Annotated in this window: 61 protein-coding genes and 1 tRNA gene (2 of these 62 running past the window's edge); 35 read left to right on the plus strand and 27 right to left on the minus strand. The window is 69.8% G+C overall.

Annotated elements, in window-relative coordinates; genetic code table 11:
* Window positions 1-189, plus strand: partial view of a heme o synthase gene (locus MA876_RS08680; RefSeq protein ID WP_248148023.1) — the final stretch only. The gene continues 744 nt to the left of window position 1, outside the view; only the last 189 of its 933 coding nucleotides appear in the window; its start codon lies beyond the left edge, outside the window; its stop codon occupies window positions 187-189.
* A gap of 14 nt (window positions 190-203) precedes the next feature.
* On the opposite strand, the gene MA876_RS08685 is transcribed toward MA876_RS08680, so the two are convergent.
* The 3 genes from MA876_RS08685 to MA876_RS08695 form a co-directional block, all read right to left on the minus strand.
* The gene (locus tag MA876_RS08685; protein ID WP_248147812.1) at window positions 204-1,781 is read right to left on the minus strand and encodes a Na+/H+ antiporter; all 1,578 of its coding nucleotides are present in this window, start codon (window positions 1,779-1,781) and stop codon (window positions 204-206) included.
* An 87-nt stretch (window positions 1,782-1,868) separates the two neighbouring features.
* Window positions 1,869-2,309 carry a dinucleotide-utilizing enzyme gene (locus MA876_RS08690; RefSeq protein WP_248147814.1) on the minus strand — a complete coding sequence of 147 codons (441 nt, stop codon included), beginning with the start codon at window positions 2,307-2,309 and terminating at the stop codon, window positions 1,869-1,871.
* Between the two features lie 100 nt (window positions 2,310-2,409).
* The gene (locus MA876_RS08695; protein WP_248147816.1) at window positions 2,410-3,387 is read right to left on the minus strand and encodes a COX15/CtaA family protein; all 978 of its coding nucleotides are present in this window, start codon (window positions 3,385-3,387) and stop codon (window positions 2,410-2,412) included.
* 240 nt (window positions 3,388-3,627) lie between these two features.
* Here MA876_RS08695 and sufB point away from each other — a divergent pair, with 240 nt between their 5' ends.
* Genes sufB through MA876_RS08735 form a run of 8 tightly spaced genes read left to right on the plus strand, consistent with a single transcriptional unit; the run spans window position 3,628 to window position 10,504 of the window.
* Window positions 3,628-5,046 (plus strand): Fe-S cluster assembly protein SufB, encoded by a 1,419-nt coding sequence (gene sufB, locus MA876_RS08700; RefSeq protein WP_248147818.1) that lies wholly within the window; start codon window positions 3,628-3,630, stop codon window positions 5,044-5,046.
* Window positions 5,047-6,237 (plus strand): Fe-S cluster assembly protein SufD, encoded by a 1,191-nt coding sequence (gene sufD / locus MA876_RS08705; protein WP_248147819.1) that lies wholly within the window; start codon window positions 5,047-5,049, stop codon window positions 6,235-6,237.
* Complete coding sequence (locus tag MA876_RS08710) at window positions 6,234-6,563, plus strand: non-heme iron oxygenase ferredoxin subunit (protein WP_248147821.1); 330 nt, start codon at window positions 6,234-6,236, stop codon at window positions 6,561-6,563. The genes sufD and MA876_RS08710 overlap by 4 nt, the downstream gene beginning before the upstream one ends.
* Complete coding sequence (gene sufC, locus MA876_RS08715; protein ID WP_248147824.1) at window positions 6,560-7,330, plus strand: Fe-S cluster assembly ATPase SufC; 771 nt, start codon at window positions 6,560-6,562, stop codon at window positions 7,328-7,330. Before MA876_RS08710 ends, sufC begins: the two co-directional genes overlap by 4 nt.
* A gap of 9 nt (window positions 7,331-7,339) precedes the next feature.
* Complete coding sequence (locus tag MA876_RS08720; RefSeq protein ID WP_248147826.1) at window positions 7,340-7,669, plus strand: metal-sulfur cluster assembly factor; 330 nt, start codon at window positions 7,340-7,342, stop codon at window positions 7,667-7,669.
* Window positions 7,670-7,712: 43 nt separating this feature from the next.
* Window positions 7,713-8,873: a MalY/PatB family protein gene (locus MA876_RS08725; RefSeq protein ID WP_248147828.1), complete on the plus strand. Its 1,161-nt coding sequence runs from the start codon at window positions 7,713-7,715 to the stop codon at window positions 8,871-8,873.
* A complete protein-coding gene (locus tag MA876_RS08730; protein ID WP_248147829.1) occupies window positions 8,870-10,282 on the plus strand; it encodes an MFS transporter in 1,413 nt (470 codons plus the stop codon). The genes MA876_RS08725 and MA876_RS08730 overlap by 4 nt, the downstream gene beginning before the upstream one ends.
* A gap of 9 nt (window positions 10,283-10,291) precedes the next feature.
* On the plus strand, window positions 10,292-10,504 hold the full coding sequence (locus MA876_RS08735; RefSeq protein WP_248147830.1) for a KTSC domain-containing protein: 213 nt from the start codon (window positions 10,292-10,294) through the stop codon (window positions 10,502-10,504).
* On the opposite strand, the gene MA876_RS08740 is transcribed toward MA876_RS08735, so the two are convergent.
* From MA876_RS08740 to MA876_RS08765, 6 genes are all read right to left on the minus strand, one after another.
* Complete coding sequence (locus MA876_RS08740) at window positions 10,501-11,412, minus strand: siderophore-interacting protein (RefSeq protein WP_248147831.1); 912 nt, start codon at window positions 11,410-11,412, stop codon at window positions 10,501-10,503. The two genes, MA876_RS08735 and MA876_RS08740, sit on opposite strands and share 4 nt — an antisense overlap.
* Window positions 11,409-12,245, minus strand: coding sequence for an ABC transporter ATP-binding protein (locus MA876_RS08745; RefSeq protein ID WP_248147832.1), 837 nt, complete (start codon window positions 12,243-12,245; stop codon window positions 11,409-11,411). Before MA876_RS08745 ends, MA876_RS08740 begins: the two co-directional genes overlap by 4 nt.
* The gene (locus tag MA876_RS08750; protein WP_248147833.1) at window positions 12,242-13,306 is read right to left on the minus strand and encodes a FecCD family ABC transporter permease; all 1,065 of its coding nucleotides are present in this window, start codon (window positions 13,304-13,306) and stop codon (window positions 12,242-12,244) included. Before MA876_RS08750 ends, MA876_RS08745 begins: the two co-directional genes overlap by 4 nt.
* Complete coding sequence (locus tag MA876_RS08755; protein ID WP_248147834.1) at window positions 13,306-14,361, minus strand: FecCD family ABC transporter permease; 1,056 nt, start codon at window positions 14,359-14,361, stop codon at window positions 13,306-13,308. Before MA876_RS08755 ends, MA876_RS08750 begins: the two co-directional genes overlap by 1 nt.
* Window positions 14,358-15,383 carry an iron-siderophore ABC transporter substrate-binding protein gene (locus tag MA876_RS08760; RefSeq protein ID WP_248147835.1) on the minus strand — a complete coding sequence of 342 codons (1,026 nt, stop codon included), beginning with the start codon at window positions 15,381-15,383 and terminating at the stop codon, window positions 14,358-14,360. Before MA876_RS08760 ends, MA876_RS08755 begins: the two co-directional genes overlap by 4 nt.
* A gap of 149 nt (window positions 15,384-15,532) precedes the next feature.
* Window positions 15,533-16,168 (minus strand): biotin transporter BioY, encoded by a 636-nt coding sequence (locus MA876_RS08765; RefSeq protein ID WP_248147837.1) that lies wholly within the window; start codon window positions 16,166-16,168, stop codon window positions 15,533-15,535.
* Window positions 16,169-16,358: 190 nt separating this feature from the next.
* On the opposite strand from MA876_RS08765, the gene MA876_RS08770 reads away from it, so the two are divergent.
* Complete coding sequence (locus MA876_RS08770; protein ID WP_248147839.1) at window positions 16,359-17,957, plus strand: ABC-F family ATP-binding cassette domain-containing protein; 1,599 nt, start codon at window positions 16,359-16,361, stop codon at window positions 17,955-17,957.
* A gap of 14 nt (window positions 17,958-17,971) precedes the next feature.
* On the opposite strand, the gene MA876_RS08775 is transcribed toward MA876_RS08770, so the two are convergent.
* From MA876_RS08775 to MA876_RS08790, 4 genes are read right to left on the minus strand one after another with little or no spacing between them, the layout of a single operon-like run.
* Window positions 17,972-18,832, minus strand: coding sequence for an SURF1 family cytochrome oxidase biogenesis protein (locus MA876_RS08775; protein ID WP_248147841.1), 861 nt, complete (start codon window positions 18,830-18,832; stop codon window positions 17,972-17,974).
* Window positions 18,829-19,038, minus strand: a complete 210-nt coding sequence (locus tag MA876_RS08780; RefSeq protein ID WP_248147843.1) for a hypothetical protein — start codon at window positions 19,036-19,038, stop codon at window positions 18,829-18,831. Before MA876_RS08780 ends, MA876_RS08775 begins: the two co-directional genes overlap by 4 nt.
* Window positions 19,035-19,403, minus strand: coding sequence for a DUF3099 domain-containing protein (locus MA876_RS08785; RefSeq protein ID WP_248147845.1), 369 nt, complete (start codon window positions 19,401-19,403; stop codon window positions 19,035-19,037). Before MA876_RS08785 ends, MA876_RS08780 begins: the two co-directional genes overlap by 4 nt.
* A gap of 44 nt (window positions 19,404-19,447) precedes the next feature.
* Window positions 19,448-20,077 carry a DUF4190 domain-containing protein gene (locus MA876_RS08790; RefSeq protein ID WP_248147847.1) on the minus strand — a complete coding sequence of 210 codons (630 nt, stop codon included), beginning with the start codon at window positions 20,075-20,077 and terminating at the stop codon, window positions 19,448-19,450.
* 112 nt (window positions 20,078-20,189) lie between these two features.
* On the opposite strand from MA876_RS08790, the gene fabG reads away from it, so the two are divergent.
* Window positions 20,190-20,900 carry a 3-oxoacyl-ACP reductase FabG gene (gene fabG, locus MA876_RS08795; RefSeq protein ID WP_248147848.1) on the plus strand — a complete coding sequence of 237 codons (711 nt, stop codon included), beginning with the start codon at window positions 20,190-20,192 and terminating at the stop codon, window positions 20,898-20,900.
* On the opposite strand, the gene MA876_RS08800 is transcribed toward fabG, so the two are convergent.
* From MA876_RS08800 to MA876_RS08810, 3 genes are read right to left on the minus strand one after another with little or no spacing between them, the layout of a single operon-like run.
* Window positions 20,897-21,589 (minus strand): alpha/beta fold hydrolase, encoded by a 693-nt coding sequence (locus MA876_RS08800; protein WP_248147850.1) that lies wholly within the window; start codon window positions 21,587-21,589, stop codon window positions 20,897-20,899. The genes fabG and MA876_RS08800 overlap by 4 nt on opposite strands.
* A 32-nt stretch (window positions 21,590-21,621) precedes the next feature.
* Complete coding sequence (gene serB, locus MA876_RS08805) at window positions 21,622-22,257, minus strand: phosphoserine phosphatase SerB (RefSeq protein WP_248147852.1); 636 nt, start codon at window positions 22,255-22,257, stop codon at window positions 21,622-21,624.
* Window positions 22,258-22,278: 21 nt separating this feature from the next.
* On the minus strand, window positions 22,279-23,523 hold the full coding sequence (locus MA876_RS08810) for a glucose-1-phosphate adenylyltransferase (RefSeq protein WP_248147854.1): 1,245 nt from the start codon (window positions 23,521-23,523) through the stop codon (window positions 22,279-22,281).
* Window positions 23,524-23,599: 76 nt separating this feature from the next.
* Here MA876_RS08810 and glgA point away from each other — a divergent pair, with 76 nt between their 5' ends.
* The 3 genes from glgA (at window position 23,600) to MA876_RS08825 (ending at window position 25,963) form a co-directional block, all read left to right on the plus strand.
* Window positions 23,600-24,793, plus strand: a complete 1,194-nt coding sequence (gene glgA / locus MA876_RS08815; protein WP_248147855.1) for a glycogen synthase — start codon at window positions 23,600-23,602, stop codon at window positions 24,791-24,793.
* 41 nt (window positions 24,794-24,834) lie between these two features.
* Window positions 24,835-25,620, plus strand: coding sequence for an ABC transporter ATP-binding protein (locus MA876_RS08820; RefSeq protein WP_248147856.1), 786 nt, complete (start codon window positions 24,835-24,837; stop codon window positions 25,618-25,620).
* A gap of 94 nt (window positions 25,621-25,714) precedes the next feature.
* Window positions 25,715-25,963, plus strand: a complete 249-nt coding sequence (locus MA876_RS08825; protein WP_248147857.1) for a type B 50S ribosomal protein L31 — start codon at window positions 25,715-25,717, stop codon at window positions 25,961-25,963.
* Between the two features lie 71 nt (window positions 25,964-26,034).
* Here the strand turns inward: MA876_RS08825 and MA876_RS08830 are convergent, their stop codons facing one another.
* The gene (locus MA876_RS08830; RefSeq protein WP_248147858.1) at window positions 26,035-26,757 is read right to left on the minus strand and encodes a 3'-5' exonuclease; all 723 of its coding nucleotides are present in this window, start codon (window positions 26,755-26,757) and stop codon (window positions 26,035-26,037) included.
* 81 nt (window positions 26,758-26,838) lie between these two features.
* Between MA876_RS08830 and MA876_RS08835 the strand changes: the two genes are divergently transcribed.
* Window positions 26,839-27,738: an alpha/beta fold hydrolase gene (locus MA876_RS08835; RefSeq protein WP_248147859.1), complete on the plus strand. Its 900-nt coding sequence runs from the start codon at window positions 26,839-26,841 to the stop codon at window positions 27,736-27,738.
* Here MA876_RS08835 and MA876_RS08840 read toward each other — a convergent pair.
* Window positions 27,698-28,252 (minus strand): CGNR zinc finger domain-containing protein, encoded by a 555-nt coding sequence (locus MA876_RS08840; RefSeq protein WP_248147860.1) that lies wholly within the window; start codon window positions 28,250-28,252, stop codon window positions 27,698-27,700. The two genes, MA876_RS08835 and MA876_RS08840, sit on opposite strands and share 41 nt — an antisense overlap.
* A gap of 74 nt (window positions 28,253-28,326) precedes the next feature.
* On the opposite strand from MA876_RS08840, the gene MA876_RS08845 reads away from it, so the two are divergent.
* The gene (locus tag MA876_RS08845) at window positions 28,327-29,322 is read left to right on the plus strand and encodes an EamA family transporter (RefSeq protein WP_248147861.1); all 996 of its coding nucleotides are present in this window, start codon (window positions 28,327-28,329) and stop codon (window positions 29,320-29,322) included.
* A 6-nt stretch (window positions 29,323-29,328) separates the two neighbouring features.
* Here the strand turns inward: MA876_RS08845 and MA876_RS08850 are convergent, their stop codons facing one another.
* Entirely contained in the window at window positions 29,329-29,802 is a 474-nt protein-coding gene (locus MA876_RS08850; RefSeq protein WP_248147863.1) for an Lrp/AsnC family transcriptional regulator, read from the minus strand.
* 163 nt (window positions 29,803-29,965) lie between these two features.
* On the opposite strand from MA876_RS08850, the gene pdhA reads away from it, so the two are divergent.
* From pdhA to MA876_RS08865, 3 genes are read left to right on the plus strand one after another with little or no spacing between them, the layout of a single operon-like run.
* The gene (gene pdhA / locus MA876_RS08855; RefSeq protein WP_372491504.1) at window positions 29,966-31,090 is read left to right on the plus strand and encodes a pyruvate dehydrogenase (acetyl-transferring) E1 component subunit alpha; all 1,125 of its coding nucleotides are present in this window, start codon (window positions 29,966-29,968) and stop codon (window positions 31,088-31,090) included.
* Window positions 31,091-31,092: 2 nt separating this feature from the next.
* Window positions 31,093-32,103, plus strand: a complete 1,011-nt coding sequence (locus MA876_RS08860) for an alpha-ketoacid dehydrogenase subunit beta (RefSeq protein ID WP_248147869.1) — start codon at window positions 31,093-31,095, stop codon at window positions 32,101-32,103.
* Window positions 32,100-33,437 (plus strand): dihydrolipoamide acetyltransferase family protein, encoded by a 1,338-nt coding sequence (locus MA876_RS08865; protein WP_248147872.1) that lies wholly within the window; start codon window positions 32,100-32,102, stop codon window positions 33,435-33,437. Before MA876_RS08860 ends, MA876_RS08865 begins: the two co-directional genes overlap by 4 nt.
* A 199-nt stretch (window positions 33,438-33,636) precedes the next feature.
* Here MA876_RS08865 and MA876_RS08870 read toward each other — a convergent pair whose 3' ends face one another.
* Window positions 33,637-34,233, minus strand: a complete 597-nt coding sequence (locus MA876_RS08870) for an SACE_7040 family transcriptional regulator (RefSeq protein ID WP_248147874.1) — start codon at window positions 34,231-34,233, stop codon at window positions 33,637-33,639.
* 105 nt (window positions 34,234-34,338) lie between these two features.
* Between MA876_RS08870 and MA876_RS08875 the strand changes: the two genes are divergently transcribed.
* From MA876_RS08875 to MA876_RS08900, 6 genes are read left to right on the plus strand one after another with little or no spacing between them, the layout of a single operon-like run.
* Entirely contained in the window at window positions 34,339-35,943 is a 1,605-nt protein-coding gene (locus MA876_RS08875; RefSeq protein WP_248147876.1) for a carboxyl transferase domain-containing protein, read from the plus strand.
* 4 nt (window positions 35,944-35,947) lie between these two features.
* On the plus strand, window positions 35,948-37,978 hold the full coding sequence (locus MA876_RS08880) for an acetyl/propionyl/methylcrotonyl-CoA carboxylase subunit alpha (RefSeq protein WP_248147878.1): 2,031 nt from the start codon (window positions 35,948-35,950) through the stop codon (window positions 37,976-37,978).
* 10 nt (window positions 37,979-37,988) lie between these two features.
* On the plus strand, window positions 37,989-39,140 hold the full coding sequence (locus MA876_RS08885) for an acyl-CoA dehydrogenase family protein (protein WP_248147880.1): 1,152 nt from the start codon (window positions 37,989-37,991) through the stop codon (window positions 39,138-39,140).
* A gap of 5 nt (window positions 39,141-39,145) precedes the next feature.
* Complete coding sequence (locus MA876_RS08890) at window positions 39,146-39,625, plus strand: MaoC family dehydratase (RefSeq protein WP_248147882.1); 480 nt, start codon at window positions 39,146-39,148, stop codon at window positions 39,623-39,625.
* A complete protein-coding gene (locus MA876_RS08895) occupies window positions 39,622-40,428 on the plus strand; it encodes an HpcH/HpaI aldolase/citrate lyase family protein (protein ID WP_248147883.1) in 807 nt (268 codons plus the stop codon). The genes MA876_RS08890 and MA876_RS08895 overlap by 4 nt, the downstream gene beginning before the upstream one ends.
* On the plus strand, window positions 40,425-40,613 hold the full coding sequence (locus MA876_RS08900) for a helix-hairpin-helix domain-containing protein (protein ID WP_248147885.1): 189 nt from the start codon (window positions 40,425-40,427) through the stop codon (window positions 40,611-40,613). The genes MA876_RS08895 and MA876_RS08900 overlap by 4 nt, the downstream gene beginning before the upstream one ends.
* Here the strand turns inward: MA876_RS08900 and MA876_RS08905 are convergent.
* Genes MA876_RS08905 through MA876_RS08915 form a run of 3 tightly spaced genes read right to left on the minus strand, consistent with a single transcriptional unit; the run spans window position 40,595 to window position 42,410 of the window.
* Window positions 40,595-40,954: an iron chaperone gene (locus MA876_RS08905; protein ID WP_248147887.1), complete on the minus strand. Its 360-nt coding sequence runs from the start codon at window positions 40,952-40,954 to the stop codon at window positions 40,595-40,597. The genes MA876_RS08900 and MA876_RS08905 overlap by 19 nt on opposite strands.
* Before the next feature lie 4 nt (window positions 40,955-40,958).
* The gene (locus MA876_RS08910) at window positions 40,959-41,561 is read right to left on the minus strand and encodes a histidine phosphatase family protein (protein ID WP_248147889.1); all 603 of its coding nucleotides are present in this window, start codon (window positions 41,559-41,561) and stop codon (window positions 40,959-40,961) included.
* A 12-nt stretch (window positions 41,562-41,573) separates the two neighbouring features.
* Entirely contained in the window at window positions 41,574-42,410 is an 837-nt protein-coding gene (locus MA876_RS08915) for a Sir2 family NAD-dependent protein deacetylase (RefSeq protein ID WP_248147891.1), read from the minus strand.
* A gap of 69 nt (window positions 42,411-42,479) precedes the next feature.
* Between MA876_RS08915 and MA876_RS08920 the strand changes: the two genes are divergently transcribed.
* Window positions 42,480-43,283 carry a TrmH family RNA methyltransferase gene (locus MA876_RS08920; protein WP_248147893.1) on the plus strand — a complete coding sequence of 268 codons (804 nt, stop codon included), beginning with the start codon at window positions 42,480-42,482 and terminating at the stop codon, window positions 43,281-43,283.
* Here the strand turns inward: MA876_RS08920 and MA876_RS08925 are convergent.
* Window positions 43,280-44,161 carry an SGNH/GDSL hydrolase family protein gene (locus MA876_RS08925; protein ID WP_248147895.1) on the minus strand — a complete coding sequence of 294 codons (882 nt, stop codon included), beginning with the start codon at window positions 44,159-44,161 and terminating at the stop codon, window positions 43,280-43,282. The two genes, MA876_RS08920 and MA876_RS08925, sit on opposite strands and share 4 nt — an antisense overlap.
* Window positions 44,162-44,347: 186 nt before the next feature.
* On the opposite strand from MA876_RS08925, the gene MA876_RS08930 reads away from it, so the two are divergent.
* From MA876_RS08930 to MA876_RS08945, 4 genes are all read left to right on the plus strand, one after another.
* Window positions 44,348-46,159 (plus strand): DEAD/DEAH box helicase, encoded by a 1,812-nt coding sequence (locus tag MA876_RS08930; RefSeq protein WP_248148025.1) that lies wholly within the window; start codon window positions 44,348-44,350, stop codon window positions 46,157-46,159.
* 23 nt (window positions 46,160-46,182) lie between these two features.
* Entirely contained in the window at window positions 46,183-46,644 is a 462-nt protein-coding gene (locus tag MA876_RS08935) for an SRPBCC family protein (protein ID WP_248147897.1), read from the plus strand.
* 108 nt (window positions 46,645-46,752) lie between these two features.
* The gene (locus MA876_RS08940) at window positions 46,753-47,841 is read left to right on the plus strand and encodes a VIT1/CCC1 transporter family protein (RefSeq protein ID WP_248147899.1); all 1,089 of its coding nucleotides are present in this window, start codon (window positions 46,753-46,755) and stop codon (window positions 47,839-47,841) included.
* Window positions 47,842-47,911: 70 nt separating this feature from the next.
* Window positions 47,912-47,996 (plus strand) — tRNA-Leu (locus tag MA876_RS08945).
* A 51-nt stretch (window positions 47,997-48,047) separates the two neighbouring features.
* Here MA876_RS08945 and MA876_RS08950 read toward each other — a convergent pair.
* Both MA876_RS08950 and MA876_RS08955 read right to left on the minus strand, forming a co-directional pair.
* Window positions 48,048-48,650: a response regulator transcription factor gene (locus MA876_RS08950; protein WP_248147901.1), complete on the minus strand. Its 603-nt coding sequence runs from the start codon at window positions 48,648-48,650 to the stop codon at window positions 48,048-48,050.
* Entirely contained in the window at window positions 48,647-49,831 is a 1,185-nt protein-coding gene (locus MA876_RS08955; protein ID WP_248147903.1) for a sensor histidine kinase, read from the minus strand. Before MA876_RS08955 ends, MA876_RS08950 begins: the two co-directional genes overlap by 4 nt.
* A 111-nt stretch (window positions 49,832-49,942) precedes the next feature.
* Between MA876_RS08955 and MA876_RS08960 the strand changes: the two genes are divergently transcribed.
* The 4 genes from MA876_RS08960 to MA876_RS08975 all read left to right on the plus strand — a co-directional run bounded on the left by MA876_RS08960 (window position 49,943) and on the right by MA876_RS08975 (window position 53,151).
* Window positions 49,943-50,473: a small multidrug efflux protein gene (locus MA876_RS08960; RefSeq protein WP_248147905.1), complete on the plus strand. Its 531-nt coding sequence runs from the start codon at window positions 49,943-49,945 to the stop codon at window positions 50,471-50,473.
* 36 nt (window positions 50,474-50,509) lie between these two features.
* A complete protein-coding gene (locus MA876_RS08965; RefSeq protein WP_248147906.1) occupies window positions 50,510-51,811 on the plus strand; it encodes a M20/M25/M40 family metallo-hydrolase in 1,302 nt (433 codons plus the stop codon).
* 10 nt (window positions 51,812-51,821) lie between these two features.
* Window positions 51,822-52,646 carry an undecaprenyl-diphosphate phosphatase gene (locus tag MA876_RS08970; RefSeq protein WP_248147908.1) on the plus strand — a complete coding sequence of 275 codons (825 nt, stop codon included), beginning with the start codon at window positions 51,822-51,824 and terminating at the stop codon, window positions 52,644-52,646.
* A gap of 67 nt (window positions 52,647-52,713) precedes the next feature.
* Window positions 52,714-53,151, plus strand: a complete 438-nt coding sequence (locus tag MA876_RS08975) for a VOC family protein (RefSeq protein ID WP_248147910.1) — start codon at window positions 52,714-52,716, stop codon at window positions 53,149-53,151.
* A gap of 1 nt (window position 53,152) precedes the next feature.
* Here the strand turns inward: MA876_RS08975 and MA876_RS08980 are convergent, their stop codons facing one another.
* Window positions 53,153-54,025, minus strand: coding sequence for a PAC2 family protein (locus MA876_RS08980; protein WP_248147912.1), 873 nt, complete (start codon window positions 54,023-54,025; stop codon window positions 53,153-53,155).
* A gap of 149 nt (window positions 54,026-54,174) precedes the next feature.
* Between MA876_RS08980 and MA876_RS08985 the strand changes: the two genes are divergently transcribed.
* On the plus strand, window positions 54,175-54,810 hold the 5' portion of the coding sequence (locus MA876_RS08985) for an HAD family hydrolase (RefSeq protein WP_248147914.1). It continues 48 nt past the right edge of the window; the window shows 636 of its 684 coding nt (coding positions 1-636); the start codon lies at window positions 54,175-54,177; the stop codon falls past the right edge of the window.

The following is a 54,810-nucleotide window of genomic DNA, read 5'->3' on the forward strand; positions in this document are numbered from 1 at the left end:
GGGATGGGCCTCGTCTACACGGCATCGTCGGTCGTCTTCGGCGGCTGGTTCATCTACGAGTCCCACCGGCTCTACAACCGGGCCGTGCGCGGCACCGAGCCCCGGCCGATGCGCGTGTTCCACGCATCCATCACGTACTTGACGCTCCTGTTCGTCGCGATCGCCGTCGACCCGCTTCTGCCCTTCTGACGCCCGCCCGAGGCTCACGCCTCGGGCTTGGGGAACTGGGCCTTGAGAGCGGTCTCCTCGGCGTCCAGCGCCTGCAGCGCCGAGACGATCGCCGGCTCCTGGTACCTGCCCTCCGCGCGCGCCAGCAGGATCGCCGCTCGCTCGGACTCCAGCATCGCGCGGCGCAGACGGGCCTTCTCCTCCAGCTGAGGGATGGCGGCATCCGCTCCGAACGTGTCGAGAGTCTCGCCCAGGAAACCCGAGTCGCGGCGGAGCTGGTCGACGGTCCGCGTGTCGACCTGGGGAGTGATCTCGCGGTCGAGGCGTTCGAGGCCAGCCGCCTGGGCCTCGGCGGTCAGCATGCGCCGTTCGATGAGTTCCTGCGTGGGATTCGGCCTCGGCAGGTGCAGCGTGCGGATGATGCGGGGGAGTGCGAGGCCGCCGAGAAGGCTCGCGACCACGACGACGAAGGCGAGGAACTGGAGATACTCGCGACCCGGTGTCTCGGCCGGAAGGAGGAAGACCGCGGCCAGGGTCACGACGCCGCGGACACCGGCGCTCGCGACAGCGACGCCGTTGCCCCACGCCCAGCTGCGTTCGCGCAGTCGCCGCGGACCGCGGCGGTACAGCAGCGTCGTCGCCATGACCCAGGCGAAGTGCGATGCGACGAGGGCGAGCAGGATACCGGCGCAGATCACGATCGTCGGCCAGACCCCCGGGCCCGTACGGATCGCGCCGGCGAGCACTCCCGAGAGATTGAGCCCGATGAACAGGAACACGGCGTTCTCCAGCAGGAACTGGATCGTGCGCCAGTTCAGGCGCTCCGCGACGCGCGCCTCCGCGGAGGCCACGGCGGGTGCTCGGTAGGCGAGGAAGAGCCCGGCGATGACGACGGCGATCACGCCGGAGCCGTGCAGCAGCGCTGCGATCAGGAAGGTCGCGAAGGGCGTCACGAGCGTGAGGCTCGTGTCGAGTACGGCCGAGCGCAGACGCGAGCGGACGAGCGTCACCAGCCAGCCCACGATGGAGCCGACACCGACGCCGACGACCACGGCCACCACGAAGTCGAGAGCCACCTCGGTCGGGGTGACGACGGTGACGATCGCCGCGATCGAGGCATTGAGGGCGACGAGCGCCGTCGCGTCGTTGAGGAGGCTCTCGCCTTCGAGGATCGTCACGACGCGGCGGGGGAGGCCGAGCCGGCCCGCGATCGCCGTCACGGCGACCGCGTCGGTCGGAGCGACGACCGCGGCGAAGGCGAAAGCGGCGGCGAGGGTGATCGTGGGGATCAGCAGCCATGTCGCGAAGCCGACCGTCACGACCGTGAACGCGACGAGGCCGATCGAGAGCAGCAGGATGCTGTCGCGGCGGGCGCGGATGTCGATGAGCGATGTGCGGATCGCGGCGGCGAACAGCAACGGAGGGAGGATGCCGTAGAGGATCAGGTCGGGTTCGACGACGACCTGGGGCACGCCCGGGATGAACGAGACGGCCCCGCCGACCGCCACGAGCGCGACGGGCGCGGACCAGCCGAGCCGCCCGACGAGTCCCGTGACGGTGACGGTCGTGAGAACGAAGAGAACGATCCAGGTGATCGTTGCGACGGGATCCACGCTGTCAGTATCGGGCCTCTCGCGGCGGAGACGGCCGCGCCCCCGCCCGACGAGATGCCGGGAGGGGGCGCGGTGGGCGGCTGACCGTCAGCGCGCGGGTGACTCCGCCGGCTCGACGGTTTCTGCGTCGGTGTCCGCCCCGACGGGCTCTGCGGAGGGAGTGGCCGCTTCGATGTCGGCGACCGCGACCTGCTCGACGGCGGGCTCCTCGACCGCGTACTCCTCTTCGGTCCAGTCGATCGGCTCGATGACCTCGACCGGCGCGGCGGGACGGAGCGTCGCGAGGGACGCGACCGTGAGCGCGAGCAGGATGCCGACGACACCCGCTCCGACGAGGACGGCGCCGACGACGGCGACGGTCTGGCCGACGTACACCTCGAGGCCCGTGGCACTGCCGTCGGTGAGGGTCGTGGTCATGACGCCGATCTTGTCGGCGAGGATCGCGGCTCCGGCGGCGGCGCTGGCGAGGGAGCCGGCGACGAGAACCCAGAACGGGATGCTGCGGACGAGGCTGGGACGGCTTGTCATGGGGGAGTCTCCTCGGGAGTCATGGCGGCACGAGCGGCCGCGGCATCCATCACTCTCTTGTGCCGACCCGAGTCGAACGTATGCGGTTCCTATGGATCAGCTACGAACGTGCGGCTTCTTCGACTTCCGACGGCGCGACGGCGCCGATCGCTGCGGGTGTCGAGAGATTCATCACGACCGCCGTCATCGCGGCGACCAGGGTGACGGCGAGCACCATGTGGATGCTCACGAGCGCGATGGGCAGCCCCGTGCGCGCCTGCCAGAGTCCGACGGCGATCTGCACGCACTCCGTCGCGAGCAGGAGCCCGACCCACAGGCGCAGGCGCTGCGCGGGCGGCGTGCGCCACGATGCGATGAAGAGCGCGATCGTGAGGGCGAAGAGCACGTACGCGGGCCACGAGTGGATGTGCTGCCACAGCACCGGGTCGAGGCCGTTGCGGGCCGCTTCGTCGTCCCCCGCGTGCGGGCCGGAGCCCGTCAACAGGATGCCGATGAGCACCGTCACGACGACGGCGGCCGCCGTCGCAGAGGTGAGAGCGGTGAAACCTGTGCCGACCGCGCGGGTGCGCGGGCCGCCGGGGGAGTACGTGCGGCACACGAGCGCAGCACCGTTCGCGACGAGTGCCGCCGAGATGACGAAGTGGATGCCGACGAGGGTCGGGGGCAGGTGCAGCCAGACGATGACGCCGCCGATGACGGCCTGCAGGATGATGCCGATGCCGTTCGCGAACGCGAGGGCCTTGAGGTCCCGACGAGTGGTGCGGATGACGGCGAGGAAGGCGAGCAGCGCGATCACGACGAGGACGCCGGTGAGCGTGCGGTTGCCGAACTCGATGAGGCCGTGGACGCCGAGCTCCTGCGTCGGGGTGAGCGAGTCGGCCGTGCAGTACGGCCAGGTCTCGCATCCCATTCCCGATCCCGTCAACCGCACGAGACCGCCGGTCGCGACGATCACGACGTTGCTGATCAGCACGAGCCACGCGAGCACGCGTGCCGCCCGGCCCACGCGGTCGGGCAGTCGGCGCCACAGGCGCGTGGGCATGCCCGGGCGTGCGGCGGTCGACGGTTGCGGCGTCATGGCGCGCGGCCTCCTGGGGATCGTGCCGAGTGGGCATCAGGCCCCCCGTGTCGGGGAGGAGCCTGTAGAATCAAGGGGTCGGACTGCGCGCTCTGCGAGCTGCGCGATCCACTGACAGTTTAGGCGCGATGGACGGCGCCACTTGAGGGGCCCACCAGCGGCATCCATTCCTGCGAATACATCGCCGGTTCGGAATGCCGGGGCGGATGACACCGTTGCGGCCCAGAGGAGAGTGTGACGATGGCGGATGTCCTGATCGATCGACCCGAGCTGGAAGGCCTGGGTCAGTACGAGTTCGGCTGGCACGACGAGGACGCCGCGGGCGCCGTCGCGCAGCGCGGCATCAACGAAGACGTCGTCAAGGGGATCTCGTCCCTGAAGAACGAGCCCGAATGGATGCTCAAGACGCGCCTCAAGGGCTATCAGCTCTTCGGACGCAAGCCGATGCCGACGTGGGGCGCCGACCTCAGCGAGATCGACTTCGACAACATCAAGTACTTCGTGCGCTCGACCGAGAAGCAGGCGGGGTCCTGGGAGGAACTGCCCGAAGAGATCCGCAACACCTACGAGAAGCTCGGCATCCCCGAGGCCGAGCGCCAGCGTCTCGTCGCCGGCGTCGCCGCGCAGTACGAGTCCGAGGTGGTCTACCACCAGATCAACGAGCAGCTCGAGGCTCAGGGCGTCATCTTCATGGACACCGACACGGCGCTGCGCGAGCACCCCGAGTTCTTCGAGGAGTACTTCGGCACCGTGATCCCCGCGGGTGACAACAAGTTCGCCGCGCTCAACACAGCCGTCTGGTCGGGCGGATCGTTCGTCTACGTGCCGCCGGGCGTGCACGTCGAGATCCCGCTGCAGGCCTACTTCCGCATCAACACCGAGAACATGGGCCAGTTCGAGCGGACGCTCATCATCGCCGACGAAGGCTCGTACGTGCACTACATCGAGGGCTGCACGGCGCCGATCTACAAGAGCGACTCGCTGCACTCGGCGGTCGTCGAGATCATCGTGAAGAAGAACGCCCGCGTGCGCTACACGACGATCCAGAACTGGTCGAACAACGTCTACAACCTCGTGACCAAGCGTGCGATCGCGCACGAGGGCGCGACGATGGAGTGGATCGACGGCAACATCGGCTCCAAGGTCACGATGAAGTACCCGTCGATCTTCCTCGTGGGCGAGCACGCCAAGGGCGAGACGCTCTCGGTCGCCTTCGCGGGCCCCGGTCAGCACCAGGACGCCGGCGCGAAGATGATCCACATGGCGCCGTACACGCAGTCCTCGATCGTCTCGAAGTCGATCGCGCGCGGCGGCGGCCGTGCGGGCTACCGCGGCGAGGTGCGGGTGGATGCGAACGCCCACCACTCCGCGAACACGGTTCGCTGCGATGCCCTGCTGGTCGATTCGATCTCGCGCTCCGACACGTATCCGGCGATCGACATCCGCGTCGACGACGTGCAGCTCGGTCACGAGGCGACGGTGTCCAAGGTCAGCGAAGAGCAGCTGTTCTATCTGCAGTCCCGCGGCATGCCCGAGGACGAGGCGATGGCGATGATCGTGCGCGGCTTCATCGAGCCCATCGCGCGCGAGCTGCCGATGGAATACGCGATGGAACTCAACAAGCTCATCGAGATGGGCATGGAAGGCAGTGTCGGCTAAATGAGCTCGGCTGTTCAGAGCCCCGTGACCATCCCCGGCGCGAAGGGCCACACCGATGGTGCGGGCGCTTTCGTGCCGGTCCAGACCCGTTCGGCGCGCCCGTGGTCGTTCGACCCCGCCGACTTCGAGGCCCCCGCAGGCTTCGAGGTCAACTGGAAGCACACTCCGATCGCGCGCCTCGTGCCGCTGTTCGTCGACGAAGCCGGCCCCCACGGCGTCATCGACGTTACGGTGAGCGCCCCGGCATCCGTCCAGCAGCTCGAGCTGAAGGTCGGCGAGGCGCCTCGCGGCGAGGTCTTCCGGCCCGAAGACCTGCCCAGTGCGATCGCCTGGGCTCAGGAGCCCGTCGCGCCGCTCGTGCGCATCCCTGCGGGTGTCGAGCTCGACGAGCCCGTCGTGATCGACCTCGTCGGAACCCCCGGCCTCGCCCACGCTCACGTCGTGATCGAGGCGCAGGCGAACTCGCGCGGCACCGTGCTGCTGCGCCATCGCGGCACGGCGACCCACGCGCAGAACCTCGAGATCATCGTCCGGGACGGTGCGAACCTCGACGTCGTCTCGGTGCAGGAGTGGGAGGACGACGCGATCCACGTGTCCGCCCACCAGGCGCGCGTCGACAAGGACGCCAAGCTCCGCCACATCGTCGTGAGCTTCGGCGGCGGCGTCGTGCGCGTCAATCCCTCCGTCGAGCTCGCGGGCACGGGGTCCGAGGCGGAGCTGTTCGGGCTGTCGTACTCCGACTCGGGTCAGCACCTCGAGAGCCAGGTCTACCTTCACCACAAGGGCGCGCACACGAAGGGCGACGTGCTCTACAAGGGCGCCCTGCAGGGTTCGGGTGCTCGGAGCGTCTGGATCGGCGACGTGCTCATCGGACCGGATGCCACGGGCACCGATTCCTACGAGGCGAACCGCAACCTGGTGCTCACGGACGGCGCACGGGCCGAGTCGATCCCGAACCTCGAGATCGAGACCGGCGACATCCAGGGTGCCGGTCACGCGAGCGCCACCGGGCGCTTCGACGACGAGCAGCTGTTCTACCTGCAGGCTCGCGGCATCGATGAGGAGCAGGCCCGTCGCCTCGTCGTGCTGGGCTTCCTCGCCGAGATCGTCCAGAAGATCGGGATCCCCGACCTCGAAGAGGAGCTCTTCGCCGCGATCGAGGTCGAGCTCACCCGCGGGGCGGAGCTGTGAGCGCACAGCGCGTCGCCGCACTCAGCGAGCTCGAGCAGGATGCCGCGATCCGTGTCGAGGTGGACGGCGTGCCCATGGCGCTCGTCCTCGACTCCAACGGCGAAGTGCATGCGATCGGCGACACGTGCACCCACGGCGACATCTCGCTCGCCGAGGGCTTCGTCGACGGTGAGACGCTCGAATGCTGGGCCCACGGCTCGGCGTTCTCGCTGCGCACCGGCAAGCCCCTCAACCTTCCCGCCTACGAGCCCGTTCCCGTCTACGCCGTCGTGATCGACGGCGACGACGTGCTCATCGATCCCACCATTCTTAAGGACATCTCATGACGACCCTCGAGATCCGCGACCTCTTCGTGACGGTCGAGACGGATGCCGGCACCACCCCGATCCTCAACGGCGTGACCCTGACGATCCGCACGGGCGAGACCCACGCGATCATGGGCCCCAACGGCTCGGGCAAGTCGACCCTCGCGTACACGATCGCCGGTCACCCCAAGTACCAGGTCGTCAGCGGGTCGATCACGCTCGACGGCGAGGACGTCCTCGAGATGTCGGTCGACGAGCGCGCACGCGCGGGTCTCTTCCTCGCGATGCAGTACCCCGTCGAGATCCCCGGCGTCACCGTGACGAACTTCCTCCGCACCGCGAAGACCGCGATCGACGGCGAGGCGCCCTCGATCCGCACGTGGACGAAGGACGTCAAGGAATCCATGAAGAATCTGCGTATGGACCCGAAGTTCGCGCAGCGCAACGTCAACGAGGGGTTCTCGGGCGGCGAGAAGAAGCGCCACGAGATCCTGCAGCTCGAGCTGCTCAAGCCGCAGATCGCCGTGCTCGACGAGACCGACTCCGGCCTCGACGTCGACGCGCTCAAGATCGTGTCCGAGGGCGTGAACCGGGCGAAGGCCGAGACCGACCTCGGTGTGCTCCTCATCACGCACTACACCCGCATCCTGCGCTACATCCACCCCGACTTCGTGCACGTCATGGTCGCGGGCCGAATCGTCGAAGAGGGCGGTCCCGAACTCGCCGATCGCCTCGAGGACGAAGGCTACGACCGGTTCCTCGAGCCCGTCGTCGACGCGGACGCGTAGGATCGTTATATGACCGCAACCCTCGCACCCGAGAAGTACGACGAGGTCACCGATGCGCTCAAGGACGTCATGGACCCCGAACTGGGGATCAACGTCGTCGATCTGGGGCTCATCTACGACCTGGGCTGGGATGACGAGAACGACGCTCTCGTCATCCACATGACGCTCACGTCGGCCGGCTGCCCGCTGACCGACGTGCTCGAAGAGCAGACGGCGCAGGCCCTGGACGACGTCGTGGAGCGCTTCCGCATCAACTGGGTCTGGATGCCGCCGTGGGGCCCGGAGCGGATCACCGACGACGGCCGCGACATGATGCGGGCGCTCGGTTTCGCGATTTGACGTCGCCGATCGGCCAGGCGCGCCCCGCCGATAGGCTCGATGGGTGAGCGTCACCCCCCTCGAAGCACTCCCCCTCGAACTCCTGCGACAGCGGGCGAGCACGAAGTGGCGCAAGTACGGGGACGACGTCCTGCCCTTCTTCGTGGCCGAGACGGACTATCCGCTCGCGCCCGCGATCACGCGAGCGCTCCAACGCGCGGTCGAGCTGGGCGACACCGGCTACACGCCGCCGGCGCCCGGCATCCGCGAGACCTTCGTCGGCTTCGCGCAGCGGCGCTTCGGGTGGACAGTCGATCCGTCGCACGTCTTCTGGACGGGCGACGTCATGATGGGCGTCGTCGAGATCCTGCGCCGCATCATCGAGCCCGGCGACCGCGTCATCGTCATGCCTCCCGTCTATCCGCCCTTCTACGACACGGTCGAAGAGGCGGGCGCGGTCGTCGAACGCGTCTCGCTGCAGCGGACGGATGCCGGGTGGCAGATCGACCTCGACGGCGTCGAGGCGGCGCTCGAGGCGGGCGCGCGAGCGATCCTGTTGTGCAACCCGCACAATCCGACCGGCACCGTCCATTCGCGCGAGAGCCTGGCGGCACTCGCCGATCTCGCGGACCGATTCGGCGTCCCCGTCGTGAGCGACGAGATCCACGGTCCTCTCGCGCACGCGCCCGTCGTGTTCACTCCATTCCTCACGGCGTCCGACGCCGCGCGCCGCGTCGGCTACGCCGTCACGAGCGCGAGCAAGACGTTCAACCTCGCGGGCCTCAAGTGCGCCGTCATGATCGGTGGATCCGATCGTCAGGCGAACGTGCTCCGGCGACTCCCCGCAGAGGTCGAGTGGCGCACGGGGATCTTCGGCGGCCTCGCGCACGTCGCCGCGTGCTCACCCGAGAGCGACGCCTGGGTCGACAGCCTGCTGGCGGCGCTCGCGCACAATCGCGCACTGCTGTCGCAGCTTCTCGCCGCACATCTTCCTCTCGCGACCTACGTGGAGCCGGACGCCGGATACCTCGCGTGGGTGGATGTCTCGGCGTACGGGTGGGGCGACAATCCGGCGCGTGAGATCCTGCGGCGGACGAAGGTCGCGTTCCACCACGGTCCGCTGTTCGGCGACGAGGGCAAGGGCTTCGTGCGCATCAACTTCGGCTGCTCGCCCGACATGCTCGCCGAGGCGATCGAGCGCGTCGGCGCACTCGCGCGGTCATGAGCCAGCCGCACGAGCCCGCTCCCACCGGACCGCTCGACGTCGTCGCGCCCGTCGATGACGAACAGTCCGGGAGCGTATGGGCGCCCGAGTACCTGTGGGTGACGATCGGCGCCATCGCCCTCGTGTTCCTCGCCGCGATGCAGGCTCTCGCAGTCACGACCGTCATGCCGATCGTCGCCGACGATCTCGACGGTGCGGCCCTCTACGCCGTCGCCTTCTCGGGCACGCTCGCCACGAGCGTCATCGGCATGGTCGTCGTGGGCGGGTGGAGCGACCGATCGGGGCCGGTCTGGCCGCTCACGAGCGCCGTCGTGCTGTTCTTCGCGGGGCTGCTCATGGCCGGCTTCGCGCCGACGATGGAGCTGCTCGTCCTTGGGCGCCTCGTGCAGGGGCTCGGGACCGGCGGGATGACGGTCGCCCTCTACGTCGTCGTCGCGCGCATCTATCCCTCGTGGCTGCACGGCCGCGTCTTCGCCGCGTTCTCGGCCGCGTGGGTCGTCCCGTCGCTCATCGGCCCGTTCCTCGCGGGCGCCGTCACGGAGTACCTGCACTGGCGGTGGGTGTTCCTCGGCGTCGCGGTGCTCACGGGCGTCGCCTACGCGATGGTGGCGATCAGGCTCTGGACCACCCCGCTGCACACCGACCATCCGTCGACGGCGCGCCTCCTGCCGCGCATCCTGTGTGCGATCGCCGTCGCCGCCGGCACGCTGGGGCTCAGCCTCGCGGGCGAAGCGCAGGGATTCGCCGGCGCGGTCGTCGCGGCATCCATCGTCGTCATCGGGTTCGCCGCCCGGCCGCTCCTGCCGCGTCGCACGCTGCTGTCGGGCGCGGGGCTGCCCAGCGTCATCCTCATGCGCGGCCTCATCGCGGGGGCGCTCTTCAGCGCCGAGATCTACGTGCCCTACCTGCTGATCGCGGATTACGGCTTCTCACCGACGTGGGCGGGCCTCGGTCTGACGGCGGCCGCGATCCTGTGGGCGGTCGCCGCCGAAGTGCAGGGTCGCTTCGGCGATCGGCTCGGCAACGCCCGCATCACGATCCTCGGCATCGTGCAGCTCGTCACAGCGCTGGTCATCGTCGCCGCGACGGCGTGGTGGCACCTGCATCCCGTCGTCCTCGTCGTGGGGTGGGCGTTCGCCGGCAGCGGCATGGGTCTCATGTACCCGCGCCTCACGGTGCTGACGCTCGCGTACTCGACCCCGCAGAACCAGGGGTTCAACTCGGCGGCGCTGTCGATCTCGGACTCGATCGGCGCGGCGACCGCGATCGCGGTTCTGGGCCTCGCGTTCACGGCGCTGTCGGGCACGCATGCCGCATTCCCCGCCGTGTTCGCGATCGCCATCGTGCTCGCACTCCTCGCCCTCGTGCCGGGGCTGCGGATGGGTCACGCCCACGAGGCCGCTCGCTAGCCTGGAGCCGTGCGCAGAGAGTCGATCGAGTCGAGCTTCCTCCGGTCCGTCGGCTACGAGGCCGAGACCGCGGTGCTCGAGATCGAGTTCGCGTCCGGCGACGTGTACCGCTACTTCGCGGTGCCGCCGTCGGTGCATCGGGGATTGATGGATGCCGCGAGCCCGGGCGCCTTCTTCAATCGCACGATCAGCGACAAGTACCCCACCCGACAGCAGTACTAGTTCTCTGCCCTGCCCAGGCGCCAGTAGCCCATGAAGGCGACGGCGCGACGATCGACGCCGCGCTCCGTGACGAGGTGGCGGCGGAGCGTCTTGATCGCACCGGACTCGCCCGCGAGCCATGCGTACAGGGGCGCCTTCTTGAGAGCGGCTCCGCCCTTCGCGGTGCGGGGGACCTCCCACAGGATGTCGGTGTCGATGTCGATCTCCTCGACCTCGGCGCCGCGCCCTTCCGGAGCGAGTTCAGCCGCGGCATCCGATACCGCCGCCACGAGATGCGCGTGGCGGCTCTCGTCGATGCGGCCCGAGACGAAGTACTGGAACCCGGGATGCTGCGGGAAGTACGCGGCATCGTCGGCGTGCGGCAGTTCGGCGACGACGACGCCCGTCGCCTCGGGCGGCAGCTGCTCGAGGATGACGGCGATCGCCGGCGCCGCCGTCTCGTCGCCCACGAGCAGGATGTTCTCGGTCTCGGCCGGCGGCACGAAGTCGATGCCGTAGCTCACTCCCTCGTGCGCCGTCGTGGGACCCCAGATGAGCAGCTCGTCGCCGAGGGCTGCGCGCTCGATCCACTCCGACGCGGGGCCGAGCACGTCGTGCGCGACCATGTCGATGTCGATCTCGCGCTGCGCGTTGCGCACGAACCGCGTCGTATAGGTGCGGAACGGCGGGCGCGCGTCCTCCGGCAGTTCGCGCCACTGCGTGTACCAGTCCTCGCCCGTGGGCATGTCGTCGAGGCTGATCGTGGGCGTGGGGAACACCACCTTGATCCGTTGATCGAGGCCCGGGTCCCCGAAGTGCTCCAGGTCGTCGCCCTGGAACGTGAAGCGGCGGAAGCTCGGCGTCAGGTCGGTGATCGCGATGACGCGGGCGCGGAAGAAGCCGCTCGTGGGCAGAGTCGTGGTCGTCATGAGTCTCTCGAATCGGTGGAAGCGTCCGTCGCGCCGAGGACGTGGTGTCGGCCGCGCGGGAGCACGAGTGGGGTGCCCGAGACCGGATCGGGCATGACCTGCGAGTCCAGGTCGAAGACCTCGCGCACGAGTGCGCTCGTCACGACATCCACCGGCGCGCCGCTCGCGACGAGTCGTCCGTGCTTGAGCGCGAACAGGTGATCGGCGTAGCGCGCCGCGAGGTTGATGTCGTGCAGCACCATCACGATCGTCGTGCCGCGGGAGGCATTGAAATCGGTCAGGAGATCGAGCACCTCGATCTGGTGCGAGACGTCGAGGAAGGTCGTGGGCTCGTCGAGGAGCAGGATGTCGGTCTCCTGTGCGAGCGCCATCGCGATCCACACGCGCTGGCGCTGACCGCCCGACAATTCGTCGATCGCACGATCCGCCAGCTCGAGCACGCCCGTCGCGCGGAGCGCTTCGGTGACGGCGCGGTCGTCCTCCTGCGTCCAGCTGCGGAAGAGCTTCTGGTGCGGATGCCGGCCTCGGCCGACGAGATCGGCCACGACGATGCCCTCGGGGGCGATGGGCTGCTGCGGGAGCAGGCCGAGCGTGCGCGCGAGCTCCTTCGTCGGGATCTGGTCGATGCTCTTGCCGTCGAGGACGACCGCACCGCCCTGCACGGGGACCAGGCGCGAGATGGTCTTGAGGAGCGTCGACTTGCCGCATGCGTTCGCCCCGACGATGACGCTGATGCGTCCGGAGGGGATCTCGAGGTCGATGTCGTCGACGATGGTCGTGCGCCCGTAGCCCGAGACGAGTGCGTCGGTGCGCAGCGTGTGCAGGGCGGTCATGATGATCCTCCGCGGCGGCTGGTTCGGATGAGGAGGTAGAGCAGGTAGGGCGCGCCGAGGATGCCGGTGATGACACCCACGGGGAACTTCGTGTCGAACGCGAACTGCCCGAGCAGGTCGGCCGCGAGCACGAGGACGGCGCCGGTGAGCGCGGCGGGCAGGATGACGGGCACGCCCGGCCCGACGATCCGGGCGGCGATGGGGCCGGAGAGGAACGCGACGAACGCGATCGGTCCCGTGGTCGCCGTCGCGAAGCACGCCAGGGCGACGGCGGCGACGACGAGCAGCACACGCGTGCGGTCGACGCGGACGCCGAGCGCCGTCGCGGAGGCGTCACCCAGTTCGAGCGCGCCGAGGTCGCGGCTGAGCATCAGGACGATCGGGACCAGGATGACGACCGCGAGAAGGAGCGGGGGAACGGCATCCATCCGCGATCCGTTGAGGCTTCCCGTCATCCATCTCGCGGCGACTGCGACGTCGTTGACGTCCGCCCGCACGATCAGGAACGCCACGACGGCGTCGAGCATGGCGCCGACGCCGATGCCGATGAGGATCAGTCGTCCGCCGGTGGACTCGCCACCTCGGGCGGCAAGGTAGATGACGAGGGCTGTCACGATCCCCGCGACGAGCGCGAGGCCCATCGTCGCGGTGTGGCTCCAGTGCAGAACGATCAGCGAGAGGATCGCCGCCGCGCTCGCGCCGGACGTGATGCCGATGACGTCCGGGCTTGCGAGCGGATTGCGCAGCATCGTCTGGAACGTCGCGCCTGCCACGCCGAAGGCGACGCCGGCGAGCACGGCGGTCAGCGCTCGCGGGAGACGCAGGGTGCCGACCGTGAAGGACGCACCCGGCACCTGCTGGCCCATGAGGACGCCGATGACGTCCGAGAAGGGGTAGATCGTGTTGCCGAGCATGAGCATGGCGACGAAGAGGATGACCGTCAGCACCGCGAGAACGGTCAGCGCGACGGTGCGGCGACGGCCGCGCCGCGCGCGTCCCGAGCGAACGAGATCGATGTCGCTCGCGGAGACGGATGCCGCGCTCATGGGCGTCGTCGTCATCAGATCGCCTTCATCCGAGTGCGGCGGGCGATGGCGATGAGCACGGGAGCGCCGAGGAAGGCGGTGATGATGCCGGCTTCGACTTCGCCCGGAGAGCCCAGCACCCGGCCGAGGGTGTCGGCCAGCGTGAGCAGGACCGCGCCGCCGAGCGCCGAGAGCGGGAGCAGCCAGCGCTGGTCGGACCCCGAGACGAGCCGCACGGCGTGCGGGACCATGAGTCCGACGAAGCCGATCGGGCCGGCGACCGCGGTGACCGCGGCGCACAGGGTGACGCCTGCGATCGCGGCGACGATGCGGATGCGACCCACGCGTACGCCGAGACCGACGGCGACGTCGTCGCCGAGAGCGAGGGCGTTCAGCGACGACGCGCACAGGATCGCCACGGCGGCGCCGATGACGAGGATGGGGGCGACCAGAGCCATCGTCTCCCACTCGGCGCGGCCGACGTTGCCGACCTGCCAGTAGCGGAACTCATCCATCGCGTCGCGCCGGGGGAGCAGGATCGCGGCGACGACCGAACTCAACGCGGCCGTCGTCGCCGCTCCGGCGAGTGCCAGTTTGATCGGCGTCGTGCCGCCCGGGCCGACGGAGCCGACGAAGTAGACGAAGAACGCCGTCACGAACGCGCCGACGAGTGCGAGTCCGAGATACCCGAAGGCCCCGGTCGTGCCCAGAAACGCGATGCCGATGACGACGGCGAGCGCGGCGCCCGTGTTGACACCGAGGATGCCGGGGTCGGCGAGCGGATTGCGCGTGATCGCCTGCATGAGTGCGCCCGAGAGTGCCAGGGCGGCCCCCGCGAGCAGGGCGAGCGCCGTGCGCGGGATGCGGCTCTGCACGGCGAGAGCTCCGATGTCGGTCGGCGTCGTGCCGAGGAACCACGACGTGATCCCGTCGACGATCTCGTTCCACGTGACGGGTCGGGACCCGAACGAGAGCGAGAGCACGATCGACACCAGAACGGCGACGATCGCGATTGCGAGCACGACGCCGCGACGCCGCGCGTCCCCCGCGGGGGCGGACGCGCGGCGTCGTGAGACGGCCGTCGAGGTCACTGGACCTTCGCTGCGGCGTCCTCGAGGTCGCCGACGTAGCGGTCGAGCACCCACGGGATGGACAGGGCGGTCGGGCTGACGGCGGCGCTGTACGCGTCGCCCATGCCGACCTCGATGACGGCGCCGTTCTTCACGGCCGAGAGCGTGCTCCACAGCGGGTCGGCCTGCAGGGCTGCGAGCGTCGTGCCGTCGCCGTACGTGACGATGACGTCGACATCGGCCAGCTGATCGGCGTTCTCCGCGCTGAACTCCTCGAAGAACGAACCGCCGGCGGCTGCGTCGACCGCGATCTGCGGCAGATCGAAGCCCAGGTCTCCGAGGAAAGCGGTGCGCGCGTCGCCCTCGGTGTACAGGTAGACCGTCGACAGGTCGGCCGCGGTGATGGAGAAGAACGCCGCCGTCTTGCCGGCGAAGTCGGCATCGGCCGTGGCATCCGCGATCTGGCTCTCGAGGGACGACACGAGCTCGTCGCCCTCGGCGCTCAGACCGAGGCCTTCGGCGTTGACCGTGATCGTGTCGCGCCACGACGTGAACCACGCGACATCGGGGTAGGCGACGACCGGGGCGATCTCGCTGAGCGTGGCGTAGCTCTCTTCATCGAGTCCGGACTGCGCGGCGAGGATGACGTCGGGAGCGGTGTCGGCGACGGCCTCGAAGTCGGTGCCGTCCGAGGTCGTGAACAGCACGGGCTCGTCGCCGCCGAGCTCGTCGATGGCATCTTGCGTCCACTCGTAGACGCCGGGATCGGCGTCGTTGGTCCAGTTCCACACCTGGGTGTCCATGCCCACAGGCACGACACCGAGAGCGAGGGCGACGTCCTGATTGCTCCAGCCGACCGTCGCGACGCGCTCGGGCTTGCTGTCGATCGTGGTCTCGCCGAGAGCGTGCGTGATCGTGATGGGGAACGCCGCGTCGCTTGCGGAGTCATCCGAGCCGGACCCGGCGTCGGTGCCGCTCGCGCAGCCGGTCAGGACGAGTGCTGCGGCCGCCGAGAGGACGAGGGCGGAGCGGAATCGCTTCATATGAGGATCCTTCGCGTATCGAGGAGAGCTGTGGTTAGGACAGCCTTACATTACCCAGGTGACCCTCAGCGTGCGAATCGTGTGACTTTCCGGGGGTGCGGAAACGACGGAGCGCCCCGTCTCCTGGACGGGGCGCTCCGCGAAGCGGGTCAGGCGCGCTTGGCGCGATCGGCCTTGCGGGCGAGCCACCAGGCGGCCGGCACCAGCAGCGCGGCGAAGGCGGCCTTGATGAGCCCGGGCACGATGAACGGCAGGACGCCGGCATCCATCACCGACGCGAACGTCACCTCGACGCCGAGCACGGTCGCGAGGATGAGCGCCATGTAGGGCACGCCGACGAGGAACGGCACGATGCTCGCCGCGACGAAGCCGACGAAGGCGAGGACGGGCTTGCGGTCCCACGCGCGCTCTGCGAACCACCCGGCGATGAACGCCGCCGGGATGAAACCGAGGATGAAGCCGAACGAGGGGGAGAGGACGTAGGCCGGTCCGGCGACGGGGCCGGCGAAGATCGGCAGCCCGGCGAGGCCCAGCAGCATGTAGGTCGTGAGGGATGCCGCACCCCGGCGTGCCCCGAGCGCGGCGCCGACGACGATCACGCCGAGTGTCTGACCCGTGATCGGGATCGGACCGATGAAGAACGAGACCTTCGCAAGGAGAGCCACGAGAGCGACACCCGCGAGGACGAGGCCCGCGTCGACGGCGAACGCGCGGGCGCGGGTCGACGGGCGGGCGATGAGGTCGGCGAGAACGAGGCGGCGAGGTGCGGCGGCGATGGCAGACATGCGCTCAGCCTAGAGCGTCCCATGTGCACATTCATGAACGGTGTCCACGAATCCGGCGACTCGCGATCGTCGGTTCTGTCCAGTGGCGACGCGACGCACGAGCGGGCTTTCGCTCAGGCAACGGCGGTAGACTCGGAGATCGGCCGATCGGCCACATCCCCCACTCCACCGACGGATCGGACCCTTCGCCGTGCTCGCCGTACACGATCTCGAGATCCGCGTCGGCGCGCGCGTGCTCATGTCCGACGTCTCGTTCCGTGTGTCGGCCGGTGACAAGGTCGGTCTCGTCGGCCGCAACGGAGCCGGCAAGACGACGCTCACGAAGGTCCTCGCGGGCGACCTCATGCCGGCTGACGGCAAGGTCGAGCGCAGCGGCGAACTCGGCTATCTTCCGCAGGATCCGCGCTCGGGCGACCCGTCGATGCTGGCGCGTACCCGCATCCTCGACGCCCGCGGGCTCGGCACGCTCGCGATCGAGATGCACGACGCCACCCTCGCGATGGGCGATGCCGACGAGAAGGTCGCCGCGAAGGCGATGAAGCGCTATGCGCACCTCACGGAGCGCTTCGAGGCGCTCGGGGGCTATGCGGCCGAGGCCGAGGCCGCGATCATCTCGAACAACCTCTCGCTGCCCGACCGCATCCTCGACCAGCCGCTGTCGACGCTGTCAGGTGGTCAGCGCCGTCGCATCGAGCTCGCCCGCATCCTGTTCTCCGACGCCGAGTCGATGATCCTCGACGAGCCCACCAACCACCTCGACGCCGACAGTGTCGTGTGGCTGCGCGAGTTCCTCAAGAACTACAAGGGCGGGCTCATCGTGATCAGCCACGATGTCGAACTCGTCGGCGAGACGGTCAACCGGGTCTTCTACCTCGACGCGAACCGCCAGGTCATCGACACGTACAACATGAACTGGAAGAACTACCTGCGCCAGCGCGTGGCCGACGAGGAACGCCGCAAGAAGGAGCGTGTCAACGTCGAGAAGAAGGCGACGCAGCTGCAGATGCAGGCGGCCCGATTCGGGGCGAAGGCCTCCAAGGCCGCTGCCGCGCACCAGATGGTCGCGCGTGCCGAGAAGATGCTCTCCGGGCTGGACGACGTACGGCAGGAGGATCGCGTCGCAAAGCTGCGGTTCCCCAAGCCCGCCCCGTGCGGCAAGACGCCGCTCATGGCGTCCGGACTGTCGAAGTCGTACGGCTCGCTCGAGATCTTCACCGACGTCGATCTCGCGATCGACCGCGGCTCGAAGGTCGTCATCCTCGGTCTGAACGGTGCCGGCAAGACGACTCTCCTGCGCATCCTCGCGGGCGTCGACAAGCCCGACACCGGGCAGCTCGAACCCGGACACGGTCTCAAGATCGGCTATTACGCGCAGGAGCACGAGAACCTCGACGTGAACCGCTCCGTGCTCGAGAACATGATGTCGGCCGCGCCCGACATCACCGCGACCGAGGCGCGCAAGGTGCTCGGCTCGTTCCTGTTCACGGGCGACGATGTGCTCAAGCCCGCGGGGGTGTTGTCGGGCGGTGAGAAGACGCGCTTGTCGCTCGCGACGCTCGTGGTCTCCTCGGCCAACATGCTGCTGCTCGACGAGCCGACGAACAACCTCGACCCCGCGTCGCGCGAGGAGATCCTCGGCGCTCTCGCGCACTACGAGGGCGCCGTCGTCCTCGTCTCGCACGACGAGGGCGCCGTGATGGCGCTCAATCCCGAGCGCGTCCTCATCCTGCCCGACGGCGTCGAGGACATCTGGGGCAAGGACTACGCCGACTTGATCACGCTCGCCTGACGTACGCCGAACTCTCAGCGCGCGTCGAGCAGGGCGTCCTCGTCCTCCGCGTCGCGGTCGCGACGGGGGGATGCCGCGGGCCGGCGAGGCGCGGTGACGCCGGCCGCGGCGTCCTCCGCATCCTCTTTCCGGTGTCGCAGCTCGGTGCGGATCACGTAGCCGATGAAGATGAAGCCCATGATCGCGAACAGGATCCACTGGATCGCGTACGACAGATGAGGGCCCGGGTCCTCCGTCGGTGCCTCGAGGGCGTTCGGCATGGTCGCCGCCGCGGGGTCCTCGGACACGACGATGCCGTACGCTCCCTGCTCGAGATCGGCGGCGGTCTCGGGCGAGACGGCATCGGCGATGATCGGCAGGTTGATGTTGGGGACCTTGCCGTCATCGGCGGATCGCCCGCCGCTCGGAGCTGCCTCACCCGGGCGTACACGGGCGATCACGGTGACTTCGCCCTCGGGCGCGCCGGGGACGACATCGGGGTCGGGCTGATGCTCGCCCGGCGGAACCCAGCCGCGATTGAGCACGACGACGCGACCATCCGTGAGCCGGATCGGCACCAGCACCTCGAACGCCGCGGTGCCGCCGTGCGGACGGTTGCGCACGAGCAGCTGATCGTCCGTGAGGTACTCGCCGACCAGTTCGACTGGCTGCCACTCGTCGAGCGGGTCGAGTGCGCCGTCCGGGGCCAGCACGTCCGAGAGCGCGACGGGGGGAGCGTCGTAGTTCGCCTCGACGAGGGCGAGCTGAGCCGCACGTGCCGAGTTCCGCGTGAACTGCCAGTTCGAGAGGAAGGCGCACGCGATCGCGAAGACGATCGCGACGGCGACGTAGGCGGTCCACCGGACGGCCGCCGGCGCCGATGCGCGACGGCTCACGAGACGACCTCGAGCGCTGCGACCTCGAGGGGGAAGTCCCGCGCTGCGAGGAAGGACCGCAGGTAGTCGACGTGCTCGTCGCACGCGACCCACGTCTTGCGCCGCTCGGGCCCATGGATCCTGGGGTTGCGCCAGTCGATCCGCCAGCTCGCCTGCGCGCGGCATCCCGCCCGCGAACACGTGCGGTCGACGTCGTCCCCGATCACGCGTCGTCGTCCTTCTGCGGCGACGGCGCGAGCGCGGGGCTCTCCTGGATGCGGATCACGCCGGTCGTGTCGTCGGACGCAGACGGCGAGGGATGCTGCGGCAGCGCCCGCTCCGGGTTCTCGGGGTCTGCACCGCCGACATCGCTGCCGACGTTGGCCAGAACGACGGCGATGTAGGGGAGGAAGACGGCGCCCGCACCGAGGACCCACGTGTACCAGCCGTAGGGCGTGATGACGATCATCAGGATGATGCACACGATGCGCACGCCCATCATGATGAGGTACCGCTGCGTGCGCCCGTGCGCGTCATCCTGCGGCGACGCGGGAAGCGAGGTCGCAGACGGGCGTTCCGACGAGTTCCTCACGCTTCCAGAGTACGCCGCTCGTGGCGCGGGGGACCGCCTCTCCTCTACGAGTAGCGACCGTTGTCGGCCGCGACGGCGAAGACGAAGATCGACAGGAAGATGATTCCGACGAGGACGACGATCGCGAGGCCGACCCAGCCGACGATCACGCCCGCGAGGGCCATGCCTCGACCACCCTCACCCGTCTGCTTGATCTGCTTCAGTGAGATGTGGCCCGTGATCACGGCGGCCAGGTTGCCGATGAAAGGCAGGATCCATAGGAATCCGACGATGCTCGCGACGAGCGACACGATCGCGAGAGTGTTGGTCCTGGCAGGTGCGTAGCCGTATCCGTAGGCAGGTGCCGGTGCGCCGTACGCGGGTGCGCCGTACGCGGGCGGAGCCGCCTGGTACGGCGGCGGGTAGGCACCCGGCGCGGCGGCGGGTGCACCGTAGCCGGGTGCGGCGGACGGAGCCGCGTCGCCCGCGGGTGGGGCACCGTAGGTGGGGCCAGCGCCGTACGGCGGCTCGGCGGGCTGCGCCGGCGGCGTATAGGCAGGCGGGGCGGTGTACGCGGGCGGCGGCGTATAGGCGGGCGGCGTGTACGGCGGCGGGACGGTGCCCTCTGCCGGCGGAACCGCGCCCTCTGCCGGCGGAGTGGGCTCGGCGGGCGTGGAGGAGTCGGGAGTGCTCACGGTGCGGCCTTTCGTCGTTAGTGGCTCCAGGCTTCCAGCGTGCGGCCTCGGGTGTCAAACGCCGCGCCGATAGGCTGGGGCGGTTCCATCCCCGTCGTTCAGGAGTATCGCCATGACCACCGACCGCGTCGTCCTCGTCACCGGAGGCAATCGTGGCATCGGCCGCGCGATCGCCGCGCGCTTCGTCGCCGAGGGCTATCGGGTCGCGGTGACCGCTCGCTCCGGCGAAGGCCCCGAAGGGACGTTCACGGTCCGGGCGGACGTGACCGACTCGGCTGCGCTCGATGCGGCCTTCACTGCGGTCGAGAACGAGCTGGGATCCGTCGAGGTCGTCGTCGCGAACGCGGGCATCACGAAGGACACGCTGCTGCTGCGGATGAGCGAGGACGACTTCGACTCGGTCGTCGCGACGAATCTCGGCGGGACCTTCCGCGTCGTCAAGCGCGCGTCGAAGGGGATGCTGCGCGCCCGCTGGGGTCGCGTCATCCTCATCTCGTCCGTCGTCGGCCTCTACGGCTCGGCCGGGCAGATCAACTACTCATCGTCGAAGGCCGCCCTCGTCGGCTTCGCGCGGTCGCTCACGCGCGAACTCGGCGCGCGGGGCATCACGGCGAACGTCGTGGCTCCGGGCTTCATCGAGACCGACATGACCTCCGAGCTGCCCGAAGACACGCAGGCCGAGTACAAGAAGAACATCCCGGCCGGGCGCTTCGCGACCGCAGACGAGGTCGCCGGCGTCGTCACGTGGCTCGCCTCGGACGACGCCGCCTACATCTCAGGCGCCGTCATCCCCGTCGACGGCGGCCTCGGCATGGGCCACTAGCGCGCTGCGGCGACGATCGCCTGGCCGAGTTCGGCGGGCTTCGAGAACTGAGGCCAGTGACCGGTGCCGAGGCGGACGACCTCGGCATCCTGGATCGAGGCGAACTCGTCGGCGTATGGTCCCCACTGCGTGATGACCTGACGGAACGTCGCGTCGTCCATCCCGCCTGACAGCAGTGTCACGGGCACCGTGTGGCGACGACCCTCGCCGAGCGCGATCGGATCGGTCGGCACGCGTGCGGGCACGCTCTTCGCCGCCGGCGCGGTGCGAGCCCTCGTCTCGGCGTCCAGGTCGGCGACGTCGTCGTCGTCGAAGAAGTCCCACCCCGGGAACGGGATGACGCCGTCGACGACGTCGAATTCCGAGATCTGACCGCCCTCGGGCGGGGCGACCGTGTCGACGAAGACGACGCGCGCGACGCGATCCGGTCGCGCCTCGGCGGCCGCCCATGCGACGTTGCCGCCACCGCTGTGCCCGACCACGACGACCGGTGCGTCGACGCGGTCGATCTCGGCGACGACGGCGTCGACCCAGTCCTGGATGCCGATGTCGGCAGACTCCGCAGCGGTGGCACCGACGCCGGGCATGGTGAGCGCGTGGGTTCGATGGCCCGCCGCCTCGATCGTGGGTATGACGTCGCTCCAGGAATCGGCGTCGAGCCAGAGGCCGGGGATGAGGATGATCTCCATGTCTCGACGCTACCGGCGGCCCCCGACACGCGTCAGGGGAGGAGCGGGATGACCTCGCGCAGATCGACGGGACCGATGACCAGATCGGCCTGCGCCCGCACGGCGGGCTTGGCATTGAAGGCGAGACCGAGGCCCGCGGCATCCATCATCTTCAGATCATTCGCGCCGTCGCCGATCGCGATCGTCTGCGACGCGGGGATCGCGTCGGCGCCCGCCCACTCGAGCAGCGAGAACGCCTTGGCGGCGGCATCCACGATTCCGCCTTCGACCTGCCCCGTCAGCGCGCCGCCCCGCACCGCGAGCCGATTCGCCCGCCACACGTCGACGCCGAGGTCGGGAGCGATCGTGTCGAGGATCTCGTGGAAGCCGCCCGAGACGACGCCGACGCGGCCGCCGCGGGCGTGGACGGCGTGGATGAGCTCGTGCACGCCCGGCGTGGGCTCGATGCGGGCGAGCACGCGCGCGAACGCCGTCACCGGCACGCCTTCGAGCGCAGCGACGCGCGAGCGCAGGCTCGTCGCGAAATCGACCTCGCCACGCATCGCCGCTTCCGTCGCGGCGGCGACCTCCGGCCCGCGCCCCGCCTCGTCGGCGAGCAGTTCGATCACCTCGTTGCGGATGAGCGTCGAATCGGCGTCGAGCACGACGAGGAACCGAGGATCAGGCATCCCCCAAAACTACCGCCGGAATCAGCGCGGGACGCGCATCCCCTTGCCGACGACCGTGATGCCCGTTTCGGTGATCGTGAAGCCCTGCGCGAGGTCCTTCTCACGATCGACACCGACGGTTGCGCCGTCTTCGAGCACGACGTTCTTGTCGAGGATGGCGCGGGCGATGCGCGCCCCTGCTCCGACCTGCACGTGATCGAACAGCACCGCGTCGGTGATCGTCGATCCGCCTCCGGCGAGGGTCCACGGGCCGACGACGCTGCGTTCGAGATGCGTGCCCGACAGGACCGAGCCGAGCGAGACGACCGAGTCGATCGCGGTGCCGATGCGCCCGACCGAGTCGCGCACGAACTTCGCGGGCGGCGAGTTCACCGCCTGCGAGTGGATCGGCCAGTCGGTGTTGTACAGGTTGAAGATCGGCAGCGTCGAGATGAGGTCCATGTGCGCGTCGAAGAACGACTCGATGGTTCCGACATCCCGCCAGTAGTACCGGTCGCGGTCGGTCGACCCGGGCACATCGTTGCGGTTCATGTCGTAGACCCCGGCCTCGCCGCGACCGACGAAGTACGGGACGATGTCGCCGCCCATGTCGTGGTTGGAGGTCGCGAGCTCGCCATCGGACTCGACGGCCTCGATCAGGGCGTCGGTGTCGAAGATGTAGTTGCCCATCGACGCCAGCACTTCGCCGGGAGAGTCCGCGAGCCCCGTCGGATCCTGGGGCTTCTCGAGGAAGTCGCGGATCTTCACGGGATCCTCGGGGTCGACGTCGATGACGCCGAACTGGTTGGCCAGTGCGATGGGCTGACGGATGCCGGCGACCGTCGCGCGTGCGCCGGACTCGATGTGCGCCGTGAGCATCTGGCGGAAGTCCATGCGGTAGACGTGGTCGGCGCCGATCACGATGACGATGTCGGGCTTCTCGTCGGTGATGAGGTTGAGGCTCTGCAGGATCGCGTCGGCCGAGCCCGAGAACCAGCGCTTGCCGAGGCGCTGCTGGGCGGGGACGGATGCCACGTAGGAGTCGAGCAGGGCCGACATGCGCCACGTCTGCGAGATGTGGCGGTCGAGACTGTGCGACTTGTACTGCGTCAGGACGACGAGCTGGCGAAGACCCGAGTTGATGAGGTTCGAGATCGCGAAGTCGATGAGCCGGTATTGGCCGCCGAAGGGCACGGCGGGCTTCGCTCTGTCTGCCGTGAGGGGCATGAGGCGCTTTCCCTCGCCGCCGGCGAGGATGATTCCGAAGACCTTCGGCGCTGATGGCATGGCACCACCCTAGATCCGCGCGGCCATCCCTGTCAGCGGGTTTTCATGCCGTGTCGCGTGCATTAGGTTGCGAGTCATGCGCGTCGACATCGTCACCAAGGAGTACCCGCCCGAGATCTACGGGGGAGCGGGAGTCCATGCGACCGAGCTCGTGAAGGCCCTGCGCGCGTCGATCGACGTCGAGGTGCGGGCGTTCGGCGCGCAGCGCGACGAGCCGGGCACGACCTCGTACGGTGTCCCGGTCGAGCTTCAGGGCGCGAACGCGGCCGTTCAGACGCTGGGCACGGATCTTGAGATCGTGACGGATGTCGCGGGCGCCGACGTCGTGCACAGTCACACCTGGTACGCCAACTTCGCAGGGCACCTCGCGAGCCTGCTGCACGGCATCCCGCACATCGTCACGGCTCACTCCCTCGAGCCGCTCCGGCCGTGGAAGGCCGAGCAGCTGGGCGGGGGCTACGCCGTGTCGAGCTACATCGAGAAGACCGCCTACGAGGGCGCCGCGGCGGTCGTGGCCGTGTCGAACGGCATGCGCGACGACATCCTGCGCAGCTACCCCGCGCTGGACCCCGACAAGGTGCGGGTGATCTACAACGGCATCGACGTCGAGGCGTGGCATCCCGTCGTAGATCCGCCCCTCCTCGCCGAGCTCGGCGTCGACGCGTCGCGGCCGTCGGTCGTCTTCGTGGGCCGCATCACGCGGCAGAAGGGCCTGCCCTACTTCCTGCGCGCCGCCGAGCTGCTGCCCGCCGACGTCCAGGTCATCCTGTGCGCCGGCGCGCCGGACACGCCGCAGATCATGACCGAGGTCGAGGACCTCGTGCGGGGACTCCAGCAGACGCGCGACGGTGTCGTATGGATCGATCGGATGCTGTCGCGCCACGAGCTGTGCACGATCCTCTCGGCGGCCACGACCTTCGTCTGCCCGTCCGTCTACGAGCCCCTCGGCATCGTGAACCTCGAGGCCATGGCGTGCGGCGCCGCCGTCGTGGGCACCGCGACCGGCGGCATCCCCGAAGTCGTCGTCGACGGCGTCACGGGCCGGCTCGTGCCGATCGAGCAGGTGCAGGACGGCACCGGCACGCCCGTGGACCCCGAGCGCTTCGTCGCCGACCTCGCACGGGTGCTCACCGAGGTGGTCTCGGATCCCGCCCGGGCTGCCGCGTTCGGGGCGGCGGGTCGCGAACGCGCGGCGAACGAGTTCAGCTGGGCGCGCATCGCCGAGCAGACCGAGGCGCTCTACACGGAAGTCGTCGGCGCGCGGGGGTGAGGCGCGGCGGCACCACCCGCCTCGCCCGATAGGCTGGACGCATGCCGCAGGTGCTCGAGTTCTCCGACGTCGTCGTCCGCAGGAACGCCCGTGACATCGTCGATCACGTCACGTGGTCCGTGCAGGATGACGAGCGGTGGGTGGTCCTCGGCCCCAACGGCGCCGGCAAGACCACGGTGCTGCAGCTGGCCGACACGCTCCTGCATCCGACCTCGGGTGTCGTCACGATCCTGGGGGAGCGGCTCGGGAGGACGGATGTCTTCGACCTGCGTCCCCGTATCGGGCTCGCATCCTCGGCCATGGCGCGTCGGGTGCCGCCCGAAGAGACTGTGCTCGACGTCGTGCTCACGGCCGCGTTCGCGGTGCTCGGCCGCTGGCGCGAGGCCTACGAGGACATCGACGAGCGCCGCGCGCTGCGGGTCCTGGCGGAGTGGAAGCTCGATCACCTCGCCGATCGCACCTTCGGCACACTGAGCGACGGCGAGCAGAAGCGCGTGCAGATCGCTCGGGCGATCATGACCGACCCCGAACTTCTTCTGCTCGACGAGCCCACCGCGAGCCTCGACCTCGGCGCACGTGAAGAACTGCTCACTCTGCTGGGCGGGTACGCGCAGGCGCCGTCGACGCCTGCCATGATCATGGTGACGCATCACGTGGAGGAGATCCCGGTCGGCTTCACGCACGTCCTCCTGCTCCGTGACGGAGCCGTCGTGTCGGCCGGACCGCTGCGCGAGACCCTGACGGCCGAGGCCTTGGCCGAGACGTTCGGGGTCGAGATCGTGCTCAGCGAGGCCGACGGCCGGTACGCCGCGCGTGCGGCGTCCTGACTCCCGTCTGGTAAGCTAGATGGTTGGTGCGCTTGCACCATTCAGACTTTGTCCGCTCTGGCAAAATCCAGGGCATCACACTAAAGGACTTCCCATGAAGACTGACATCCACCCCGAGTACCAGGCCGTCGTGTTCCGCGACCTCGGTTCGGGCGAGACCTTCCTCACGCGCTCGACCGTCACGAGCAGCAAGACGATCGAGCTCGACGGCGTCGAGTACCCCGTCATCGACGTCGAGATCTCGTCGGCCTCGCACCCGTTCTACACGGGCAAGCAGCGCATCATGGACTCGGCCGGTCGCGTCGAGAAGTTCAACCAGCGCTTCAAGAACTTCGGCAAGTAAGTTCCGCGTTCACGAAAGCCCCGCTCCTGCGGGGCTTTCGTCGTTCGAGGGTTCGTCGTCCCGGGGTCCACTCAGCGCACGGGCCAGGTTCCGTCGAGGCGGTCGTGGGGGTCGATCCGGCCGATGCGGATGAAGTACTCCGTCAGACTGTCGGCCTGCGCACGGGCCCAGCCGATCTGGCGCGTATGCAGTTCCTGCGCGCTCCCCGGCAGCCACGCCGCGTAGCGCTCGGCGAGCGCCTGTGCGACCCGACCGGCGGCGATGGCATCGGCCGACGCCTCGTGCGCGTCGTCGAGCCGCACGGCATAGTGCGCCGCGACGACCGAGAGCGTGCGCTTGCCGCGACGGTATCGGTCGTACCGCTTGTCCATGACGAGGGGGTCGATGACGGGCGCGGGGGAGTCGAGCGGCTCGATGCCGTTGCGCAGGGCCTCGTGGTGCAGGAGCGAGAAGTCGTAGGCCGCGTTGTACGCGACGACGGGGATGCCGGCATCCAGCAGTCCGCGCAGCGACGCGACGATCTCGCGGACGACCTCGCCGGCCGGGCGCCCGTCCGCGCGCGCTCGAGCGGTGGTGATTCCGTGGATCGCCGATGCCGCTTCGGGAATGAGGATGCCGGGATCGGCGAGCCAGCGCCGCTCGCGGACGACGGTGCCTGCGGCATCCAGCACACCGACGTACGCCGTGACGATGCGATCGCCCGCGACGTCCACCCCGGTCGTCTCGAGATCGAAGACGCCGACGACCTCGACCCACTCCGGCCGCCCGAAGAGGGGGAGCACGTCCGATCGCATGCCCCAGACGGTATGCGACGCCTCCGACATCGCGCGTGCGCCCCGCCCGACTTCTCAGGACCGGGCTCGTACAATCGATCCGTGACCCTCGCGAACCCCTATGCCCCGCTGCTCGATGCGATTCCGGTCGAGCGCCGCGAGGTCGAGGTGATGGGATCCACGACCGTCTACTGGGTCTACGGTCCGGACGACGCCGAGACGACGATCCTCGCCGTCCACGGCTACCGCGGCGAGCACCACGGGCTCGAGCCGATCGTCGCGCATCTGCCTGGCACCCGGGTGATCTCTCCCGACCTGCCGGGCTTCGGCGAGACGCCGCCGATCCCGGGCCGCACGCACGACCTCGACACCTACGTCGCGTGGCTGACCGCGTTCTCGGCGGCCACCGCACAGGGAGCCGTGCTCATCGGTCACTCCTTCGGCTCGATCGTGAGCGCCGCAGCCGTCGCCGCCGGTCTCCCGACGCCGCGGCTCGTGCTCATCAACCCGATCGGCGCACCGGCGCTCGAGGGCAGCAAGGGCTTCCTCACCCGACTCGCGATCGTCTATTACCAGGTCGGCGCGAAGCTCCCCGAGAGCGTCGGCGACAAGCTCCTGCGGAGCAAGGCCGTCGTTCGCATCATGAGCGCCTCGATGACGAACTCGAAGGACCCGGCGATCCGCCGATTCGTGCGCGATCAGCACGACCTCTACTTCTCGCGCTTCTCGGATCGCACGGTGCTGCACGAGGGCTTCCTCGCGTCGGTGTCGAACGATGTGCGGGTCTCGGCGCCGCTCATCGACGTCCCGACGCTCCTCATCGCGGCGCAGGAGGACGAGATCACGAACATCGACGACGTCCGCCGTCTCGCGACGCTGTTCGCCGACGTCGAGCTCGTCGAGATCCCGAACGTCGGGCACCTCATCCACTACGAGACGCCGCAGGTCGCGGCGTCGGCCATCATGCGGTTCGTCGCGCCTTCCGCTCCCGGTACGCGTTGACGTTCATGCGGTTGCCGCAGTTGCCGGTGTCGCAGTAGCGCTTGGACCCGTTGCGCGAGAAGTCGACGTAGACGGATTCGCAGTCGTCGGCGTCGCACACGCGCACGCGGTCGTACTCATCGGAGCGGATGACGTCGACGAACGCCATAGCGGCTTCGACGAGGATCCTGGTGGCAAGGGATGCGTCGTCCGGTGTCGCGTGGATGTGCCAGTCGAAATCGTCGTGCTTGGACAGCTGGGGGAGTGCTTGCCCGTCGCGCAGCATCTCGTTGACGAGCGGGACTGCGGATTCGCGGTCCACGTCCCACAACTGCCGCAGGCGGGGACGGATGGCGCGGACCGCCGCGATCTCGGTTGCGTCGCGCCGGATCGTGCCGGTGTAGGGGTTGACCATCAGGTACGCACCGAGGTCGTCGGCGGTCTGCAGCGTGTCTTCTCCGTCGTACCCGGGAAGAGTGTTCACGAGGTGCACGGCGGCGTCGAGCGCTTGCCGTGTGTCATTGATGAAAACCATGTTGACTCCTGACATCCCGATCCGGTACCGTCACCAGTGTAACCACGCTTGACTCATGACAGACGGATGCCGCCATGACCGCCACCGCACCCATTCCCGTGCTCTCGCCGGTCGCGGCGCCCAGCCGCATGACGTCGGGGATCGTGCTGGCCGTGGCATCCGCCCTCGCGTTCTCGTCCAGCGGGCCGCTCGTGAAGCCGCTCCTCGAGGCGGGCTGGTCGCTCGGCGCGGCGCTCCTCGTGCGCATGGGGCTGTCGGGGCTCATCCTCGCTCCGGCACTGTTCCTCGCAATCCGGCGGCAGAAGCGCTTCCTGCGCCGCCACGGGGCGCTCATCGTCGGATTCGGACTCACCGCGGTCGCGGGGTGTCAGATCTTCTTCTTCTCGGCGATGCAGCGGATGCCGGTCGCGGTGGCGCTCCTCATCCAGTACCTGGCGCCCGTGCTTCTCGTGCTGTTCGCCTGGGCCCGTACCCGCCGGGCTCCGTCGAAGCTCGTCATCGCGGGGTCGCTCGTCGCGATCATCGGACTCGTGCTCGTCGTGGACATCTCCGGCGCGCAGTTCGATCTGCTCGGGACGCTCTTCGCTCTCGCCGCGGCCGTGTGCGTGGGCGCGTACTTCCTCATCGCGGAGCGGACGGGCGACGACCTGCCGCCGTTGGCGCTCGCTTCGGGCGGGCTGCTCGTCGGCACGACCCTCATGGCGCTGCTCGCCGTGATCGGGGTGTTCCCCGTCGTGGCCCCGATGGTCGACGTGACGCTCGCGGGTGCGACGGTGCCGTGGTGGATGCCGCTGCTCTGGGTCGCCGGCATCGGGACGACCGTCGGCTACGCCTTCGGCGTCATGGCGGTGCCGCGGGTCGGGTCGCGGATCGCCTCGTTCGTCGGGTTGTCGGAAGTGCTCTTCGCCCTCGGGTTCGCCTGGCTGCTGCTGGGCGAGACGCCGGCGCCGATCCAGTTCGTCGGCGGAGCGCTCATCCTCGCGGGCGTCGTGCTGGTGCGGATGGATGCCTCGTCCGCCGGCGAGCCGAAGGGGGAGGCAGCCGTCGTCCCCGTCGTGCCGGCTCCCTGACCCGACTCAGCGCTCGCGCCGCGCCAGCTCCATGAGCGGAGTGACCCGGTGGCCGATGACCTCGCCCATCACGAGCGAGGTCTCGGTGCGCTCGACGCCCTCGATCGCGAGGATGCGGGCATCCGTGTCGAAGAGGTGCTGCGTGTCGCGGCACGCGACGCGCACCAGCAGATCGACCTGACCGCTCAGGCCGTGGGCCTGCACGACCTCGGGAACGCGCTGGAGCTCGCTCGTGATGCGCGGAAGGTCTGCCTGGCGCACGATGACGTTGATGAACGCTTCGATCGGGTATCCGAGCGCAGCCGACGAGATCGCGCGCTCGTACGACAGGAAGACCCCCGACCGGTCGAGGCGGCTCATGCGCGCCTGCACGGTGTTGCGTGAGAGTCCGAGGCGATCGGCGAGCGCGACGACGGTCGCACGCGGATCGGCCGCGAGAGCTTCGAGCAGCTCGAGGTCGACGTGGTCGAGGGAACTCATAGTGCGAAACGATAGCACGCAGTTGGGACCCGAATGTACGCAACATGCTCAAGCGATCTTCGGTTGCTTGAGCTAGTTGCGATGCCGACGTATCGTCGGGCTCGTCGGCGATGCTGCCGGCGATCCGCAAAGGCCACCTCACGAGGGAGGCCCTGGAGGAGGGATGGCGACGATGCACACCTTTACCGCGACGACTGAGCCCCAGATCGACATCGACGATGTCGCCCGGCTCGTGACGCCCGACGGCGAGCGCATCGCCGATCCCGACCTCGAGCGCTGGATCGCCGACGTCGACACGGCGATGCTGCAGAGTCTGTATCGCGACATGGTGCTCGTGCGCCGCGTCGACACCGAAGGCGTCGCACTCCAGCGCCAGGGTCAGCTCGGGCTGTGGGCGCCCTGCCAGGGCCAGGAGGCCACGCAGGTCGGCACCGCGCGCGGCTTCCGCGCCGACGACTTCGTGTTCCCGAGCTACCGCGAGATCGGCGTCCAGCACGTCCGCGGCGCGAAGCCCGAGGACTTCGTCCTCGCGTGGCGCGGCGAGTCCCACTCGACCTACAACCCGTACGACATCAACACCGCGTCGCCGCAGATCATCATCGGCGCGCAGTCGCTGCACGCCGTCGGCTACGCGATGGGCATCCAGCGCGACGGCACCGACCAGGTCGCCGCCGCCTACTTCGGTGACGGCGCGTCCAGCCAGGGCGACGTCAACGAGGCGATGGTCTTCGCATCCTCGTTCCGTGCCCCCGTGATCTTCGTCTGCACGAACAACCAGTGGGCGATCTCGGAGCCCGTCACGGTGCAGGCGAAGTTCCCCATCGCCGGCCGCGCGCCCGGGTTCGGCATCCCGAGCATGCGCGTCGACGGCAACGACGTGCTCGCCTGCCTCGCCGCGATGCGCTGGGCGGCCGACATCGCCCGTCGCGGCGGCGGGCCCGCCTTCATCGAGGCGGTGACGTACCGCATGGGTCCGCACACGACGTCGGACGACCCCACGCGCTACCGCGACAAGGAAGAGGTCGAGCGCTGGCGCCACCGCGACCCGATCGCCCGTGTCGAGGCGCTCCTTCGCAAGATGGATGCCTTCGACGACGCGTTCGCGGCGCAGGTCGGCGCCGATGCCGACGCGCTGGGCGCCGAGGTGCGGGCCGCGGCGCTGGGCGCCGTGACCCGGCCCGCGATCGAGGTCTTCGACGACGTCTACGCCGAGCCGCACACGGGCCTGACGGAACAGCGTGCCTGGTACGGCTCCTACCTCGACGGCTTCGACACCGAGGCGGCCTGATCATGACGAAGCTGACGATGGCGAAGTCCATCAACGAGGCCCTGCGCCGCGGCATGGCCGACGACCCGAAGGTGCTCATCATGGGTGAGGACATCGGCAAGCTCGGGGGCGTCTTCCGCGTCACCGACGGGCTGCAGACCGAGTTCGGCGCGCAGCGGGTCATCGACACCCCGCTCGCCGAGGCGGGGATCATGGGCACGGCGGTGGGTCTCGCGTTCCGCGGCTACCGCCCCGTCGTCGAGATCCAGTTCGACGGGTTCGTGTACCCCGCGTTCGATCAGATCGTCTGCCAGGTCGCGAAGCTCCACTACCGCACGCGCGGCAACGTCAAGATGCCGATCACGATCCGCATCCCGTGGGCGGGCGGGGTCGGTGCGGCCGAGCACCACTCCGAGTCTCCGGAGGCCTACTTCGTGCACACGTCCGGCCTGCGGGTCGTCGCGGTCTCCAACCCGCAGGATGCCTACGTCATGCTGCGTCAGGCGATCGCCTCGGACGACCCGGTGGTCTACTTCGAACCGAAGCGGCTCTACCACTCGAAGGGCGAGGTGGACCTCGACGCCGACCTGGCCGACGCGCCGCCCATGGGCGTCGCCCGCGTCGCCCGCGAGGGCAGCGACGTCACGATCCTCACCTACGGTGCGCAGGTGCCGGTGGCGATGGATGCCGCGACCGCCGCAGAAGACGACGGCGTCTCGATCGAGGTCATCGACCTGCGCTCGATCTCGCCCGTCGACTACCGCACGGTGACGGCGTCGGTCCGCAAGACCGGTCGCGTCGTCGTGACGCACGAGGCCGCCCGCGAGGCCGGCGTCGGCGCGGAGCTCATCGCGAGCGTCACGGAGCGCTGCTTCAACCACCTCGAAGCTGCACCCGCCCGCGTCACGGGGCACGACATCCCGTATCCGCCTGCGAAGCTCGAGAAGCACCATGTGCCCGACCTCGACCGCATCCTCGACGCCGTCGACCGCGTGCTGGATCGCCCCAACTCGATGTCGGGGGTGTCCCTGTGACCGTCGACTTCCGGCTCCCCGACCTCGGCGAGGGTCTTCCCGAGGCCGAGCTCGTGCAGTGGCTCGTCGCCGAGGGCGACACCGTCGCGCTCAACCAGACCATCGCCGAGGTCGAGACGGCCAAGGCCGTCGTCGAGCTCCCGTCGCCGCATGCGGGGATCATCCGCACGCTGCACGCCGCAGCGGGCGACGTGGTCGAGGTCGGCTCGGTGCTCATCTCGTACGACCTCGAGGGTGGGGATGAGCCCGCGCCTGCGCCGGAGGAAGAAGCCAAGGCGGAGCCGAACCTCGTGGGCTATGGCGCGGCGCCCACGTCGAGCAAGCGCCCCGCGCGGCGCGCCCGCGCGACCGGGGGAGCGGCCACGGACACCGCCGTGCTGGAGTCCGAGGTCCTGCAGGCCGCGCCGCACGATGCGACGCCGACTCCCGATGTCGTCGAGCGGCCGCTGGAGCGTCCGCGTTCGACGCCCCCTGTGCGGGCTCTCGCGAAGCAGCTCGGCGTAGATCTGGTGCTGGTCGAAGCATCCGGAGCTTCCGGCATCATCACGCGCGCCGACGTCGAGGCGTACGCCGAGCGCGTCGGCGTCGCGGAGCCCGCGCCTGTCCTTCCCGCCGTGCGGCGCGACTCGGAGGAGCGCACGACGCGCACGCCCATCCGCGGAGTGCGCAAGCACACGGCCGCCGCGATGGTCCAGAGCGCCTTCACCGCACCGCACGTCACGACCTTCCTCACGATCGACGTCACCCCGGCGATGGAGCTCGTCGCATCGCTCAAGGCGGACCGCGCGCTGGCAGACCACCGCATCGGCATCATGGCCATTGCGGCGAAGGCGGTGTGCCTCGCGCTCGGCCGTCACCCGAGCCTCAACTCGCGATGGGACGACGAAGCCGGCGAGATCGTCGAGCACCACTACGTCAACCTCGGGATCGCGGCCGCCACGGGTCGCGGGCTCGTCGTGCCGAACATCCGCGACGCGCAGGAGCTCGCACTGGCAGAGCTCGCCGACGCGATCCGGACGCTCGCCGAGACGGCCCGCGCGGGCAAGACGGCGCCGGCCGACATGATGGGCGGCACGTTCTCGATCACCAACGTGGGCGTGTTCGGAGTGGATGCCGGTACCCCGATCCTCAATCCAGGTGAGGCGGGCATCCTCGCGCTCGGCGCCGTGCGGCGTCAGCCGTGGGAGCACCGGGGCGAGATCGCGCTGCGCGACGTCATGACCCTCGCCCTGTCGTTCGATCACCGCCTCGTGGACGGCGAGCAGGGCGCGAAGTTCATGGTCGAGGTCGCGGACGTCCTGCGCGAGCCCGGTCGCGCGATGCTGCTGCGGTAGGGGGCGGGTGCTCCGTCCGACATGCGCGATGAGCCCGCGCGCGCCCGTCGGTGTTCGAATCGACGTCACGACGGTCGGAGAATGTCACTCAGGTCGGCGCGAACACGACCGAATTCTCCGACATGGATGACATTCTCCGACCGTGGGGGTGGCGCGGGCGCGTCGCGATCGGTCTGCGCCGAATCGCGGACCGCGCTGTTCAGGAGAGCAGGGCCGTGCGCGCCATCGATTCGAGGATGCCGCGCACGGCCGCCTCGCGAGGGGCGTCCTTGAGCCCTCGCACACTGTGCGGTGTGGAATTGATGAGGCCGAAGCACGCGTGCGCCCGCACGCGCAGTTCGGCGGGCGAGCTGTCGGGCAGGAGCTCCTGCAGTACGCCGACCCACACCTCGACGTACTCGCGCTGGAGCCGCCGCACGGCATGGCGATCATCGTCGGACAGGCTCTCGAGGTCGCGATCCTGCACGCGGATGACGTCGGCGTCGGTCAGGGCGAAGTCGACGTGGAAGCGCACGAGCCCGTCGAGTCGCGTATAGGCGTCGGCGTGAGTGTCGATGACATCCCGTCCACCCGCGAGCAGCCGCTCACTGACCCCGACGAGGATCGCCCCGAGCATCGCCTGCTTGTTCGCGAAGTGGCGGTAGACAGCCGGCCCGGTCACGCCGACGGCCGCGCCGAGCTCTTCGAGGCTCACACTCGTGAACCCGCGCTCGGCGAAGAGTCGGGCAGCCTCATGGAGGAGCGCCGCATGGCGATCGGCCTTGGCCTGGTCGCGGTGCGTCGGACGGGTTGTCATTTCAGTTAATCCTCGCTAACCTGGTGACTCAGTTAGTGAACACTAACCATTCCGACCATGCGCCGACAAGGCGCGTGATCCGATCGTGACGTCGACGGGGATGACATGAGCGCACTGGCGACCGCAGTCGTGCAGGACGACGCATTCGAGCGCACGCGCAGAGCGCAAGCGGAGCTCGCGGCGGATCTGCGCGAGCGATTGGCCGAGGCATCCCTCGGCGGCCCCGAAGCGTCTCGAGAACGGCACATCGCCCGCGGCAAGCTGCTGCCTCGCGACCGCGTCACGCGGCTGCTGGACGAGGGGAGCCCCTTCGTCGAGGTCGCGCCGCTCGCGGCGAACGGCCTGTACGGCGGGGAAGCGCCCGCCGCCGGAGTCATCGCGGGCGTCGGTCTCGTCCACGGGCGCCACGTGATGGTCGTGTGCAACGACGCGACGGTCAAGGGCGGCACGTACTTCCCGATGACGGTGAAGAAGCATCTGCGGGCGCAGGAGATCGCGCTCGAGAACCGCCTGCCGTGCATCTACCTCGTCGATTCCGGCGGCGCGTTCCTGCCGAAGCAGGACGAGGTCTTCCCCGATCGCGACCACTTCGGGCGCATCTTCTTCAACCAGGCGCGGCTGTCGTCGGAGGGCATCCCGCAGATCGCCGCTGTGCTGGGCTCGTGCACGGCGGGCGGGGCGTACGTCCCCGCGATGAGCGACGAGACCGTGATCGTCCGCGGCCAGGGGACGATCTTCCTCGGCGGGCCTCCGCTCGTGAAGGCTGCGATCGGCGAGGTCGTGACGGCTGAGGAGCTCGGTGGCGGCGAACTGCACGCGACACGGTCGGGCGTGGTGGATCACCTGGCCGAGGACGACGAGCATGCCCTCGAGATCGTGCGCGACATCGTCGCGACGCTGCCGCCCCCGCTCGCGCCGGCGTGGGATGTCATCGCGTCCGTCCCCCCGGCGGTCCGCGCCGACGACCTGTACGGAGTCGTGCCCGTCGACGTCAACCAGCCCTACGACGTGCGCGAAGTCATCGCGCGCCTCGTCGACGCGAGCGAGTTCCATGAGTTCAAGCGTGCGTACGGCGACTCGCTGGTGACCGGATTCGCGCGACTGCACGGGCATCCGATCGGCATCGTCGCCAACAACGGGGTCCTGTTCAGCGAGGGGGCGCAGAAGGGCGCGCACTTCATCGAACTGTGCGATCAGCGCGGCATCCCGCTGCTGTTCCTGCAGAACATCTCGGGATTCATGGTCGGCAAGGATGCCGAGGCCGGCGGCATCGCGAAGGACGGCGCCAAGATGGTGACCGCCGTCGCGACGACCCGCGTTCCCAAGTTCACCGTCGTGATCGGCGGCTCCTTCGGTGCCGGGAACTACGCGATGTGCGGGCGGGCGTACTCGCCGCGGTTCCTGTGGACCTGGCCGGGGTCGCGCATCTCGGTCATGGGCGGCCCGCAGGCGGCATCCGTCCTCTCCACCGTCAAGCGCGACCAGATCGAAGCGCGCGGCGAGGAGTGGTCGCACGACGACCAGGCCGAGTTCGAGGCTCCCATCCGCGCGCAGTACGAGGAGCAGGGCAACCCGTACTACGCGACGGCCCGCCTGTGGGACGACGGCGTGATCGACCCCGCCGACACCCGCGACCTGCTGGGGCTCGCGCTCGACGTCGTCTCGCGCACGCCCCTCCCCGACACGCGCTTCGGCGTCTTCCGGATGTGACTCCATGACCGATCAGCTCTTCGACACCGTCCTCGTCGCCAACCGCGGCGAGATCGCGCGCCGCGTCATCCGCACGCTGCGCGCGCTCGGCATCCGCTCGGTCGCTGTGTACAGCGATGCGGACGCCGGAGCACCCCACGTGCGCGAAGCGGACGTCGCGGTGCGGATCGGTCCGGCGGCGGCATCCGCGTCGTACCTCGACATCGACGCCGTTCTCGCCGCGGCGGTCGAGACCGGTGCGCAGGCCGTGCACCCCGGGTACGGCTTCCTGTCCGAGAACGTCGCGTTCGCCCGCGCGTGCGACGAGGCGGGGATCGTCTTCATCGGACCGGGGGAGCGCGCGCTCGAGGTCATGGGCGACAAGATCCGCTCGAAGGCGCACGTCGAGGCGCATGATGTTCCGACGGTGCCCGGCTTCAGCGCGGACCGCATGACGGATGCCGAGATCGCGCGCGCAGCGGATGCCACGGGCTATCCGCTGCTCATCAAGCCCTCGGCGGGCGGCGGCGGGAAGGGCATGCAGGTCGTGCGATCGGCGGAGGACCTGCCCGACGCCCTCGCGACGGCGCGTCGCGTCGCGTCGAGCGCGTTCGGCGACGACACCCTGCTGCTCGAACGGCTCATCGAGCGCCCGCGACACATCGAGGTGCAGGTGCTCGCCGACGCGCACGGCCGCGTCATCCATCTCGGCGAGCGCGAGTGCACGCTCCAGCGTCGGCACCAGAAGGTCGTCGAGGAGGCGCCGTCGCCGGTGGTGGATGCCGCGACCCGCGCGCGTCTGGGAGCCGCCGCCTGCGCGGCCGCGGCATCCGTCGACTATCGCGGCGCGGGGACGGTCGAGTTCCTCGTCGCCGGCGACCGGCCGGACGAGTTCTTCTTCATCGAGATGAACACGCGGCTGCAGGTCGAGCACCCCGTGACCGAGCTCGTGACGGGCATCGATCTCGTCGAGCAGCAGCTGCGCGTCGCGGCGGGGCTCCCGCTCGAGATCTCGCAGGACGACGTGCGACTCGTCGGTCACGCGATCGAGGCGCGCGTGTACGCCGAAAGCCCCGAGCGCGGGTTCCTGCCCGCAACGGGTGAGGTGTTCGCATGGGTGCCGTCCGGTGACGCGCGGACGGATGCCGCGGTCGAGACCGGTTCGGTCGTAACGGCCGACTACGACCCGATGATCGCGAAGGTCATCGCGTTCGGCGCCGACCGCTCCGAGGCGCTGGCGCGACTGGATGCCGCTCTCGCCGATACGGTGCTCCTGGGGGTGGAGTCGAACATCGCCTTCCTGCGGTCGCTGATCGCGGATCCCGCGGTGGTCGCGGGCGATCTCGACACGGGCCTGATCGACCGCCTGCCCCCGTTCGCGGCCCCGGTGCCGAGTGACGCAGCGCTGCGCGCCGCCGCGCTGCGCGCCGCCGCGCTGCCCGCGAGAACTCAACCGCTCGACGAGAACACTCGTGACGACGTGGTCCTCGTCGAGCAGATGGGTTCTCACGGTCGATTTGTGTCGCCGCTGTGGGCGCGCGGGAGCGGTTGGCGGGCCGGGGCGGAGTCTGTCCGGGGCGCGGGGTCGGTGCTGCTGGCGACGGGCGAGGTCGTGACGCTGCCGCGAGCCGTCGCGACCGGCCGTCCGGATCCGGCGGAGGCGGCGACACGAGACGGCTCGGTGAGCCGTGCGGATGCACCCTTCGCCGTCGACGCCGAGGGGTGGCTCTGGATCCACGTCGACGGAGCAACGACGCGCCTCCAGCCCCTCTCGCGCCGCGCGGCGATGGAACACCGCCTTGCGGCGCGGGATGCCGCATCCATCGCCGCCGCGCCCGAACTGCGCGCTCCCATGCCCGGTGCCGTCGTGGCGGTGCACGTCGCCGACGGCGCATCCGTCGTGGCGGGAACGCGCATCGTAACGATCGAGGCGATGAAGATGGAGCACCCCGTCACCGCCCCCCACGACGGCGTCGTGCGGCTGGACGTCGCCGTTGGCGCGCAGGTGCGCCGCGACCAGATTCTCGCGCACGTGACGGCCCACGAAGCCGGATAGGAGAAGAACGATGGACCACGCGAATCTCACCGACGACGAACTCGAACTCGCACGCCTGGTGCGCGACTTCGCCGACGAGGTCGTCGCGCCGCAGGCGTACGAAGCCGATCGCACCAAGACGTTGTCGATGGACGTCGTCGCGCAGATGGGTGAGCTGGGCCTCTTCGGCCTGCCTTTCCCCGAGGAGTACGGCGGGCAGGGCGGCGACTACTTCGCGCTGTGCCTCGCGATCGAAGCGCTCGGGCGCGTCGACCAGTCCATCGCGATCACGCTCGAGGCGGGCGTCTCGCTCGGTGCGATGCCGGTCTTCCGCTTCGGCACCGAGGAGCAGAAGCAGCAGCTCCTGCCGGATCTGCTCGCCGGGAAGGCGCTCGCGAGCTTCGGGCTGACCGAGCCGGAGGCGGGGTCGGATGCCGGAGCCACCCGTACGACGGCGAAGCTCGACGGAGGGGAGTGGGTCGTCAGCGGCGCGAAGCAGTTCATCACGAACTCGGGTACGCCCATCACGCGCTTCGTGACCGTCACGGCCGTCACGGGCGAGAAGGACGGCCGCAAGGAGATCTCGACGATCGTCGTCCCTCACGGCACGCCGGGCTTCACGGTCGAGCCCGCGTACGACAAGGTCGGCTGGCATGCCTCCGACACGCATCCGCTCACCTTCGTCGATGCCCGCGTGCCCGAAGGCAACCTCCTCGGCGACCGCGGGCGCGGGTTCGCGAACTTCCTGCACATCCTCGACGAGGGGCGGATCGCGATCGCGGCGCTGTCCACCGGCGCGGCGGAAGGGTGCCTCGAGGCGGCGATCGACTACTCCAGGAAGCGCACGGTCTTCGGCGAGGCCCTCTCGACCCGCCAGAGCATCCAGTTCATGATCGCGCGCATGCAGCTGCGCGTGCACAACGCACGTCTCGCCTGGCACCACGCGGCGCGACTTCGGGACGCGGGCAAGCCGTTCAAGACCGAAGCGGCGATCGCGAAGCTCACGGCGAGCGATGCGGCGATGGACAACGCGCGGGATGCGACGCAGATCTTCGGAGGCAACGGATTCATGAACGAGTACCCCGTCGCGCGGCACTACCGCGACTCCAAGATCCTCGAGATCGGCGAGGGCACAAACGAAGTGCAGCTCCTCGTGATCGCCCGCGCGCTCGGAGTAGCGTAGAACCCGTGGCGGACATCCTGCAGCGGGGACTCTACTTCGAGGAGTGCGAGGTCGGTGCCCGGTACCTCCACCGCCCCGGGCGCACCGCCACCGAGGCCGACAACGTGCTGTTCTCGTCTCTCACGATGAACACGCAGGCGCTCCATCTGGACGCCGCGTTCTCGGAGCAGCAGCCCTTCGGGCAGCGCCTCATGAATTCGATGTGGACGCTCTCGACGATGGTCGGGGCATCCGTCTCGCAGATCACGCAGGGCACCCTCGTCGCGCAGCTCGGTATGAGCGACGTCGCCTTCCCCGCGCCGCTGTTCCACGGCGACACGCTCTACGTCGAGACGGAGTTCACCGACAAGCGCCTCTCGAGCTCACGTCCCGGTCAGGGGATCGTGACCATGACGCACACGGGCCGCAATCAGCGGGGCGAGGTCGTCGCGACCGCGACGCGCGTCGCGCTGATGTGGTGCCGTCCGACCGAAGGAGAGTCGTGAGCACGTTCGACCTCGGCCCGGCCCTGCTGTTCTGCCCCGCCGATCGCCCGGAGCGGTACGCGAAGGCGGCGGAGAGGGCGGATGCCGTCATCCTCGACCTCGAGGACGCTGTTTCCGCCGATGCCAAGGCGGCGGCCCGCGGCCACCTCATCGAGTCCGAGCTCGATCCCGATCGCGTGATCGTCCGGGTCAACCCTCCCGAGAGCGAGGAGTTCGCCTCCGACCTCGCGACGCTGTCCCAGACCGACTACCGGCGCATCATGGTGGCGAAGTCCGAGTCCCCGAAAAGGCTCGCCAAGATCGACGCACGATTCGAGATCGTCGCGCTGTGCGAGACCGCGAAGGGTGTCGCGCAGGCCGACAAGATCGCAGCGCTCGACAACGTCGTGGCCCTCATGTGGGGCGCCGAGGACCTCGTGGCCTCGCTCGGCGGAACCTCGAGCCGCAAGCCCAACGGGCGCTATCGCGATATCGCGCGCTACGCCCGCGCGCGCGTGCTGCTCGCCGCGGGCGCGCGCGGCAAGGGCGCGATCGACGCCGTGCACCTCGACATCGCCGACACGAAGCGGCTGCTGATCGAGGCGACCGATGCCGCGGCATCCGGATTCGCGGCGACCGCCTGCATCCACCCCAGCCAGGTCGAGATCATCCGCGATGCGTATCGTCCCGACGACGCCGATCTCGCGTGGGCACGCGCCGTGCTCGCCGTCGCCGAGACCGAGCGCGGCGTCTTCGCGTTCGAGGGGCGCATGGTCGATGAGCCTGTGCTGCGCCACGCGCGGGCGCTGATCTCGCGCGGATGAGCGATCTGACGCCGCGGATCGGCAAGGTCGCGACGCGCGAGCTCGCGGCCCACGGCATCACGACGTACGACGCCGTGGCGCAGCGCTCGCAGCGCGAGCTGCTCGCCATCCATGGGGTCGGGGCGAAGGCCGTGCGCATCCTGCGCGAAGAGCTCGCCGAGCGCGGTCAGTCGCTCGCGGATTGACGCTGCGAGACGATCGCGGCCGTCACCCGGCCGATGAGGACGTACGGGATCGGCTTCGAGTGCGGGAACACGACCGAGTCCTTCTCGGAGCGATAGGGCGCGATCTCGGCCTCGAGCGGCCCGTCGAACGTCGGCACCGGGTAGAGGCCGATGTGCTTCTTCCAGCCCGCGAAGTGCAGGGCGTAGCGTCCGCCGAGCATGACGGCCGGCATCCCGTAGCGGATCCGCTCTTCGGGATCGGGGACCTCGGCCTCGATGATCGATCGGATGCGTCGCAGTCGCTCGGCGACCTCGGGCGGCTGCGCCGCGATGTACTCGTCGATCGTCTCAGGCGCTGCCATGCCCTCAGACTAGGGCGCTGCCGGCGTACGTGTGCATGCTGAGCCGCTCGCGTTCGACGACGAACCGGAAGCTCGCGCCGTTGGCGAGGCGCTCGCCCGCGGGTGGCAGAGCACCCGCGGTCGCATGGCGGATCACCTCGCGGATGAGTGCGCCGTGCGTGACGACGATGACGGATGCCGCCGGTGTCGCGCTGCGTCGCACATCGCGCACGACGCGGCGCATGCCGCCGATCGCCCGCGTGCGCAGGCCTGCCCAGGGCTCGGCGTTCGGGACCTCGGCGGAGTGCCAATCGCCCCACCGCGCGTGGAACTCCTCGGTTCCGAGGCCCTCGGCGTCACCGTACGCACGTTCGCGGAGTTCGGGATACGCGGTGCCGAGCGGCACGCCGAGCTGCTCGGCGATGATCTCCGCGGTCTCACGGGCGCGGGACAGGTCGCTCGACACCACGACGGGAGCAGCATCGCCGAGCTCGTCCCGAAGCGCCGCCGCGGCATCGCGAGCCTGGCCGCGACCGGTGTCGTTCAGCGGGATGTCGGTCGACCCCTGGATGCGGCGGTCGCGGTTCCAGTCGGTCTCGCCGTGGCGCACGAGGAAGAGGGTCGTCACCCCTCCAGCCTCTCAGATCTGGGGGAGGGCGGACGCCAGTGCCTCGAGCACCTCGCTCGTTCCGGCGTCGATCTTGACGGTCGCGCGTGCGTCGGCGCGGGTCGCGCCGCGGTTCACGATCACGATCGGCAGGCGGCGCCGACGCGCGCGTTCGAGCAGCCGGATGCCGCTGTTGACGACGAGCGACGACCCGGCGATGACCAGGGCATCGCTCGTGCGCACGAGCTGCTCGGCCTCGCGGAACTTCTCCGCCGGGATGAACTCGCCGAAGAAGACGACATCGGGCTTGAGCATGCCGCCGCACACACTGCAGTCGGGCACGATGAAGCCGTCGGTGCTCTCGGGCAGCACGTCGCCGTCGGGACCCAGGGCGACGTTCTCGGGCACCGTGATCCAGGGATTGTCGGCTTCGACGCGCAGCGCGAGGTCTCGGCGATCGAACACCTGGCCGCAGTGGGTGCAGAAGATCCTGCGCATCGTGCCGTGCAGTTCGACGACGCGGCGCGAGCCGGCGCGCACGTGCAGGCCGTCGACGTTCTGGGTGACGATCCCGGTCGAGAGCCCGCGCTCTTCGAGTCGTGCGAGGGCGAGGTGGCCGCGGTTGGGCTCGGCGGCGGCGAAGGCCTGCCAGCCGAGATGGCTGCCCACCCAGTAGCGCCGGCGCGCGGCGTCGCTCGCAAGGTACTGCTCGACGGTCATCGGGGTGCGGACGGGGGCGCCCTTGCCGCGGTAGTCGGGGATGCCGGAGTCGGTCGAGACCCCCGCGCCGGTCAGAACGGCGATGCGGCGTCCCGAAAGGGCGTCGACGGCTGCGGCCACGGCATCCTGAACGATCATCGTCACCGGCATCCACCCCCTCCGTCTCCGAGTCTAGGGTCGCCCGGATTTCGTGCGTGTTGCGCGTGCGATAGTGGGGGAGTGATCCCCGTGCGCATCGAATCGGCGGACGACGCGCGGCTCGTCGACTACCGCGATCTCACGGACGTCTCGCTGCGCCGCGTACTCGAGCCGGAGGGCGGCCTCTACATCGCCGAATCCTCGAAGGTGATCGCGCGGGCGATCGCAGCGGGGCATCGCCCGCGTTCGGTCCTCGTGCAGGAGAAGTGGGTTCCGGATTCTGCGGCCCTCCTCGAGGGCCACCCCGACGTGCCGCTGTACGTCGTGTCCGCCGAGGTCGCTGAGGGCCTCACGGGCTATGCCGTGCACCGGGGCGCCCTCGCCGCGATGCACCGGCCCGCAGACCGGCCACTCGCCGAGGTCGTCGCGGACGCGCGGCTCGTCGTCGTGCTCGAGGACCTCGTGGATCACACGAACGTCGGAGCGATCTTCCGCGCCGCCGCCGGACTCGGCGCGGATGCCGTGCTCATTTCGCCGCGCTGCGCGGATCCGCTCTACCGCCGGAGCGTCCGGGTCTCGATGGGCACGGTGTTCCAGGTGCCGTGGACGCGCATTCCCGAGTGGCGCATCGCCGGCCCGCAGCTGCACGAGCTCGGCTTCCACCTCGCGGCGCTCGCCCTCGCCGAGAACGCGGTCGCGCTGGACGCCTTCGCGGCATCGCGCCCCGACCGGGTCGCGCTGCTCCTCGGCGCGGAGGGCGACGGCCTGAGCCGTCGCGCTCTCGCGGTCGCCGACACGGTCGTGACGATCCCCATGTCGGGCGGCGTGGACTCGCTCAACGTCGCCGCGGCCAGCGCCGTCGCGCTCTGGGAGCTGCGGACCTAGACCCGCCCGGCCGGCGGGGTCGAAGCATCCGGACCTGTGCTCTTGCCGTGGCCGGGACCCGGAGCCAGGGTCACGATGGGCAGCGCTTCGGGCCTCTTCGCCGTGATGTGATCGCCCGACGACTGGTGGCGCACGCGGCGCAGGACCCACGGCACGAGGTACTCCCGCGCCCACACGAGGTCGACGGCGCGCGCTTCGCGCCACGTGCGGTTCGGGATGGGATCGGGCTGCATGGGCTGCAGGTCGTTGGGCACGTTGAGCGACCGCAGCACCATGCGGGCGATCTCGTGGTGCCCGAGCGCGTTGTAGTGCAGGCGGTCGTCGTCGAAGAAGCGCATGTCCTGCACCTCTTTGAGCGCCCACTGGTCGGCGACGATGCAGTCGTACTTGTCGGCGATCGCGCGGATGTTCTCGTTGTAGATCGCGACTTTGCCGCGGATGCCGCGGAACACCGGTGTGAAGTTCGTGTCGATCCCCGTGAAGACGACCACGGTGGCGCCGTTGCTCGACAGCCGAACGACGGCGTCCTCGAACTGCTGCGCGACGGCGTCGGGGTCGCTGCCCGGCCGGATGACATCGTTTCCACCGGCCGAGAAGGTGACGAGGTCGGGCTTGAGCGCGAGCGCCGGCTCGATCTGATCCGCGACGATCTGGCCGATGAGCTTTCCGCGCACGGCGAGGTTCGCGTACGCGAAATCGTCGACGCTCTCGCCGAGCACCTCCGCGACGCGGTCGGCCCAGCCGCGGTGGTCGGAGGCCGAGCCCGGAACGGGGTCACCGATGCCCTCGGTGAACGAGTCGCCGATCGCGACGTAGCGTCGCCACGGGTGCGCGCCGCTGTTGGCGATGTAGGGACTGCGATTGTCGTGGGTGCTCATCGGGCCTTCCTCGGTTCGTGACCACTTTCGAGGGTAGCGCCGGGGTCGCCGTGACGTCGTCGGCATCGCCTACAGTGGAGACTCGCTGTGCCGGGAGGGGGACGCGTGGACGAATCGACGACGGCCGAACCCGACCTCGCCGATGACACCGCCGTCCCCACCGAAGGCGGCGCGACCGAAGCCCACATCGGCAGCTTCGCGGCCGAGCACCTGTCGCCGTCGTATCCGCAGCGCGCGCCGTGGGGCACCGCTCAGCGCCTGCGTGCGTGGCAGGCCGAGGCCCTCGACCTGTACTTCGGCCTCGACGGGCCGGACGGACCGGGCGGTGGGCCGCGCGACTTCCTCGCGGCGGCGACGCCGGGCGCCGGCAAGACGACCTTCGCCCTGCGCCTGGCGAGCGAGCTCATGCGCCGCGGCATCGTCGAGCGCATCGTCGTCGTCGCCCCGACGGAGCACCTGAAGACCCAGTGGGCGGATGCCGCGGCCCGCGTGTCGATCCGGCTCGATCCCGGGTTCAGCAACCGCCACGGCCTGCCGTCGCGACAGTTCCACGGTGTGGCCGTGACCTACGCGCAGGTCGCGGTCAAGGCATCCGTCCACGAACGCCTCATGCACGATCGCCGGACCCTGGTGATCCTCGACGAAGTGCACCACGGCGGTGATGCACTGAGCTGGGGCGACGCGCTCCGCGAGGCCTACGCGCGCGCGACGCGGCGTCTGCTCCTGAGCGGCACGCCGTTCCGCAGCGACACGGCGCCGATCCCGTTCGTCGAGTACCACCCCGATGCCAAGGGCATCCGCATCTCGAGGACCGACTACAACTACGGCTACCGTCGCGCGCTCGAGGACGGCGTCGTGCGACCCGTCATCTTCCTCGTCTACGCGGGGCAGATGCGCTGGCGCACGAAGACCGGCGACGAGATGGAGGCCCAGCTCGGGCAGGACAACACGAAGGACATCACGGCGCAGGCGTGGCGCACGGCGCTCGACCCCGAGGGCGACTGGATCCCCGCCGTGCTGACGTCTGCGGACCGCCGTCTGAGCGAAGTGCGGGAGCAGGTTCCGGATGCCGGGGGCCTCGTGATCGCGACGGATCAGACCGCCGCGCGCGCCTACGCCGAGATCCTGACGCGCATCACGGGCGAGCAGACGACGGTCGTACTGTCTGACGAGGAGGGCGCATCGGCGCGCATCGAGCAGTTCTCGTCGTCGACATCGCGATGGATGGTCGCCGTCCGCATGGTGTCCGAGGGCGTCGACGTCCCGCGTCTCGCGGTCGGCGTCTATGCGACGAGCGCGTCGACACCGCTCTTCTTCGCCCAGGCGATCGGCCGCTTCGTGCGGGCGCGGCGTCGGGGTGAGACCGCGAGCGTCTTCCTGCCGAACGTGCCGCAGCTGCTGGCGCTCGCGAACGCGATGGAGGTCGAGCGCGACCACGCGCTCGACCGCGACGGCGAGGGCGACGATGAATGGGCGCTCGACGACGACCTGCTCGCCCAGGCGGAGCAGGGTGACACGACCTCCGACGACCTCGCGTACGAGTTCACGTATCAGGCTCTGGGCTCCCTCGCCCATTTCGACCGCGTGCTCTACGACGGAAAGGAGTTCGGCCAGCTCGCCGTCCCGGGCACCCCCGAAGAGGAGGAGTTCCTCGGGCTCCCGGGCCTCCTCGAGCCCGAGCACGTGCACGAACTGCTCATGCAGCGCCAGTCGCGTCAGGGTCGCCATCGCAAAGCCCGCGAGGCGCGCGAGGCGGCGAGCGGCGAGTCGACGGATGCCGCGACCGCCGCGCCGCCGCAGGCCCTGCATCGCAATCTCAAGGAGCAGCGGCAGCTGTTGAACAGCCTGGTCGGGCTCTACGCCCGCCAATCCGGTGAGCCGCACGGCGCCGTGCACGCCGAACTGCGCCGCGTGTGCGGGGGGCCCGCCGTCGCGCAGGCCACCGTCGCGCAGCTGCAGGCCAGGATCGACGTCCTCCGGAATCGCGTGAGGTCGTAGTCTCGGGTTCGTAGACTCACGCCATGGCCGCCGCGTACTCGTTCGTCTCGCGTTGGCGCGTGGGCGCGAGCGCGGACCGCTGCTGGAGCGAGATCGAGCGGATGCTCGCGCCCGGCGCCGGGCCCTCGTGGTGGCGGGGCGTGACGCTCGTCGAGACGCCGTCGGCGCTCGAAGCGGGGGAGCGGATGACCCTCGCGGTGCGCAGTCCGCTCGGCTATCGCCTGCGCGTGCGCCTCGCGATCGTCGATGTCGTCCCCGGGGTGCGCATCGTGGCGGCGAGCGACGGAGACCTGCGCGGTGCGGGGAGCATCGAGGTCGTGCCCGGCGGGGCGGATGCGGCATCCATCGTCTTCCACTGGGATGTCGCCACCGAGCGCCCGTGGATGAACCGGACCGCTTTCGTGCTGCGCCCGGTCTTCGAGCGAGCGCACGCCTCGGTCATGCGGGCGGGGGAGCGGGGGCTCGCCCGCGCGCTGGGAGGCTGAGGTTCGGATCCCCGAAATGCTGTCAATCCGCGGATTCACGCGGGTTTGCCTGTCGCCCCTGGCTAGCGTTGACGCGTCCCCCTTTCCACCGGCCGTCGGAGGCATCGATTGAGCGCGCCCGCAGCACCCACCGCCCGCGACCGCAAGCGCTGGGCGCAGTACCTCGTCAACGAGCGAGCCGAGGCCGAGGTCTACCGCTCGCTCGCCGCGCGCCGCGACGGTGAGGAGCGCGAGATCCTGCTCGAGCTCGCCGAGGCGGAAGGACGCCACGAGGCGCACTGGCTCGGGTTGCTCGGTGGCGAGCCGGCGCGTCTTCCGCGGGCCGACGCGGGCACGGTCGTCCTCGGGTGGATGGCGAAGCGCTTCGGCTCGATCTTCGTCCTCGCGCTGGCGCAGAACGCCGAAGCGCGTTCTCCGTACGAGACCGACCCGTTCGCGACCCCGACGATGGCTGCCGACGAGAAGATCCATCACGAGGTCGTGCGGGGCCTCGCTGCGCGCGGTCGTCGTCGTCTGTCGGGCACTTTCCGTGCTGCCGTGTTCGGGGCGAACGACGGGCTCGTCTCGAACCTCGCGCTCGTGCTCGGCATCGGCGCGACGGGCGTCGGCGGCCCGTTCGTCCTGTTCAGCGGTCTGGCGGGACTGCTCGCCGGTGCACTGTCGATGGGCGCGGGGGAGTTCGTCTCGGTGCGGTCGCAGCGCGAGCTGCTGGATGCCACCGAACCGAGCAACTTCGCCGACGACGCGCTGCCCGACCTCGACCTCGACGCGAACGAACTCGCCCTCGTATACCGCACGCGCGGCATGTCGGCCGTGGATGCCCTCGAACGCGCGCGGGCGGTCGTCTCGGCCGCGCAGAAGGCCGACCGCAGCGTGCCGTATCAGCGTGAGGTCGAGGCGGCCGACGATCACGAGGTCGTCGGGGGTGCATGGGGAGCGGCACTGTCGAGCTTCCTGTTCTTCGCATCGGGCGCGATCATCCCCGTGCTGCCGTGGCTGTTCGGGATGTCGGGGCTGCCCGCCGTGCTGCTCGCGCTCCTGCTCGTCGGGATCGCCCTGATGTCCACGGGCGCGGCTGTCGGCCTGCTGTCGGGCGGTCCGCCCCTCAAACGCGCGCTGCGTCAGCTCGCGATCGGCTTCGGCGCCGCCGCGATCACCTACGCGCTGGGGCTGCTGTTCGGCGTCTCGGTCGGCTAGCGCCGCCGATTCTTCGATGGGGCGTGAGTCTGGTAATGTCATTCCTCGGTTGCAAAACCGAAACCACCTTGCGCGGGTGGCGGAATAGGTAGACGCGCTAGCTTGAGGTGCTAGTGCCCGTATAGGGCGTGGGGGTTCAAGTCCCCCCTCGCGCACAAAAGAAAAAGCCCCCGTCAGGGGGCTTTTTCTTTTGTCTGGACCGTTGCTCAGATCCAGCCGCGCTCCTCGGCCAGGAGCACCGCTTGCTGGCGTGTGCCGACCTGGAGCTTGCCGAGGATGGCCGAGACGTGGTTGCGCACCGTGCCCGGCGCGAGCGACAGCGCTCGCGCGATCTGACCCGTCGTCTCACCCCGGCGCCCCGCGCGCAGCACGTCGAGCTCGCGATCGGTGAGCGGACACCGCTCATCGCTCAAGGCGTCCGCCGCGACCTCCGGGTCGACGTAGCGTCCGCCTGCGGCGACGCGGCGGATGACCTCGGCCACCTCGTCGGCTCCGCGCGACTTGGGAAGGAAGCCCGCCACTCCCGAAGCGAGCGCGCGACGCAGCACACCCGGCCGCGCGTGCCGCGTCACGACGATGCAGCGCGACGACACCTTCTTGCGGACCGCGGCAGCGACCTCGACGCCGTCGAGCCCGGGCATCTCGAGGTCGAGCAGGCAGACGTCCGGCCGCAGCTCGATCGCGCGCGCGAGCGCCTCGGTGCCGTCGGCGCATTCCGCGATGACGTCGATGTCCGGTTCGAGTCGCAACAGCGCGGCGAGCGCCGAGCGGATCATCGCCTCGTCGTCGGCGAGCAGCACGCGGATCATCGTCCGACCTCGGCATCCGGCATGCTCGACACGATCGAGAACGCCTGGCGTTCCTCTCTCACCTCGACGGTCCCACCGGCTTCTCCGACGCGACGGCGGATGCCGTCGATGCCCGAGCCGCCGCCGCCGTCGTCCGCCACGTCGCCGGGGTCGTTGGTGATCTCGTACCGCCACACACCCGCGCGGCGCGTCAGCGAGAGTCGCGCCCAGCGTCCACCGCCATGGCGCAGGACGTTGGTCGTCGTCTCACGGATCACAGGCGCCAGGACGGCCGCCGGGGCATCCTCCGTGCCCGCGTCGACCGTCGCATCCGCCTCGATCCCCGCGGCTCGGAGCAGGTCGACGGCGTTGGCGATCTCATCGGTCAGCGGCACCTCGCGATAGCGGGTGGCGAGGTCGCGCGTGCCCTGCCGAGCCTCGTCGACGCTGCGCCGCGCCGCGCGGAGCTGGTCGAGCGACGCCGCGGGATCGGCGGCGGCGAGGCGCTCGGCGAGCTCGAGTTGCAGGGCGATGACCTGCAGATGATGCCCCTGCAGGTCGTGGACGTCGGTCGCGACCCGGAGCCGCTCCTGTGTCGCGGCGAGCCGCGCTTCGGATGCCCGCGCGCGGTCGATCGTCGCCAGGACGTCCCACCACCACAGCGACGCGACCGAGAGTGCGGGGAGCACGACCGAGTAGAAGCCGAAGAGCCACCATCCCGAATCCTGCGCGGGACTCAGCCGGCTCGTGTCGATGAACCAGAGCGCGCCCAGCAGCACCGTCACGGCGATCGTGAGGCGCAGGCGCACCCCCGACGGCCAGTTCACGAGGACGAGCGCCTGCGCGAAGGGGAGCGCGGCCATCACCCACGTGCCCGAGAGAAGACCCGCGACGACCCCGAATGCCACCGAGACGGCGAGCGGAGCGATCAGCCGGCCGGCGCGCGCCCAGGGGGCGGCCTCCGTGCGCTGACGGTAGTCGAGCAGGAGCATGACCGTCGCGGCCGCCCAGACGAGGCCCGAGGCGCCGACGGTCACGGCCACGCCGATGTCCGCGCCGCGCTCGGCGAGGGCTCCCGTCCAGATGAGCACGAGGAAGACCTCGAGGAAGATGACTGTCGAGACGGTGTACCACCAGGTCGCCGTGACTCCCCGAGCCAGGCGCAGACGCACGGCGGCGTCGGCGCGGGGCGACCTCGTCATGCGACCACCCTACGGGCGTGACAGTTGTCATGCCTGCGTCGTGCAGAAGCCATGGATATCGGTGACAGCCCCACACTTACCGGACTTCACGCCCGCCGCTGGAATGGAGGCATGAACATCATCGAAGGCTTCCAGGACCTCGTCGCTCAGGTGCCCGAGTGGCTCCAGCCGGTCATCGTCGCCTTGGCGGGCGCCGTGCCGTTCGTCGAGGGCGAAGGAGCCGCGACGATCGGCATCCTCGGCGGCATCCCGCCCGTCGTGGCCGTCATCGCGGCGATCGTCGGCAACTTCGCGTGCGTCGCGGTGCTCGTGCTGCTCGGTGCAGGTGCTCGTCGGGCCGTCGTGACGCGGTCGCGGCAGAAGCGTCTCGTCGCCGCCGATGCCACCGGCGCCGACGTCCCCGCGTTCTCCGAGGACGAGACCCCGCGTCAGGCGAAGTTCCAGAAGGCGTTCGAGCGCTACGGCGTGCCCGGTGTGAGCCTGCTCGGACCGCTGCTCCTGCCGACCCAGTTCACCGCCGTCATGCTCGCCGCGGCCGGGGTCGGTCGTGGGCGCATCCTGGTGTGGCAGGGGCTCGCGATCGTCCTGTGGACGACGGCCATCGCGCTCATCGTCACGGGCGTCATCTCGGTCGCATCCTGACCGAGGGCGTGAGCTCGGGCGGGTAGGTTAGTCGGCATGCCCACGACCGATTCCGACCTGCCCGAGGTCGTCCTGGTAGCGCGGGACCTCATCCGCTTCGACACGACGAATTACGGCGGCGGGCGCTCCAAAGGCGAGCGCGCGGCAGCCGAGTACGTCGGCGCGTACCTCGAGGACCTCGGTCTGACGCCCCAGTTCTACGAGCCGATCGAGAACCGCACGAACGTCATGGCGCGCGTCGAGGGCCGCGACTCCTCGAAGCCCGCGCTCGTCGTCCACGGGCACCTCGATGTCGTCCCCGCCATCGCCGAGGACTGGAGCGTCGACCCCTTCGCGGGCGAGATCAAGGACGGCATGCTGTGGGGCCGTGGTGCGGTCGACATGAAGAACATGGATGCCATGATCCTCACGTCCGTCGCCGGCATCCTCCGCGGCGGCGCTCAGCCCGAGCGCGACCTCATCCTCACGTTCTTCGCCGACGAGGAGAACGGCGGTGTGGAGGGCTCGGCGCTCGTCGTCGAGGACCGCCCCGAGTGGTTCGCGGGGGCGACCGAGGCGATCAGCGAAGTCGGCGGATACTCCGTCGCCGTGGGCGACAGCCGCGCCTACCTGCTGCAGGTCGGCGAGAAGGCGCTGATCTGGATGAAGCTCACTGCGCGCGGCCGCGCGGCGCACGGTTCGAGCTTCCACCACGACAACGCCGTCACGCGGCTCTCCGAGGCCGTCGCGGCGCTCGGCCGCACGCGGTGGCCGGTCCGCCTCACGGCGACGACGCAGGCGACTGTCGACGGTCTCGCCGCCATAACGGGAGGCGATGCCGGCGACCCCGACGCCCTCGCGGCGGCGGCGGGCCCGGCATCCGGATTCCTCCGCTCGTCGCTGCGCACGACGACCAACCCGACGGGTCTCACGGCGGGCTACAAGCACAACGTCATCCCCGACCGCGCCGAGGCGCTCGTCGACGTGCGCGTGCTGCCCGGCACCGAAGAGGCGGCTCTCGCCGACATCCAGCGCATCGTCGGCGACGACGTCGAGGTCGAGATCGTCCATCAGGACATCGGGCTCGAGGTGCCGTTCTCGGGCGATCTCGTCGATGCGATGGTCGCGGCGCTCGGGCGGCACGACCCGGGTATCCCCGTCATCCCGTACCTCCTCGGCGGCGGCACCGACAACAAGGCGCTCGCATCGCTGGGGATCGCGGGCTACGGCTTCGCGCCGCTGCGCCTGCCCGCCGACCTCGACTTCACCGGCATGTTCCACGGCGTCGACGAGCGCGTGCCTCTGGACGCGCTCGTCTTCGGCGAGCAGGTGCTCGCCGACCTCCTCCGCACGTACTGAAGGATTCCGCATGCACTTCCTCGAGGCGATCTTCCTCGGCTTCATCCAGGGCCTGACCGAGTTCCTGCCCATCTCGTCGAGTGCCCACCTGCGCATCGTGGGAGCGTTCCTGCCCTCGGCCGAGGACCCCGGGGCCGCCTTCACCGCGATCACTCAGATCGGCACCGAGGCGGCCGTCGTCGTGTTCTTCTGGCGCGACATCGTGCGCATCATCGGCAACTGGTTCAAGGCGCTGTTCGGCAGGATCCCGCGCAACGATCCCGACGCGAAGATGGGCTGGTTCATCATCCTCGGGAGCATCCCGATCGTCGTGCTCGGACTCCTCTTCCAGGATCAGATCGAGACGACCTTCCGCTCGCTCTGGCTCGTCGCGGGCATGCTCATCTTTTTCGGCGTCCTGCTGGGCATCGCCGACCACGTCGGCGCCAAGAAGCGCAAGCTCGACGAACTCACGATCGGCAGTGCGAGCATCTTCGGCGGCGCGCAGGCGCTCGCCCTCATCCCGGGCGTCTCGCGCTCGGGCGGCACGATCACCGCGGGGCTGTTCATGGGCTTCGAACGTGCCGCCGCGGCGCGGTACGCGTTCCTCCTCGCGATCCCGGCCGTCTTCGGCAGCGGCTTCTACCAGCTCTTCAAGAGCTGGGACGAGCCCGGCGTCTTCACGCTCGGCGAGACCGCCGCCGCGACGGGCGTCGCATTCGTCGTCGCCCTCGGAGTGATCGCGTTCTTCATGAGCTGGATCTCGAAGCACAGCTTCCTGCCGTTCGTGGTCTACCGCGTCGCTCTGGGGTCGCTGGTCCTGGTCCTCCTCTCTACCGGAGTCCTCCAGCCCTGATCGTTGGAAGCGGTCTCGTTCGGCGAGGATCGAAGACACGGGCGTGCTGCAGCCGTAGCATCCTCACATGCCCATCCACCTCGAGAACGTCGGCATCGCGGTACGGGACCTCGACGAGACGGTCGCGTTCTTCACGGATCTCGGTCTCACCGTCGTCGGCACCGACGAGGTCAGCGGCGAATGGGCATCGACCGCCGTCGGTCTCGACGGCAACCACGCGAAGATCGCGGTGCTGCAGACGCCCGACGGGCAGGGGCAGCTCGAGCTGTTCGAGTACATCCACCCCGACGCGATCGAGACCGAGCCGACCCTGCCGAACGAGATCGGCATGCACCGTGTCGCGTTCTCGGTCGACGACATCGACGCGTCGCTCGCCGTCGCCGCGAAGCACGGATGCTATCCGCTGCGAGGCGTCGCGAACTATCAGGACGTCTACAAGCTGACGTACCTGCGCGGGCCCAGCGGCATCCTCGTGATGCTCGCGCAGGATCTGACGAAGGGCTGACTCAGCGTCGGGGCTCGTCGCGTCCGGGCTTGCTCGGACCATCGCCGCTGCCGCCGCCTCGGCGCAGGAACCGCTCGAACTCCTCGGCGATCGCGTCGCCCGACGCCTCGGGGGAGTCCCATGTGTCGCGCGTGCGCTCGAGCTGGTGGATGTACTCCGTCATCTCCTCGTCGTCCGCCGCGGCGGCGTCGATGGATGCCTCCCATGCCGCAGCCTGCGATGACAGGTCGCCCTGGGGGATGACGGCTCCCGTGATCTCCTGCAGGCGCTCCAGGAGCGCGAGCGTGGCCTTGGGGGACGGCGTGTGGCCCGCGACGTAGTGCGGCACGCTCGCCCACAGGCTCGCCGAGGCGATGCCACCGGCGTCGGCGGCGACGCCGAGCACGCTCAGGATGCCGACGGGGCCCTCGTACGTGCTGCGTTCGAGTCCGAGCTCGGAGCGCAGCAGGTCGCTGTCGCTGCCGGCGAAGATCGAGATCGGCCGGGTGTGGGGGACGTCCGACATCATCGAGCCGAGCGAGACGAGCCCCGTCACGTCCTCACGCAGGGCGAGGTCGATGAACTCGGCGGCGAACGCCTGCCACGCCCGCGCGGGTTCGACGCCCGTGAGGAGCCAGAGCTCGGTGCCTTCCCCCGGCTCGGTCAGACGGAGCAGCGTCGCCTCGGGCCAGCGGAGCGACCTGCGCCCCTCGCTGTCGGCCTCGACCTGGGGCCGGGTGTACTGGTAATCGAAGTACAGCTCGGGGTCGACCGAGAAGACGGGCTCGTAGTCGCCGTTCTCGCGGAGGTGCGCGATGGCGGATGACGCGGCTTCGCCGGCGTCGTTCCAGCCGTCGAACGCCGCGACGATGACCTTGCGACCCAGTCCGTCCAAGAGACCCCCTCCGCCCGCCGTGTGCGGGATCCATCCAGCCTCCGCGTCACCGCGGGATCCATCCAGCCTCCGCGTCACCGCGGGATCCATCCAGAATAGGCCGGTTGCACCCAGCGGGGGCGGAGGATCGCCCTCGGTAGGCTTGACCGGTGACTTCGCCTTCTCTCGCCGCGGTCCTCTGGGACATGGACGGCACCCTCGTCGACACCGAGCCGTACTGGATGAGCTCCGAGACCGCGCTCATCGAGAGCTACGGCGGCACGTGGTCGCATGAGCAGGCGCTCCAGCTGGTCGGTCTCGGTCTCGAGGACTCGGCCCGCATCCTGCAGGCGGCCGGCGTGCGCATGAGCGAGCAGGCGATCGTCGCCCACCTGACCGATGCCGTCATGGACCGGCTCCGCGAGGACGGCGTGCCGTTCCGCCCGGGCGCACGGGAGCTCCTCGCGGACCTCCGCGCGGCCGGGGTCAAGACCGGACTCGTCACGATGTCGCTGCGTCGCATGGCCGACACCGTCGTCGACCTCATCGACTTCGACGCGTTCGATGTCATCGTCGCGGGCGACGAGTCCACGCGTCCGAAGCCGTTCCCCGATCCGTACCTGCAGGCGTGCGAAGCGCTCGGGGTCGAGCCGACGGAGGTCGTCGCGATCGAGGACTCCCCGAACGGATTGCGGTCGGCCGTGGCATCCGGGGCCGCCGTCATCGGCGTGCCGCTCATGGTGTCGATCACGGGAGCGGGCGCGCATGCCGTCTGGCCGACGCTCGAGGGACGCACGACGGGGGAT

The organism is Microbacterium aoyamense (assembly GCF_023155855.1).
Classification (GTDB): domain Bacteria; phylum Actinomycetota; class Actinomycetes; order Actinomycetales; family Microbacteriaceae; genus Microbacterium; species Microbacterium aoyamense.

Excerpts from the sequence above, each read along its gene's own strand:
- MA876_RS08690 (WP_248147814.1), bottom strand. The coding sequence starts at position 2,309 with ATGACAAGCCGTCCCAGCCTCGTCCGCAGCATCCCGTTCTGGGTTCTC.
- MA876_RS08695 (WP_248147816.1), bottom strand. The coding sequence starts at position 3,387 with ATGACGCCGCAACCGTCGACCGCCGCACGCCCGGGCATGCCCACGCGC.
- sufB (WP_248147818.1), top strand. The coding sequence starts at position 3,628 with ATGGCGGATGTCCTGATCGATCGACCCGAGCTGGAAGGCCTGGGTCAG.
- sufD (WP_248147819.1), top strand. The coding sequence starts at position 5,047 with ATGAGCTCGGCTGTTCAGAGCCCCGTGACCATCCCCGGCGCGAAGGGC.
- sufC (WP_248147824.1), top strand. The coding sequence starts at position 6,560 with ATGACGACCCTCGAGATCCGCGACCTCTTCGTGACGGTCGAGACGGAT.
- MA876_RS08720 (WP_248147826.1), top strand. The coding sequence starts at position 7,340 with ATGACCGCAACCCTCGCACCCGAGAAGTACGACGAGGTCACCGATGCG.
- MA876_RS08730 (WP_248147829.1), top strand. The coding sequence starts at position 8,870 with ATGAGCCAGCCGCACGAGCCCGCTCCCACCGGACCGCTCGACGTCGTC.
- MA876_RS08740 (WP_248147831.1), bottom strand. The coding sequence starts at position 11,412 with ATGACGACCACGACTCTGCCCACGAGCGGCTTCTTCCGCGCCCGCGTC.
- MA876_RS08745 (WP_248147832.1), bottom strand. The coding sequence starts at position 12,245 with ATGACCGCCCTGCACACGCTGCGCACCGACGCACTCGTCTCGGGCTAC.
- MA876_RS08750 (WP_248147833.1), bottom strand. The coding sequence starts at position 13,306 with ATGACGACGACGCCCATGAGCGCGGCATCCGTCTCCGCGAGCGACATC.
- MA876_RS08760 (WP_248147835.1), bottom strand. The coding sequence starts at position 15,383 with ATGAAGCGATTCCGCTCCGCCCTCGTCCTCTCGGCGGCCGCAGCACTC.
- MA876_RS08765 (WP_248147837.1), bottom strand. The coding sequence starts at position 16,168 with ATGTCTGCCATCGCCGCCGCACCTCGCCGCCTCGTTCTCGCCGACCTC.
- fabG (WP_248147848.1), top strand. The coding sequence starts at position 20,190 with ATGACCACCGACCGCGTCGTCCTCGTCACCGGAGGCAATCGTGGCATC.
- MA876_RS08800 (WP_248147850.1), bottom strand. The coding sequence starts at position 21,589 with ATGGAGATCATCCTCATCCCCGGCCTCTGGCTCGACGCCGATTCCTGG.
- serB (WP_248147852.1), bottom strand. The coding sequence starts at position 22,257 with ATGCCTGATCCTCGGTTCCTCGTCGTGCTCGACGCCGATTCGACGCTC.
- MA876_RS08810 (WP_248147854.1), bottom strand. The coding sequence starts at position 23,523 with ATGCCATCAGCGCCGAAGGTCTTCGGAATCATCCTCGCCGGCGGCGAG.
- glgA (WP_248147855.1), top strand. The coding sequence starts at position 23,600 with ATGCGCGTCGACATCGTCACCAAGGAGTACCCGCCCGAGATCTACGGG.
- MA876_RS08820 (WP_248147856.1), top strand. The coding sequence starts at position 24,835 with ATGCCGCAGGTGCTCGAGTTCTCCGACGTCGTCGTCCGCAGGAACGCC.
- MA876_RS08825 (WP_248147857.1), top strand. The coding sequence starts at position 25,715 with ATGAAGACTGACATCCACCCCGAGTACCAGGCCGTCGTGTTCCGCGAC.
- MA876_RS08830 (WP_248147858.1), bottom strand. The coding sequence starts at position 26,757 with ATGCGATCGGACGTGCTCCCCCTCTTCGGGCGGCCGGAGTGGGTCGAG.
- MA876_RS08840 (WP_248147860.1), bottom strand. The coding sequence starts at position 28,252 with ATGGTTTTCATCAATGACACACGGCAAGCGCTCGACGCCGCCGTGCAC.
- MA876_RS08845 (WP_248147861.1), top strand. The coding sequence starts at position 28,327 with ATGACCGCCACCGCACCCATTCCCGTGCTCTCGCCGGTCGCGGCGCCC.
- MA876_RS08850 (WP_248147863.1), bottom strand. The coding sequence starts at position 29,802 with ATGAGTTCCCTCGACCACGTCGACCTCGAGCTGCTCGAAGCTCTCGCG.
- pdhA (WP_372491504.1), top strand. The coding sequence starts at position 29,966 with ATGGCGACGATGCACACCTTTACCGCGACGACTGAGCCCCAGATCGAC.
- MA876_RS08860 (WP_248147869.1), top strand. The coding sequence starts at position 31,093 with ATGACGAAGCTGACGATGGCGAAGTCCATCAACGAGGCCCTGCGCCGC.
- MA876_RS08870 (WP_248147874.1), bottom strand. The coding sequence starts at position 34,233 with ATGACAACCCGTCCGACGCACCGCGACCAGGCCAAGGCCGATCGCCAT.
- MA876_RS08875 (WP_248147876.1), top strand. The coding sequence starts at position 34,339 with ATGAGCGCACTGGCGACCGCAGTCGTGCAGGACGACGCATTCGAGCGC.
- MA876_RS08880 (WP_248147878.1), top strand. The coding sequence starts at position 35,948 with ATGACCGATCAGCTCTTCGACACCGTCCTCGTCGCCAACCGCGGCGAG.
- MA876_RS08885 (WP_248147880.1), top strand. The coding sequence starts at position 37,989 with ATGGACCACGCGAATCTCACCGACGACGAACTCGAACTCGCACGCCTG.
- MA876_RS08900 (WP_248147885.1), top strand. The coding sequence starts at position 40,425 with ATGAGCGATCTGACGCCGCGGATCGGCAAGGTCGCGACGCGCGAGCTC.
- MA876_RS08905 (WP_248147887.1), bottom strand. The coding sequence starts at position 40,954 with ATGGCAGCGCCTGAGACGATCGACGAGTACATCGCGGCGCAGCCGCCC.
- MA876_RS08915 (WP_248147891.1), bottom strand. The coding sequence starts at position 42,410 with ATGCCGGTGACGATGATCGTTCAGGATGCCGTGGCCGCAGCCGTCGAC.
- MA876_RS08925 (WP_248147895.1), bottom strand. The coding sequence starts at position 44,161 with ATGAGCACCCACGACAATCGCAGTCCCTACATCGCCAACAGCGGCGCG.
- MA876_RS08935 (WP_248147897.1), top strand. The coding sequence starts at position 46,183 with ATGGCCGCCGCGTACTCGTTCGTCTCGCGTTGGCGCGTGGGCGCGAGC.
- MA876_RS08950 (WP_248147901.1), bottom strand. The coding sequence starts at position 48,650 with ATGATCCGCGTGCTGCTCGCCGACGACGAGGCGATGATCCGCTCGGCG.
- MA876_RS08955 (WP_248147903.1), bottom strand. The coding sequence starts at position 49,831 with ATGACGAGGTCGCCCCGCGCCGACGCCGCCGTGCGTCTGCGCCTGGCT.
- MA876_RS08960 (WP_248147905.1), top strand. The coding sequence starts at position 49,943 with ATGAACATCATCGAAGGCTTCCAGGACCTCGTCGCTCAGGTGCCCGAG.
- MA876_RS08965 (WP_248147906.1), top strand. The coding sequence starts at position 50,510 with ATGCCCACGACCGATTCCGACCTGCCCGAGGTCGTCCTGGTAGCGCGG.
- MA876_RS08970 (WP_248147908.1), top strand. The coding sequence starts at position 51,822 with ATGCACTTCCTCGAGGCGATCTTCCTCGGCTTCATCCAGGGCCTGACC.
- MA876_RS08975 (WP_248147910.1), top strand. The coding sequence starts at position 52,714 with ATGCCCATCCACCTCGAGAACGTCGGCATCGCGGTACGGGACCTCGAC.